Source organism: Anabaena sp. TISTR 8404 (genome assembly GCF_056847745.1).
Genome location: NZ_CP180578.1, coordinates 1,557,132 through 1,614,802, shown reverse-complemented (window position 1 = coordinate 1,614,802; position 57,671 = coordinate 1,557,132). Strand labels below are relative to the sequence as shown.

The 57,671-nt window shown below is 40.6% G+C and carries 50 protein-coding genes and 2 pseudogenes; 37 read left to right on the top strand and 15 right to left on the bottom strand.

Going from position 1 to position 57,671, the window contains the following annotated elements; all coding sequences use genetic code 11:
* Window positions 1–142 precede the first annotated feature (142 nt).
* From ade to ACMX3D_RS06915, 3 genes are all read left to right on the top strand, one after another.
* Complete coding sequence (gene ade, locus ACMX3D_RS06925) at window positions 143–1,780, top strand: adenine deaminase (protein WP_482750698.1); 1,638 nt, start codon at window positions 143–145, stop codon at window positions 1,778–1,780.
* Between the two features lie 141 nt (window positions 1,781–1,921).
* Window positions 1,922–2,668, top strand: coding sequence for a Uma2 family endonuclease (locus ACMX3D_RS06920; protein ID WP_482750697.1), 747 nt, complete (start codon window positions 1,922–1,924; stop codon window positions 2,666–2,668).
* A gap of 25 nt (window positions 2,669–2,693) precedes the next feature.
* Window positions 2,694–3,605, top strand: a complete 912-nt coding sequence (locus ACMX3D_RS06915) for an ATP adenylyltransferase family protein (RefSeq protein WP_482750696.1) — start codon at window positions 2,694–2,696, stop codon at window positions 3,603–3,605.
* A gap of 88 nt (window positions 3,606–3,693) precedes the next feature.
* Here ACMX3D_RS06915 and ACMX3D_RS06910 read toward each other — a convergent pair whose 3' ends face one another.
* On the bottom strand, window positions 3,694–4,278 hold the full coding sequence (locus tag ACMX3D_RS06910; protein WP_482750695.1) for an endonuclease dU: 585 nt from the start codon (window positions 4,276–4,278) through the stop codon (window positions 3,694–3,696).
* A gap of 179 nt (window positions 4,279–4,457) precedes the next feature.
* A complete protein-coding gene (psbA, locus tag ACMX3D_RS06905) occupies window positions 4,458–5,540 on the bottom strand; it encodes a photosystem II q(b) protein (protein WP_482749190.1) in 1,083 nt (360 codons plus the stop codon).
* Between the two features lie 220 nt (window positions 5,541–5,760).
* On the opposite strand from psbA, the gene cofG reads away from it, so the two are divergent.
* The 7 genes and pseudogenes from cofG (at window position 5,761) to gshB (ending at window position 13,103) form a co-directional block, all read left to right on the top strand.
* Window positions 5,761–6,744, top strand: coding sequence for a 7,8-didemethyl-8-hydroxy-5-deazariboflavin synthase subunit CofG (gene cofG, locus ACMX3D_RS06900; RefSeq protein WP_482750694.1), 984 nt, complete (start codon window positions 5,761–5,763; stop codon window positions 6,742–6,744).
* A 177-nt stretch (window positions 6,745–6,921) separates the two neighbouring features.
* On the top strand, window positions 6,922–8,658 hold the full coding sequence (hflX, locus tag ACMX3D_RS06895; RefSeq protein ID WP_482752291.1) for a GTPase HflX: 1,737 nt from the start codon (window positions 6,922–6,924) through the stop codon (window positions 8,656–8,658).
* Between the two features lie 315 nt (window positions 8,659–8,973).
* On the top strand, window positions 8,974–9,864 hold the full coding sequence (locus tag ACMX3D_RS06890; protein WP_482750693.1) for a 2OG-Fe(II) oxygenase: 891 nt from the start codon (window positions 8,974–8,976) through the stop codon (window positions 9,862–9,864).
* A gap of 515 nt (window positions 9,865–10,379) precedes the next feature.
* Window positions 10,380–11,129 (top strand): annotated as a pseudogene (locus ACMX3D_RS06885) (XDD4 family exosortase-dependent surface protein); the annotation flags it as partial.
* Window positions 11,130–11,435: 306 nt separating this feature from the next.
* Window positions 11,436–11,525, top strand: a pseudogene (locus ACMX3D_RS06880) (PEP-CTERM sorting domain-containing protein); the annotation flags it as partial.
* A gap of 222 nt (window positions 11,526–11,747) precedes the next feature.
* Window positions 11,748–12,020 (top strand): glutaredoxin 3, encoded by a 273-nt coding sequence (gene grxC, locus ACMX3D_RS06875; RefSeq protein ID WP_482750692.1) that lies wholly within the window; start codon window positions 11,748–11,750, stop codon window positions 12,018–12,020.
* A gap of 108 nt (window positions 12,021–12,128) precedes the next feature.
* On the top strand, window positions 12,129–13,103 hold the full coding sequence (gshB, locus tag ACMX3D_RS06870) for a glutathione synthase (RefSeq protein ID WP_482750691.1): 975 nt from the start codon (window positions 12,129–12,131) through the stop codon (window positions 13,101–13,103).
* Window positions 13,104–13,585: 482 nt separating this feature from the next.
* On the opposite strand, the gene ftsZ is transcribed toward gshB, so the two are convergent.
* Window positions 13,586–14,872 carry a cell division protein FtsZ gene (gene ftsZ, locus ACMX3D_RS06865; RefSeq protein ID WP_482750690.1) on the bottom strand — a complete coding sequence of 429 codons (1,287 nt, stop codon included), beginning with the start codon at window positions 14,870–14,872 and terminating at the stop codon, window positions 13,586–13,588.
* Window positions 14,873–15,755: 883 nt separating this feature from the next.
* Entirely contained in the window at window positions 15,756–16,601 is an 846-nt protein-coding gene (locus tag ACMX3D_RS06860; protein WP_482750689.1) for a cell division protein FtsQ/DivIB, read from the bottom strand.
* Window positions 16,602–16,714: 113 nt separating this feature from the next.
* Here ACMX3D_RS06860 and ACMX3D_RS06855 point away from each other — a divergent pair, with 113 nt between their 5' ends.
* From ACMX3D_RS06855 to ACMX3D_RS06845, 3 genes are all read left to right on the top strand, one after another.
* Window positions 16,715–16,870, top strand: a complete 156-nt coding sequence (locus ACMX3D_RS06855) for a hypothetical protein (protein ID WP_482750688.1) — start codon at window positions 16,715–16,717, stop codon at window positions 16,868–16,870.
* Between the two features lie 641 nt (window positions 16,871–17,511).
* The gene (locus ACMX3D_RS06850) at window positions 17,512–18,843 is read left to right on the top strand and encodes a P-loop NTPase fold protein (protein WP_482750687.1); all 1,332 of its coding nucleotides are present in this window, start codon (window positions 17,512–17,514) and stop codon (window positions 18,841–18,843) included.
* A gap of 116 nt (window positions 18,844–18,959) precedes the next feature.
* A complete protein-coding gene (locus ACMX3D_RS06845; protein ID WP_482750686.1) occupies window positions 18,960–23,966 on the top strand; it encodes a WD40 domain-containing protein in 5,007 nt (1,668 codons plus the stop codon).
* Between the two features lie 44 nt (window positions 23,967–24,010).
* Here the strand turns inward: ACMX3D_RS06845 and ACMX3D_RS06840 are convergent, their stop codons facing one another.
* Window positions 24,011–24,325 (bottom strand): hypothetical protein, encoded by a 315-nt coding sequence (locus ACMX3D_RS06840; protein ID WP_482750685.1) that lies wholly within the window; start codon window positions 24,323–24,325, stop codon window positions 24,011–24,013.
* A gap of 652 nt (window positions 24,326–24,977) precedes the next feature.
* Here ACMX3D_RS06840 and psbO point away from each other — a divergent pair.
* The 6 genes from psbO (at window position 24,978) to ACMX3D_RS06810 (ending at window position 32,503) form a co-directional block, all read left to right on the top strand.
* Entirely contained in the window at window positions 24,978–25,811 is an 834-nt protein-coding gene (gene psbO, locus ACMX3D_RS06835) for a photosystem II manganese-stabilizing polypeptide (RefSeq protein WP_482750684.1), read from the top strand.
* 659 nt (window positions 25,812–26,470) lie between these two features.
* The gene (locus tag ACMX3D_RS06830; RefSeq protein ID WP_482752290.1) at window positions 26,471–27,247 is read left to right on the top strand and encodes an RNA polymerase sigma factor SigF; all 777 of its coding nucleotides are present in this window, start codon (window positions 26,471–26,473) and stop codon (window positions 27,245–27,247) included.
* 163 nt (window positions 27,248–27,410) lie between these two features.
* On the top strand, window positions 27,411–28,265 hold the full coding sequence (locus ACMX3D_RS06825) for a hypothetical protein (protein WP_482750683.1): 855 nt from the start codon (window positions 27,411–27,413) through the stop codon (window positions 28,263–28,265).
* Between the two features lie 2 nt (window positions 28,266–28,267).
* Window positions 28,268–28,513: a hypothetical protein gene (locus ACMX3D_RS06820; RefSeq protein ID WP_482750682.1), complete on the top strand. Its 246-nt coding sequence runs from the start codon at window positions 28,268–28,270 to the stop codon at window positions 28,511–28,513.
* Between the two features lie 326 nt (window positions 28,514–28,839).
* On the top strand, window positions 28,840–32,250 hold the full coding sequence (locus tag ACMX3D_RS06815) for a hypothetical protein (RefSeq protein WP_482750681.1): 3,411 nt from the start codon (window positions 28,840–28,842) through the stop codon (window positions 32,248–32,250).
* A gap of 109 nt (window positions 32,251–32,359) precedes the next feature.
* Window positions 32,360–32,503, top strand: a complete 144-nt coding sequence (locus ACMX3D_RS06810; protein WP_482750680.1) for a photosystem I reaction center subunit VIII — start codon at window positions 32,360–32,362, stop codon at window positions 32,501–32,503.
* 196 nt (window positions 32,504–32,699) lie between these two features.
* Here ACMX3D_RS06810 and ACMX3D_RS06805 read toward each other — a convergent pair whose 3' ends face one another.
* The 6 genes from ACMX3D_RS06805 to ACMX3D_RS06780 all read right to left on the bottom strand — a co-directional run bounded on the left by ACMX3D_RS06805 (window position 32,700) and on the right by ACMX3D_RS06780 (window position 34,986).
* The gene (locus ACMX3D_RS06805) at window positions 32,700–32,822 is read right to left on the bottom strand and encodes a photosystem II reaction center protein J (RefSeq protein ID WP_062295774.1); all 123 of its coding nucleotides are present in this window, start codon (window positions 32,820–32,822) and stop codon (window positions 32,700–32,702) included.
* Between the two features lie 71 nt (window positions 32,823–32,893).
* Complete coding sequence (gene psbL / locus ACMX3D_RS06800) at window positions 32,894–33,013, bottom strand: photosystem II reaction center protein PsbL (RefSeq protein WP_071989460.1); 120 nt, start codon at window positions 33,011–33,013, stop codon at window positions 32,894–32,896.
* Window positions 33,014–33,022: 9 nt separating this feature from the next.
* Window positions 33,023–33,160 carry a cytochrome b559 subunit beta gene (psbF, locus tag ACMX3D_RS06795; protein WP_015139785.1) on the bottom strand — a complete coding sequence of 46 codons (138 nt, stop codon included), beginning with the start codon at window positions 33,158–33,160 and terminating at the stop codon, window positions 33,023–33,025.
* Between the two features lie 9 nt (window positions 33,161–33,169).
* Entirely contained in the window at window positions 33,170–33,418 is a 249-nt protein-coding gene (gene psbE / locus ACMX3D_RS06790) for a cytochrome b559 subunit alpha (RefSeq protein WP_193882462.1), read from the bottom strand.
* Window positions 33,419–33,538: 120 nt separating this feature from the next.
* Window positions 33,539–34,561 carry a photosynthesis system II assembly factor Ycf48 gene (locus tag ACMX3D_RS06785; RefSeq protein WP_482750679.1) on the bottom strand — a complete coding sequence of 341 codons (1,023 nt, stop codon included), beginning with the start codon at window positions 34,559–34,561 and terminating at the stop codon, window positions 33,539–33,541.
* 89 nt (window positions 34,562–34,650) lie between these two features.
* A complete protein-coding gene (locus tag ACMX3D_RS06780; protein ID WP_482750678.1) occupies window positions 34,651–34,986 on the bottom strand; it encodes a rubredoxin in 336 nt (111 codons plus the stop codon).
* Window positions 34,987–35,181: 195 nt separating this feature from the next.
* Between ACMX3D_RS06780 and ndhC the strand changes: the two genes are divergently transcribed.
* The 8 genes from ndhC (at window position 35,182) to ACMX3D_RS06740 (ending at window position 41,996) form a co-directional block, all read left to right on the top strand.
* The gene (gene ndhC / locus ACMX3D_RS06775) at window positions 35,182–35,544 is read left to right on the top strand and encodes a photosynthetic/respiratory NAD(P)H-quinone oxidoreductase subunit C (protein ID WP_062295766.1); all 363 of its coding nucleotides are present in this window, start codon (window positions 35,182–35,184) and stop codon (window positions 35,542–35,544) included.
* Window positions 35,535–36,269: an NADH dehydrogenase subunit K gene (locus ACMX3D_RS06770; RefSeq protein WP_482750677.1), complete on the top strand. Its 735-nt coding sequence runs from the start codon at window positions 35,535–35,537 to the stop codon at window positions 36,267–36,269. The genes ndhC and ACMX3D_RS06770 overlap by 10 nt, the downstream gene beginning before the upstream one ends.
* Window positions 36,262–36,789: an NAD(P)H-quinone oxidoreductase subunit J gene (locus tag ACMX3D_RS06765; RefSeq protein WP_482750676.1), complete on the top strand. Its 528-nt coding sequence runs from the start codon at window positions 36,262–36,264 to the stop codon at window positions 36,787–36,789. Before ACMX3D_RS06770 ends, ACMX3D_RS06765 begins: the two co-directional genes overlap by 8 nt.
* Before the next feature lie 235 nt (window positions 36,790–37,024).
* Window positions 37,025–38,317, top strand: a complete 1,293-nt coding sequence (locus ACMX3D_RS06760) for a P-loop NTPase fold protein (RefSeq protein ID WP_482750675.1) — start codon at window positions 37,025–37,027, stop codon at window positions 38,315–38,317.
* On the top strand, window positions 38,314–39,939 hold the full coding sequence (locus tag ACMX3D_RS06755) for a tetratricopeptide repeat protein (RefSeq protein ID WP_482750674.1): 1,626 nt from the start codon (window positions 38,314–38,316) through the stop codon (window positions 39,937–39,939). The genes ACMX3D_RS06760 and ACMX3D_RS06755 overlap by 4 nt, the downstream gene beginning before the upstream one ends.
* Before the next feature lie 356 nt (window positions 39,940–40,295).
* On the top strand, window positions 40,296–40,778 hold the full coding sequence (locus ACMX3D_RS06750) for a GNAT family N-acetyltransferase (RefSeq protein WP_482750673.1): 483 nt from the start codon (window positions 40,296–40,298) through the stop codon (window positions 40,776–40,778).
* 6 nt (window positions 40,779–40,784) lie between these two features.
* The gene (locus ACMX3D_RS06745) at window positions 40,785–41,474 is read left to right on the top strand and encodes a ComF family protein (RefSeq protein WP_482750672.1); all 690 of its coding nucleotides are present in this window, start codon (window positions 40,785–40,787) and stop codon (window positions 41,472–41,474) included.
* A gap of 66 nt (window positions 41,475–41,540) precedes the next feature.
* Window positions 41,541–41,996: a PPC domain-containing protein gene (locus ACMX3D_RS06740; protein WP_482750671.1), complete on the top strand. Its 456-nt coding sequence runs from the start codon at window positions 41,541–41,543 to the stop codon at window positions 41,994–41,996.
* A 33-nt stretch (window positions 41,997–42,029) separates the two neighbouring features.
* Here ACMX3D_RS06740 and cobS read toward each other — a convergent pair whose 3' ends face one another.
* Window positions 42,030–42,803, bottom strand: coding sequence for an adenosylcobinamide-GDP ribazoletransferase (gene cobS, locus ACMX3D_RS06735; RefSeq protein WP_482750670.1), 774 nt, complete (start codon window positions 42,801–42,803; stop codon window positions 42,030–42,032).
* Window positions 42,804–43,148: 345 nt separating this feature from the next.
* On the opposite strand from cobS, the gene ACMX3D_RS06730 reads away from it, so the two are divergent.
* The 6 genes from ACMX3D_RS06730 (at window position 43,149) to ACMX3D_RS06705 (ending at window position 50,142) form a co-directional block, all read left to right on the top strand.
* The gene (locus ACMX3D_RS06730; RefSeq protein ID WP_482750669.1) at window positions 43,149–43,601 is read left to right on the top strand and encodes a hypothetical protein; all 453 of its coding nucleotides are present in this window, start codon (window positions 43,149–43,151) and stop codon (window positions 43,599–43,601) included.
* Between the two features lie 132 nt (window positions 43,602–43,733).
* On the top strand, window positions 43,734–44,855 hold the full coding sequence (gene tgt / locus ACMX3D_RS06725) for a tRNA guanosine(34) transglycosylase Tgt (RefSeq protein ID WP_482750668.1): 1,122 nt from the start codon (window positions 43,734–43,736) through the stop codon (window positions 44,853–44,855).
* A 108-nt stretch (window positions 44,856–44,963) separates the two neighbouring features.
* The gene (locus ACMX3D_RS06720; protein ID WP_482752289.1) at window positions 44,964–45,785 is read left to right on the top strand and encodes an aminotransferase class IV; all 822 of its coding nucleotides are present in this window, start codon (window positions 44,964–44,966) and stop codon (window positions 45,783–45,785) included.
* Window positions 45,786–45,863: 78 nt separating this feature from the next.
* Window positions 45,864–47,702, top strand: a complete 1,839-nt coding sequence (ftsH3, locus tag ACMX3D_RS06715) for an ATP-dependent zinc metalloprotease FtsH3 (RefSeq protein WP_482750667.1) — start codon at window positions 45,864–45,866, stop codon at window positions 47,700–47,702.
* 180 nt (window positions 47,703–47,882) lie between these two features.
* A complete protein-coding gene (locus ACMX3D_RS06710) occupies window positions 47,883–48,920 on the top strand; it encodes a WD40 repeat domain-containing protein (protein WP_482750666.1) in 1,038 nt (345 codons plus the stop codon).
* A 232-nt stretch (window positions 48,921–49,152) separates the two neighbouring features.
* Entirely contained in the window at window positions 49,153–50,142 is a 990-nt protein-coding gene (locus ACMX3D_RS06705) for a metal ABC transporter solute-binding protein, Zn/Mn family (protein ID WP_482750665.1), read from the top strand.
* Window positions 50,143–50,234: 92 nt separating this feature from the next.
* Here ACMX3D_RS06705 and ACMX3D_RS06700 read toward each other — a convergent pair whose 3' ends face one another.
* A complete protein-coding gene (locus tag ACMX3D_RS06700; protein WP_482750664.1) occupies window positions 50,235–50,768 on the bottom strand; it encodes a GrpB family protein in 534 nt (177 codons plus the stop codon).
* Window positions 50,769–50,907: 139 nt separating this feature from the next.
* Here ACMX3D_RS06700 and ACMX3D_RS06695 point away from each other — a divergent pair, with 139 nt between their 5' ends.
* The 4 genes from ACMX3D_RS06695 (at window position 50,908) to ACMX3D_RS06680 (ending at window position 55,769) form a co-directional block, all read left to right on the top strand.
* Window positions 50,908–51,576 carry a response regulator transcription factor gene (locus tag ACMX3D_RS06695; protein WP_482750663.1) on the top strand — a complete coding sequence of 223 codons (669 nt, stop codon included), beginning with the start codon at window positions 50,908–50,910 and terminating at the stop codon, window positions 51,574–51,576.
* A gap of 315 nt (window positions 51,577–51,891) precedes the next feature.
* A complete protein-coding gene (locus tag ACMX3D_RS06690) occupies window positions 51,892–53,442 on the top strand; it encodes a sensor histidine kinase (RefSeq protein WP_482750662.1) in 1,551 nt (516 codons plus the stop codon).
* A gap of 190 nt (window positions 53,443–53,632) precedes the next feature.
* Window positions 53,633–54,094 carry a PepSY-like domain-containing protein gene (locus tag ACMX3D_RS06685; RefSeq protein ID WP_482750661.1) on the top strand — a complete coding sequence of 154 codons (462 nt, stop codon included), beginning with the start codon at window positions 53,633–53,635 and terminating at the stop codon, window positions 54,092–54,094.
* Window positions 54,095–54,194: 100 nt separating this feature from the next.
* Entirely contained in the window at window positions 54,195–55,769 is a 1,575-nt protein-coding gene (locus ACMX3D_RS06680; RefSeq protein ID WP_482750660.1) for an iron uptake porin, read from the top strand.
* On the opposite strand, the gene ACMX3D_RS06675 is transcribed toward ACMX3D_RS06680, so the two are convergent.
* Window positions 55,766–56,131, bottom strand: a complete 366-nt coding sequence (locus ACMX3D_RS06675) for a response regulator transcription factor (protein ID WP_482750659.1) — start codon at window positions 56,129–56,131, stop codon at window positions 55,766–55,768. The two genes, ACMX3D_RS06680 and ACMX3D_RS06675, sit on opposite strands and share 4 nt — an antisense overlap.
* Before the next feature lie 205 nt (window positions 56,132–56,336).
* Complete coding sequence (locus ACMX3D_RS06670; RefSeq protein WP_482750658.1) at window positions 56,337–57,509, bottom strand: glycerate kinase family protein; 1,173 nt, start codon at window positions 57,507–57,509, stop codon at window positions 56,337–56,339.
* Window positions 57,510–57,671: the final 162 nt, after the last annotated feature.

Here is a 57,671-nt window from a genome sequence, read left to right as displayed (position 1 = left end):
AACTGAGTTTATGCAAATTCAGGTGTTAAGGTCAAAAATATTAGCAGTCTTATAAAGTAATATGAAGCACAAAGCCTAAGGCAAAATTTGAACTGTAAAAATACGAAAATAATATCAGCAGCCCTAGTTATTGTGGGGGTGGATGATGAATAAATTGAGTATTTCTGGCAACATTGTAGATGTTGTTCACAAAACCATATTTCCGGGAACAATCTTGATTGAGAAGGGGCGTATTCACTCTATCCAATATCAAGATAGACAGCACTACGAACAATACATTCTCCCAGGTTTTGTTGATGCTCACGTTCATATTGAAAGCTCAATGCTTGTACCATCAGAATTTGCCCGTATCGCAACGGTACATGGTACAGTCGCCACAGTTTCAGACCCCCATGAAATAGCTAATGTCTTAGGTATTGCTGGTGTTCACTTTATGCTGGCCAATGCCGCCCAAACACCGTTTACAATTGCCTTTGGTGCGCCTGCTTGCGTTCCTGCAACTAAATTTGAAACCACAGGTGCAGCATTGACTCCTCAAGACATTCGCCAACTCTTTCAAGAAGATGGTATTTCTTACCTAAGTGAAGTGATGAATTTTCCTGGTGTTTTGGCACATGACCCAGAGGTGATGGCAAAAATTGCCATAGCTTTAGAAGAAGGACATCCAGTTGATGGACACGCACCAGGACTCTGCGGTGAAGCAGTACAGCGCTATGCAGCTGCTAAAATTTCTACTGACCACGAATGCTACACCCTAGAAGAAGCGCAAGATAAACTCGCAGCCGGAATGAAAATTTTGATTCGAGAGGGTTCAGCAGCTAAAAATTATGCAGCCCTACATACCTTGATTGATTCTTATCCTGAAAAGTGTATGTTTTGTAGTGATGACAAGCATCCTGATGATTTGGTGAATGGCCATATTAATGAACTGGTGCGGCGTTCAGTAGCCCTCGGTCATGAGGTGATGAATGTGTTGCAAATTGCCTGTGTAAATCCTGTACTGCATTACAACTTGAATGTGGGACTGCTGCAAGTAGGCGATCGCGCTGATTTAATAGTGGTAAATAATCTGCAAGAATTTCAGGTGCTTTCTACCTATTGCAATGGTGTTTTAGCTGCAAAGGAAGGAACAGCTTTACTTGCATCTGTACCAGTTACACCCATCAATAACTTTGTTGTACAACAAAAGCAAATCACAGATTTTCGCTTACTAGCACAAGGTTCTACTGTGCGAGTCATTGAAGCTTGGGATGGACAGTTAATTACAGGAGAGCAACATTTTCCAGCACATATTCATAATGGAGAAGTCACCGCTGATTTAGAGCATGACATCCTGAAAATTGCTGTTGTTAATCGTTATCAAAATGTACCACCTGCGATCGCTTTAATCAAAAATTTTGGTTTAAAACGAGGTGCGATCGCTTCTAGTGTTGCCCATGATTCCCATAATATTGTTGCAGTGGGTACAACTGACTCAGAAATCTGTGCTGCTGTCAATGCCGTAATTAAGACTCAAGGCGGTATAGCCGTAGCTGAAGCTAATACCATTCAAGTACTTCCTCTCCCAGTAGTCGGACTAATGAGTATTGCCGATGGTTATACTGTTGCTCAAAGTTACGCCGACCTTGATGCTTGGGCAAAACGTTTAGGTTCAAAGCTTTCTGCACCATTTATGACTCTTTCATTCATGGCGCTTTTAGTCATTCCTGATTTGAAACTCAGCGACCAAGGATTATTTAGCTGTAAAGATTTTCAATTTGTACCACTTTGGGTGAGCTAGTTACAGCATTTCATAATTCGTAGCAAATTGAAATTAGCAAAATTCTGTGTCCCTCTGCGCTGCAAAACTTTATAACTTTACCCAAAACTTAACTAAGTTTGATAATAAACTCAAGAGTTTCAACCTCAAGGCTGGTTCACTATGTATCAAACTGACCCACCACGTCCCCCAAAAGAATACTTACCTACAATGTATGATCTTCCCAGTGAAGATCCAGAGGAACCTGGTTTGCCAGATCAGTTTCATTTATTACAACCACGCTTATTAGACGAAACATTTCGTCCGCCAAATTACCCTAGTGACCAAGTATTTACCGCCAGTGACTTAAACCTGTATTATGATTTGCGTCATCCGTTGTGGTACAAGCGACCAGATTGGTTTGCGGTTGTGGGTGGTTCGCGGCTTTACGAACAAAGAGATTTGCGTTTAAGTTATGTGGTTTGGCAAGAGGGAGTCAACCCATTTATTGTGATTGAATTGCTGTCTCCTGGCACAGAAAAAGAAGACTTAGGTCAAACTTTAAGAGATATCGAACAACCGCCAACAAAATGGGAAGTTTATGAAAGAATTTTGCGAATTCCCTACTACGCAATTTTTGATCGCTATAAATATGAGTTAAAAATCTTTAAATTAAATGGTGGTCATTATGCTGAAGTCGCCTTAACAGAACCACGCTTTTGGATACCAGAATTAGAATTAGGTTTGGGTGTATGGCAGGGAAGCTATCAAGATGCGGAACAGCCTTGGTTACGTTGGTATGATGAAACAGGTAATTGGGTATTGACTCCCGCCGAACAAGAAAGACAACGCGCCGAACAAGAAAGACAACGAACAGAAAGATTAATTGCCCAATTGCGATCGCTTGGCGTTGAACCTGATTTAGACTGATGAATGTTAAATAATTAACTCATCAATGGCACAGGGAGAAATATTACTGAAACCTGGCACTTTATGGACAAGTGTCAAAGAACGTACTGAATATGCCTTAAAATGCGGTGCGTTACTGTCTATCCGGACAAAGTTTGAATTTGTCGAGCAAGATGGCGTTAACTTTTTAGTGCGAATTTTATCTAACCTTGTTCGCAAAGACGCAGCCAAGAAACAACAAGATAAACAAACCGCTGCTGGTAAAGATTTTAACCCTTTCCTCCCTTACGAAAAAGATTTATTCGTGGCGGATATTTCCGACACTCATGTATGTATATTGAACAAATTCAACGTTGTTGACCATCACTTACTCATCATCACCCGTGCATTTGAAGAACAAGAAAGCCTACTTACTCAAGAAGATTTTGCTGCTTTGTTAGCCTGTTTAGCTGACTTTGATGGTTTAGCTTTTTACAACAGTGGTAAAATCGCAGGCGCTAGTCAGCGACACAAGCATTTGCAAATAGTACCTTTACCACTTGTGGCTTCAGGAGCGCAGACACCTATTGAACCACTACTAGCATCAGCAGAATTGCAAGATGCTGTAGCAACTATACCGAAACTACCTTTTGTTAACGCTTTTGCAACTTTAGATCCTAATTGGGTGCAATCTCCGTTAACCTCAGCAGAAGCTATCTGGCAGGTATATCAAAATTTATTAAGTGCTGTGGGGATAGAAATAGTTAACAGTAACAGACCATCTGCTGCTTACAACTTGCTAGTAACCAAAGAGTGGATGTTAATCGTACCGCGATCGCAAGAAAAATCCCAGTCGATTTCTGTTAACTCATTAGGATTTGCTGGTGCTTTACTAGTGCGGAATGAACAAGAAATGCAACTCCTCAAAAACACAGGCCCCATGAACATCCTCAAAGAAGTTGCTGTAGACAATCAATAGTCATTTGTCATTTGTCCTTGGTCAAAAGGTAGGAGTCAGAAGGAATTTCACACTTCATACTTCATACTTTATCCTCCCCACTCCCTCATTACGCCTGTCGCCCACTCTCCCCTTTCACAACCGCAGACGCTATCAGATGCGACAAACGCAAAGCCTCTGGTACATGGCCACAGTCTGTCAGTTGCTTTAGCACTTGAGCCGTAACATCAGGTTCTGCACCACAAACTTGAAAGTAAAACGGTGGATATTCATAAACAGGGCCAGCATGACCTATAATTTTTAGCCGTTTTTCTGGATACGGCAATCTTTGCATTGCGTATATCATCGCATTCAGCTTAGGTTGTTTTCGCATCACAGCAATGCAAGGCCGTGCTAATTTTTCGGCTAACAATGGCAAATCAACTATATTGAAGCCACCCAAAGAAATTCCATCCAACAACACCACGTGCAGATGCGGTAAAAACTTGCCACCAATTAGTAATTGACACAGTTTTTCTGTCGCATCCCAACCATCAGGCTGTATCTCTCCCCAAACCATACCTTCAAAGCGAGTATCTGCACAGATAACACCTGCAACCCCCACTGGTTTATTTGCACTCCGAATAAAAGGAGCATCGTCAAAACCTACAGCTCGAATTGTGCGGTGATTTTTGAGCAGAGATTCTAGTTCCATCAATAATCTTTTATAAAGTTGAAATTCTTTGAGGTCTTCAAAAAAATGATTATAATCAACCTCTTATGAATAAAGCTTTTTAGCTAAATAATTAATAACAATGAAAAGCGCCCTCCATTGGAGGGCGCTTTTCATAACTCTTCTACTTTAAGAGACTGTGGTATTGTCGTCTCAGCAGATTAACCGTTGATAGCAGGAGCGCTGATAGCAACAGGAGCAACATCACCAGCAGCTAAGTCTAAGGGGAAGTTGTGAGCATTGCGCTCGTGCATGACTTCCATACCCAAGTTAGCGCGGTTGATGATATCAGCCCAGGTGTTGATCACGCGACCTTGAGAGTCAATCACAGATTGGTTGAAGTTGAAACCGTTGAGGTTGAACGCCATTGTGCTTACGCCCAACGCTGTGAACCAGATGCCGATTACAGGCCATGCAGCTAGGAAGAAGTGCAAGGAACGGCTGTTGTTGAAGGACGCGTATTGGAAGATTAAGCGACCGAAGTAACCGTGTGCTGCTACGATGTTGTAGGTTTCTTCTTCTTGACCGAATTTGTAACCGTAGTTTTGGGATTCGTTTTCGGTTGTTTCACGAACTAAGGAAGAAGTTACCAAGCTTCCGTGCATTGCACTGAACAAGCTACCACCGAATACACCTGCTACTCCTAACATGTGGAAGGGGTGCATCAGGATGTTGTGTTCTGCTTGGAACACGATCATGAAGTTGAATGTTCCAGAGATACCCAAGGGCATACCATCACTGAAGGAACCTTGTCCGATGGGGTAAATCAAGAATACTGCGGTTGCTGCTGCTACTGGTGCAGAGAATGCTAGGCAGATCCAAGGACGCATACCCAAGCGGTAGGATAGTTCCCACTCACGTCCTAAGTAGCAGAATACGCCAATCAGGAAGTGGAAGATTACCAACTGGTAAGGGCCGCCGTTGTACAACCATTCGTCTAAGGATGCTGCTTCCCAAATTGGGTAGAAGTGCAAACCGATAGCGTTGGAGGATGGTACTACTGCACCGGAGATGATGTTGTTTCCGTAGAGTAAGGAACCTGCAACAGGCTCACGGATACCATCGATGTCTACGGGGGGTGCTGCGATGAAGGCGATTACGAAGCAGGTGGTTGCTGCGAGCAGGGTAGGGATCATTAGTACGCCGAACCAGCCGATGTATAGGCGGTTGTTGGTGCTGGTGATCCAGTTACAGAACTGCTCCCATATGTTGGCGCTTTTGCGCTGTTCTAAGGTTGCGGTCATGTCTTTATGATTGCTTTGGTTATGTATGTTTCAGGTGTTTTCACCTGTTGTTACATATCTTAATCAAGACTGTTGCGGTTTGTAAAGTACTCTGAGAAAAAATTTTTTATCTTTTTGAGTAAAAACTCTGAAAGCAAGTTTCAGTAGTTATTACAGCGCTTATCCTTACGCTTTATTACCTTTAGAAATATTTACAATTAACTTTAAAGCATTCAGACCTATGGCAGTTGTTACTTCTCCCACCGTCACCTACAGCCCTGCTTACACAATCGTTCCCACCTACGAGTGCTTCAACCGCTGCACCTACTGCAACTTTCGCACTGACATTGGTGAAAGTCCTTGGCTAACCTTAGCCGTAGCAGAAGATATCTTTAAAAAACTCCAAAATGAGAAAGTTTGTGAAATTCTCATCCTCAGTGGTGAGGTACACCCCAATTCGCCACAGCGTCAGGCTTGGTTTCAGCGGATTTATGATTTGTGCGAATTAGCATTGGCGATGGGTTTTTTACCGCACACAAATGCGGGGCCGCTGAGTTTTACGGAAATGCAAAAGCTGAAAAATGTCAATGTATCAATGGGTTTGATGCTGGAGCAGTTAACGCCAGCATTATTAGAGACTGTACATCGCCATGCACCGAGTAAAATTCCAGAACTCAGACTGCAACAACTACAATGGGCGGGAGAATTGCAAATTCCCTTCACCACAGGTTTACTTTTAGGAATTGGCGAAACCGCAGATGATTGGTGGAAAACCTTAGAAGCCATATCTAATATTCATCAACGCCACCATCACATTCAAGAAGTAATTTTGCAACCTCACAGTCCGGGAAATCAGCAAACTTTCGACGCACCAAAATTTGACCCCCATCAGTTACCAGCAGTTATTACCAAAGCACGTCAAATTTTACCGCCAGAGATTACAATTCAAATTCCGCCAAATTTAGTTAAAGATGAGCAATGGTTACTCGCTTGTATCGAAGCAGGTGCGAGAGATTTAGGCGGGATAGGGCCAAAAGATGAAGTAAATCCCGATTATCCTCATATTCAGGAACAAGAACTGCGGAAAATTTTACAACCTGCGGGTTGGGAATTAGTGCCGCGTTTACCTGTGTATCCGCAATTTGATAGCTGGTTGTCAGAAGAATTGCAAAAAGCAGTGAATCATTGGCGAAATGCACACAGATTCAATCTCAAAGAGATGTAGGAATAACTTTGTTTGATGCGAATAACTTCAAATATATTAGACTGTATCAAAGTAATTAGTAGCGATCGCTTTCACTCAGCTACGCACCCCCCAGAGGACAGAGCTTGTAGCCTAGTAACTGTTGTAAAATAGACAATAGACGGATTCGGAGGGCCAGTTAACTGGTCATAAACGCCTATAGAGACTATCTTCGGAAATCTCCAAGGTTTAAAATCCAGCCAGCTGAAACAACTACAGCGGCTGTACCACCAGCGTATACCAGGCGATCGCATCACAACGCCTGAATTTTCTCAGCGTCTGGCAGCTATCAGCACAGAAATCAATCAACCCGTGTGTGCCTATCTCAACCGTCGCGGACAAGTGATTCGTGTTGGGGTAGGCACACCGCGTCAGACGCAAATCCCACCGCTAGAACTGCCCCGTTACGGTGCAGAACGTCTCAGCGGTATTCGCTGTATTGCCACCCATCTCAAATCAGAACCACCCAATGAGGTAGCGCTGACAGCTATGGCAATGCAACGGTTAGACGCGTTGGTGATGCTGAATATCACTGGGACAGGATTTACCCGGCGTGGTGGTGGCGCTACAGGTTATGTCAAAGAAGCTTATTTAGCTCATTTAGTATCAGATACCAAACAACTAGTAGCAGCTCAAAACTCAGCACTCGGTACTCAAAACTCGGCAATCTACTCCAGCGTTTCCCCACCTATGAGCTTGGATATGCTGGCAGAACAGGACTTCATCGATTTGGTGGAAGGACTGGAAGAAGAATTCCGCAGAGAATTCGTTGCCCAGGAAGTAGATGCTGACCACGATCGCGTGCTAATTGTGGGAGTAATGACAGATGAATTGACTCCCCAACAATTCCAAGACACCATAGCGGAATTGGGACGTTTGGTAGATACTGCTGGCGGTGATGTACTGCAAACAGTACAACAAAAGCGATCGCGCATTCATCCCCAAACAGTCATCGGTGAAGGTAAGGTGCAAGAAGTCGCCTTGACAGCCCAAACCTTAGGATGTAATCTCGTTGTCTTCGACCGTGACCTCTCACCAGCCCAAGTCCGCAACTTAGAAGCGCAAATTGGTATTCGGGTAGTTGACCGCACAGAAGTAATTTTGGATATCTTTGCCCAACGGGCCCAATCCCGCGCTGGTAAATTGCAAGTAGAACTAGCACAGCTAGAATATATGCTGCCGCGACTAACTGGTAGAGGGCAAGCAATGTCACGGTTGGGTGGTGGTATCGGTACTCGCGGCCCTGGTGAAACCAAACTAGAAACAGAACGCCGGGCTATTCAGCGGCGAATTTCCCGACTGCAACAAGAAGTCAACCAGTTGCAAGCCCATCGTTCGCGCTTACGGCAACGACGGCAACATCGGGAAGTTCCTTCAGTGGCTTTGGTTGGTTACACCAACGCTGGCAAATCCACCTTACTCAATGCCCTGACTAACGCTGAAGTCTATACTGCTGACCAGCTATTTGCCACCCTTGACCCGACCACACGTCGCTTGGTAATTCCCCATGCTGACACTAATGAACCCCAAGAAATTCTGATTACAGATACTGTAGGGTTCATTCACGAACTACCTGCATCCTTGATGGATGCCTTCCGTGCCACTTTAGAAGAAGTCACAGAAGCCGATGCTTTACTACATTTAGTAGATTTGTCTCATCCTGCTTGGTTAAGTCACATTCGCTCAGTTCGAGAAATTCTCGCAGCCATGCCCGTGACTCCTGGCCCGGCATTGGTTGCTTTTAACAAAATCGACCAAGTAGACAGCGAGATATTAGCTATAGCGCGGGAAGAATTTCCTTTAGCTGTGTTCATTTCGGCAAGTGAACGCTTAGGCTTAGAAACCTTGCGTTTGCGTCTTAGCCAGTTAATTCAATACGCTGTGGACTCTCGGTAAATACCGAAAATAAATTGTGAATATTTGATGTACAGTGCCGTGGTTAATGTAACTACGGCTTTAATTTTTCTAGATTGCCACTATATGCCAGCTTTAGTAGTTACTGTGGTATTTTCTGAATGACAGTATGATCAAAAACATGCTAGAACCAATAGCTACTGGGTATTTTTATTCTTTTACTTGATATAGGAAGTAACTCCAGAATTCACTCAGACTAATGCTGAGACTATTTGCTTTTAAGTTGTACTTGTACTAACTTTCTAGGTTAATTTTTACCAACTTTCCCTGCGATCGCCATTCTAGCCACTAAACTTTATGTCAACAAATTCCCAACAATTAGAACCTAAAAAAGTCAAAGTTCAGCTTCTTTTAGCAGGAGGACATCAGTACACAGTTTATTTGAATCCCGATGACCCTGTACTGCATAGTCTGTTAACAACTGTTGTGGCTCGTGCTTATAAACAAGAATCTGCAAGTCACTGTTTATTTCAAATTCCCATTAATGAGGGAAATTCTGCCTTATGCTTTGCTAGTGAAAATCTTGTTGGGTTAGTCACAGAACCACCTCTTTGGATACAGCAAACTGAAAATATACAACCTGTAGCCAATGATATTTTGAATTCTCATTATGTACAAATAGATAATTTTTTCTCACCCAATGAACATGAGCGACTCATCAAATATGTACTAGCAAACAAATCAAATTTTGTCTCTACTAGTACTTCTACCAATGATAAAAATTATCGTCGCTCAATGGTTCTGTACTCTTTTCCTGAGTTTGCTGAACTTATTGTGAATAAAATCCAGAATATTATGCCTGATGTCATGAGCAAATTAGGAATGACATCATTTCCCATATCTCAAATTGAAAGCCAACTGACATCTCATAATGATGGAAATTATTACAAAATTCATAACGATAATGGCAGCCCAGATACAGCTACAAGAGAACTAACATATGTTTATTACTTCAATCGAGAACCCAAGCGATTTTCAGGAGGAGAGTTATTAATATACGACAGTAAAGTTGACAATAACTTTTATGTAAAAGCAGAAACCTTTAAAACTATTGAACCGCGCAATAACAGTATTGTATTTTTCTTTAGCCGATATATGCACGAAGTTCTACCTGTACACTGTCCATCAAAAGCATTTGCAGATAGCCGCTTTACTATCAATGGTTGGGTACGTCGAGCGGTATCCTAGGGTCGTTATGCAATTCAGTTAAACTGTCTGAAAGTGAGGCGATCGCCTCACTTTTTATGTTTGTAAAGAAGAACTTAAAAATTCAATGTATTTTTACAGGAAAATACTTACCTATTTTTTAGTTACAATCACATAATATCTATATAAATAGATAAAAACTCTTATCTTAATGCTTTAGATTAAAGTTCTTATAAAAATCCAGATAAACTATAGACTACTGATAATTTTCTGTGGCAAATTATATTTATTAATCACTGAGAAGTAAAAAAAGTTTCAGAGATTCCTATCAAGTGCATCCCAGATTGAACTCCCTTGCAAGTAGAAATTGCAGTTATACAAACTAAGTGAGTTAGCAGAAGCTTAATTAATAATTTGATTTGTTAAAACAGGCTGGCTGTTAAAAGGCTATTTATAGACTCAGTTTGTAACAACTTCAAATCTTCATTTTGAAGGGAGATTTTATGCTGCAATGCGTTTTTTGATGCTTTTTACAAGCAAAAAGGAGTTTTACAGAAGTGGCTCAAATGAATTCACCAAAAATAATAGGTTATATAACCTGTGGCTTATCTTCATTAGCTGTGGTTATGGCTGGGCAAATGTCTCAGGCAAATGCAGCATCTATCAGTTTTTCAGCAACAGGAACCAACACCGCATCAGGTGGAACTACTAATGCTCTAGGAGCATCAGTCCTCTTTGATGACAGCCTAAACCCTGGGAAATTGACAATTACCCTAAAAAACACAGGGCCAGGTGCCACAGTACCTTCTGATATTTTGACGGCGGTATTCTGGGACTATGATGGGTCTCCTCTAAAAAACTTGTCGTTGGTTTCAGCTGTCGCTCCAACTGTAACTTCTAACTTTGGCGCTACAACCACAAGTAATGTTAATCTACTGAGTCTTAATGAATGGAAATTGCCAAATACTGGTAACGGGACATCAGATCTACCCGGAATCACCCAAAACTACGGTATAGGTACTGCTGGATTAGGTATTTTTCAAGGCGGTGGCGGACAGCAATTTAATTACGGCATCATTAATGGTTACGATAGTTCCAATCCAGCCGTGAAAAATGGGACTTTTGTCCAAGGCTTTGCAACTTTCGTTTTATCTGGTCTACCCGATGCTTTTGATGTAACCAAGATTGGCAACATTCGCTTCCAGTACGGGACAGCTTTAAACGAACCTAGCCTTGCTGGGACATTAGTTAGTGCGACTCCCGCGCCTGCACCAGCGCCAGCGCCTGCACCAGCGCCTGCACCAGCGCCAGCACCAGCACCAGCACCAGCACCAGCACCAGCGCCAGCACCAGCACCAGCACCAGCGCCAGCACCAGCACCAGCACCAGCACCAGCGCCAGCACCAGCACCAGCGCCAGCACCAGCACCAGCGCCAGCACCAGCACCAGCACCAGCGCCCGCACCAGCGCCAGCACCAGCACCAGCGCCAGCACCAGCACCAGCACCAGCACCAGCACCAGCACCAGCGCCAGCACCAGCGCCAGCACCAGCACCATCTCCTACAACGTACTATGAACCACCTACCTCTCAACCGCAACCTAAGAAAGTACCTGAGCCTAGCACACTCGCAGCTTTAAGCTTATTTGGTCTGAGTACTTTCAGGCTGAAGAAGAAAAACAAAGAGGACAACTTGCAAGCTTAAGCAAAACTGTTGAGTTCTCATATTAGTTAAATATGGGTTGAGAAGCGACCAAACACTTCTTGCCCAATTTTTTTTAGGGTAAGAATTGACTGATTAAATCAAAGACATTCCTAAATATCAACATTTGTATAGATTTACTTTTTGCTACAAACAAAGTTATTGCTACTAGAACAGATGACAAAGTTTTAGAATTAAGGAGTATAAAACACAATTGAGTACATTATGGCTGCGAAAGTAGAGATTTACACTTGGAGAACTTGCCCATTTTGCATCCGTGCTAAAAATTTGCTGACAAATAAGGGTGTTGACTTCATCGAATACAGCGTTGATGGTGACGAAGCCGCAAGGGATAAAATGGCTCAAAGAGCAAACGGTAGACGTTCTGTACCTCAAATTTTTATCAATGACCACCATGTTGGTGGTTGTGACGATATCCACGCCCTAGAACGTCAAGGTAAGCTGGATGAGCTATTAGCTGCTGACAGTAATGTTTAAATTGAGTAAGTATTGAAATCTACTGGCAAGGTTTGTGAGTCAGTTAAATCATCAGGAGATAATCTAAATTGAGTAACTTAGAATTTCCTGGCGATTGAGGCAAACAGCGTGAAACTGGCTTTTATTATTGATCCCATCCATCAGCTTGACCCGTGTCATGATACCAGTGTTGCTCTGATGGAAGCAGCACAAACTTTAGGTCATGAAATTTGGATAACTCAAGCAAACTGGCTGAGTGTGGTAGAAGGTAAGGCTTGGGCTATCCTGCAACAGGTGGAACTAGTACCGATACAGTTGCTGGAGGGACGTTGGGTAGCAGCGAATCCTTGGTTTAAGTTGAGCGATCGCTCATTCATGAATCTAGAAACAATGGATGCCGTATTTATGCGGACAGATCCACCAGTCAACGATTCTTACCTGTTTGCTACCTATATTCTGGATTACGTTGACCAAAATAAAACTTTAGTGATTAATGATCCTAATGGTATCAGGGGGGCAAACGAAAAAATGTATGCTCTCCAATTTAGTGAAGCAATTCCAGAAACTATTGTCAGTGCCGATAAGCAGTTTATCCGTCAATTTGTCGAAGCAAAAGGAGCAACGGTTCTCAAACCACTGGGTAATAAAGCTGGGGAAGGGATTTTATTTTTACAAGCCGGCGATCGCAACTTTAACTCTATAGTCGAACTTAGCACTCATCAAGGTCGATTACCTGTGATGGTGCAAACCTATCTACCAGAGGCGAAGGAGGGAGATAAGCGAATTATCTTACTCAATGGTGAACCGATTGGTGCTTTAAATCGTCTTTCTAGTGGAAATGATTTTCGCAACAATATGGCAGCTGGTGGTACAGTTGCTGAAACTGAGATTACTCCCAGAGAACATGAAATCTGCACGCTATTAGCTGACAAATTACGCCAAGATGGCTTAATTTTTGTGGGTATTGATGTAATTGGTGGCTATCTGACGGAAGTCAATGTCACCAGTCCTACAGGAATTAGGGAAATCGATAGACTCAATGGTACTCGTTTAGGTCATCAGGTAATTCAATGGGTGGAACAGACTCTAGAATCTAAAAAATAAAATAATTGCAATTATTTTGAGTATTTCACGGTTAGCCTTGGTGATTTACTGTTCAGTAACTCTGGAATCAAGAGCAGAATTTTAGCGATCGCACCTGTCAGGTAAGGCTTTTTGCTTTTAGGACAGGTGCTAATCATATTGAATAAGCCGTTATCCCGCTCACAATTTTCTGCCTTACTATTTTTTCTAAATACAAATTGGGACACTTGAGTCTGCTGACTTTTGCCCAAATACATTTAGTCTGTAATGGCTACAGATGGATTGCGCAAAAGTTTATACAACAACTGTTTTACAATCCAAAATCTAAAATCCAAAATGGTATGAGTAGCCTGAACGAGTTTTTTGCCAATTAGCCAAATCAAAAATGGTAACAGAATTTTTTCTTCTGTCCCTTGTGAAACTCAGGAATTAGCAAATTTTATACAGCACTCAGTCTGATCTGAAACTGCAAACTTTATCTAATATCTCAAATCCAAGATTTTTCAATTACGTGGTGGAGTACGTCGTCTTTGCAGAAAATCAGGAATATCTAAGCCTGGTTTTTCTTTTGGTTCTGTGACTGGTGTTGATGGATTAGCTGCTGGTGTTTGTGCAGCTGGTTTTTTTGGTGCGGGTGCTACGCGAGGATTACTGGCATTTTGTGGTGGTGCTGTTTGGGCTTCGCCTGTAAACCCAGTAGCAATCACGGTAATTCTGACCTCACCTTGCAGTCGGTCATCAATTACTGCTCCAAAAATAATATTGGCGTTGGGATCAACTACCTCATAAATTGTTTCTGCTGCTGCATTTACTTCATGTAGGGTGAGGTCACTACCACCAGTAATGTTAAAGACGACTCCTCTTGCTCCTTCAATAGAAGATTCTAGTAAAGGTGAAGAAATCGCTGCGATCGCAGCTTCCCTGGCGCGTGATTTTCCTGAGCTAATACCGATCCCCATCAGTGCTGATCCCGCGTCTGCCATCACGGCTCGCACATCTGCAAAGTCAACATTGACTAAACCAGGAATTGTGATGATATCGGAAATGCCTTGTACCCCTTGACGCAGCACATCATCTGCATAGCGAAAAGCTTCCTGTACAGGTGTCTGCTCCGGGATCACTTCTAATAGTTTGTTATTGGGGATAATAATTAGTGTATCTACCCGACTTTTCAGTCCTTCAATGCCTTGCTCTGCTTGGCTAGTACGGCGACGACCCTCAAACACAAATGGACGTGTTACCACACCAACTGTCAGAGCGCCCATTTCTTTTGCCACTTCTGCAACGATGGGAGCTGCACCTGTTCCAGTTCCGCCTCCCATACCAGCAGTAATAAATACTAAATCAGCACCTTCTAAGGCTGTGGCAATTTCATCTCGTGATTCTTCAGCTGCCTTTTGACCAATGGCAGGATTACCACCTGCGCCTAAACCTCTTGTTAACTTTTGTCCAATTTGCAACCGACTTGGCGCTCCTGCTAGAGTCAAAGCTTGCGCATCTGTATTAATTGACCAAAACTCCACTCCACTTACATCAGACTCGATCATACGGTTAACGGCGTTGCCACCACCACCACCAACACCAATTACTTTGATGTTGGCAACTCTACCTGGAACAATCTCGCCAATGCGACTGTTTTCTACTGAGATTTTTTTACTGTCTTGGCTTTGTGCAAAGTTCAACCCAGAATGATTAAAGGGATTATTTGAGTTTACTGCCAGTGAGAATCCTGGCTGTCCCACAGATTGGGAGTTTTTATAGGTAAGCCCTTGGTTATTATCAAGCGTCATTGGATTTGTGAAAGGTAGATAAACGACTTTTCCAGGTGTTATTCACCTCAGAATCAACTATAGTTTGACACTGCCAAAATCTATAGGTACTGCTCTTAATTGTGATTACGACTTCCAACCTTAACAAGATTGTTAGTGCGAAAGTTTACTATGAAACCAGCCGAACTCATAGCTAATTCTAGAGAAGTATACCTATATTTACCTAAAGTTGATCTGTCTAACTTCAAACAGCTATTAATAGCTTTACTACTATGTTGCCGATTTGGCACAGTATACATTTGGCATACTGAATGACCTCCCATTATTTTTGTTGATGATTTAAGTTGGTCACTAATTTTACAACTACCTGTGATGGTTTTTTGTGTGTTAACTGTTGCTTGTCTTGACTTTAATGAGTAAATTTTATGATTTCTTAATACTAAATAATACTTAAAATTAGGGTTAATTTTACTTCTATCATATGTAGTATTGTCTATTTTTACGTTATAAAATCTACCCTGAATGAGATTACAAAGCACAGTAAGCTCATATAATTGAGCAAATAGCATAACAGGTAAAGACGCGATACATCGTGTCTTGTCTGCTTTAATAATATAGTTGATAGATTTAACCATTGGCGATAATTGCAACCTGAAATCTAAAATTTATCTTCTCCTTACCAATGACTAGATTTTAGAGGGAAGGAAAAATTTGGGTTTATAGTCTCAAAGGAGACTTGATAATTAAGTCTCCTATTCTATCTAATTAAAAGTTCACGTTAATCTTTTGAGTATCTTGTAAAAAAACAGAAAATTATAAATAAACTTATATATTTATCTATTAACATCAAATTTTTTGATTTACCGAGAAAATTTTATACATATAAATTAATAGAAATCGTTGCTTAGGGAATTTGAGCGTTAGCTTTTGGGCTTTTTTGGATCATATGTACTATTGGAGAGTTAGGATTTTTGAGGTCAATATATTCTATTTGACTAGGATTAATTTTTGCAGGTAAATGTCGCATTTGCGTAAGTACCTTGATTTGTTCTGGTAATAGTGAACTGGGAGTACCAAAATGTACATTTCCAATTTCGGTTTTCAGGATTAAATTCGTTAAATCTTGAAAATCAACTTCCATGATTTTCACAGAACTTTGAGCTAGTAAGGGATAAAGCTGACTCCAATATCTTCCGTATTGTTCTGGTGTACCACTAACTTTCAGACTTGGTAATTTCAACCTAGGGTTCACTAATGTATATTTTTCCAAAGGTATCCAAACACCACTAGCATCGAGTAAACCAGTAGAGGACTGTTTATTTTTACCCGGATTATTGGCTTCTGGAAGTCTTTGAGCTATTGCCACAGGTAATCGTTCTTGGATTTCTATAATTAATCCAGGAGGAAACAGGCGACGATTAACAGTTGCTTGAGCAATTGTCGGTTGTTTTTTCAACGAGTCAGCGATCGCTCCAGGTTCAATTTTCCATAAAGATTGCGGATAAGATAGCTTCAGCATGGACTTAATTGCTGTCTCTGGGAGAACTTGATTACCTGATTTGATTACAATTTGTTTGGGATCATTGAGTACCCATACAGGTTGTAGCGCTACCCAAAGCGAACCACCAGCCAAACCACTAATGGCAATGGTTCGCCAAATAGCTTGAATAATTTTCATTTGCCGCTGCCGACGTAATTTTCTGCGGCGCTGGGCTAAATCTGTCTGAGAAACTGATACGATACCTGCCATTCACACCTCTTGTTAGTTGCCATCTATATTTTTGACTCGGCTTACAAAGTTAGTTAAGAAAATCAACCCCTTGATTATTAGGACTGTACAAGTCGCTTTGTGTTGAACTCTCTTTGAATTTTAGTACCACCTTACAGCAACAACAGCAAAACTTAGGTATGAGAAATTTTGCCTGTGATATTTTGCAGTTTCGAGTTGCCCTCAAGTATAGTCTGGTGAATTTAAGTCAAAGCGATCGCCTACCAACTAGGCAAGAGAATAAATATTGACAAAAATATCACAACGTGTATACGTAATGTATAACTACTGTAAAGAAGTTATACGATGCAGATCGCATTAATTGTCAAAAAATCTAGCTAATTTTTAGCAATACAGATGTTTTGCAGCAAAAGCAATCTTAATTATCCACAAATAACTTAAATGACAAAACACAATCTTGAGTCCGACATTATAGCAATCTTATTTAATTTGTAAACATCGCAGAGGTAAGAAACATTTTTCAAAGAAGGCAACAATTTGAATAGCCGTTGGATTTGAAACCAACTCTAACTTAAGTTAAGTGAAACTGCTTAAAAAACTTTGTTAAATAAATACAAATACTGTTTCTAATTATTAGTAATTTTTTTGACTATAGCCACAACTGCATATAAGGTGATTTTCAGTCAAGTAGAAGCTTAAAGATTGTCAAAAGCTAATAACATCCGGCAAAAAGGCAGATATACTGAAAGTATCAGGGACAATAGTATCTCTAGTATTGTTTTATAGTTACTGGTAGCAAAAATCTACCAAATCCTGCTTACCACCAATTCCAAACGTAAGGTAAGTAACAAAATAGCTATATAACTTTCTAAAGATACTTGGTGTACAAATAGACAAACAACACAGTATCTACAACTGCATCTACATCTAAATGATCAATACAGAGTATTTGTCACGCTTTTATAAAGCATGTAACCCTAGTTATGCGCTCAACATGAGCGATCGGCTTGATCAGCAGTACTATATAGATTTCGCTAATGTACGTGGCTGCAAAATTGTGGAAGAATTGCAACGTACAATCAGCCGTATTTCTCCGGATGAACCTACCTGCCAGTTATTTACAGGTCATATTGGTTGTGGAAAGTCTACGGAATTACAACGCCTCAAAGCAGAACTAGAAGCCGTAGGATTTCATGTGGTTTACTTTGAGTCTAGTCAAGACTTGGACATGGCCGATATAGATGTCAGTGATATTTTGCTGAGTGTAGCTCGTCAAGTCAGCGTTAGTTTAGAAGCAATTAATATCAAAATTAAACCCCATTACTTTATCAATCTCTTCAAAGAAATTGGTGATTTTTTGCAAAGCCCCATAGAACTTTCTGGACAAGCAGAATTGTCTTTAGGTATTGCTAAAATTACAGCTAAAACCAAAGATAGCGCCCAAATACGAAATCAACTCAGACAATATTTAGAACCACGTACTAATAGTATTTTGCAAGCAATTAACGAAGAGGTTTTAGAAAAAGCTGTAGAACAACTTAAACTCAGAGGTCAAAAAGGTCTAGTTGTCATTGTTGACAATTTAGATCGAGTCGATATGCGTCCCTTGGCATCTGGGCGGACACAACCAGAATATTTATTCATAGACCGAGGCGAACAATTACGCCGACTCAAATGTCATGTAGTTTACACTATCCCCCTAGCGTTAATTTTTTCTAATGAGTATGAAACGCTCAAAAACCGTTTAGGTGGAGGTATTGCACCTAAAGTATTACCGATGGTACGAGTCAAGCAAAGAGATGGCAGTGACTACGAACCAGGTATGTTACTACTGCGCCAGTTAGTCTTAGCCAGAGCATTTCCAGAAGTTTCTTATAACGAAAGACTGTCATTAATCACAGAATTATTTGAGCAACCTGAAACCCTCGACCGTCTATGTCGTGTTAGCGGCGGCCACATCCGTAACTTATTAGGTTTGCTTTATAGCTGTCTGCAACGGCAAGACCCTCCTTTTTCTGGGGAATGTTTAGAAGCAGTAATTAAAGACTATCGAGATGACTTGCTATTAGCTATTGATGAATATCAGTGGGAATTATTATTTGAGGTAGTGCAACAGCAGAGCGTGAAAGGTGAGTCTGAGTATCAAAGCTTGCTACGAAGTATGTATCTGTTTGAATACCGCGATCCTTTGGGTCGTTGGTTTGGTATTAGTCCGGCATTAGCAGAGACAGAAAAAGTACTTGCTTGGCAGCAAAAAAGGTAATAGCTCTGAGCGAGTCAATAACTATTAGCATCAGTCATTAGTCCATCTTCACTTGACTAATGACTTATTTATCATGAGCAATTTCTTGTATTTAGTTTAGATCCTGATTTTTAAATATGACACAATGTCAACTTACACCAGAAAGCATTAATAATAATCAGCACTCTCTGCAAAGATTAGTTCGCTCAATTAAACTCTCCAAAGGTCAATTTGCTCTGATTCTCGTGCGATGTAACTACAGTCAATTGCGAGAGCAAATGCTAGAAAATATCCGCTCTGTTACCAAAGATATAAACCTACAAGAAATTTACCTTCAGCCATCAACTAAAGCGTTACACACAACAATTATTACAAAACTATCTTTAGACCATCCTGGTGTAGTTACAGATTCTTTGCTATCAGCAGTGATGGTCTTTGGGATAGAGTCAGTTCTTGCTCTTGAAGACTTATTAACTAGTATTAATCAGGCCAGAGATATTTACAAAGCAACTTTTCCTTTTCCGGTGGTTTTGTGGCTACAAGATGAAGTAGCAACAATGCTTACTAAATTAGCACCTGATTTTAAAAGTTGGGCTGCTACCACCATTAAGTTTGAAATGGCAAAAGAAGATTTAATTGCTTTGATACGTCAAGAGACAGAATCACTATTTGCCAAATTTTTAGAAGCAGGTGCAGAAAAATTTTTATCGAATGCTGCTCTTAGTTTAGCTCCTAAATCACAACATCGTCATGAAATTGAGTCTGCCCGTAATGATTTATTCCGTTTGTATAGTGTTCAACTAGAACCAGGATTAGAAGCTAGTTTAGAATTTGTGTTAGGTCGTGATAAATATGCTAATGATCAAATTAATAGTGCATTAGCTCACTATCAAAGAAGCTTAAGTTTATGGCAGAGAGATGCCAAAAGAGAAAATGAAGCAATTCAAAAAATAGAAATTTCCGAAGAAAAAATAGAACACAATTATGCTTATCGTATTAGGCAGGCAATAGTATTATTTCATGTGGGTCTATGTTATCGCCGTATGGCAGAATTACATCAAATTACTAATAGTAACTATTGTCAACATGCGCTTGCTTGGTTTCAGAAATGTTTAAACCTCTTAGAACAATTGCAAAGGCAAGATTTAGTTGCCAAATTTATTTTGCCTGCTTGTGAAATGCTGCAACGCTTAAATTATTGGGAAGAGTTAGCAGTATTAGCTCAAAAGTCTTTGCAGCTACATGAAACTTATGGGAACCCTGCCAAAGTTGCACAAGATTACGGTTTTCTGGCGTATGTAGCAGCGTCACAAAATAACTGGTTGCAGGCTCATGAATTAGCAAATATAGCACTTTCCATTGCAGAATTAGCAACAGAGGTTTCTCGGCAACAAGAAAGTTGGTATCTTTTATTGCTGGCTCGAACTCAGAGACACTTAGGTAATTGGGAAGAAGCAATTAGTAATTTAGAATGGGCAAGAGTAGTTTGTGAGCTACAGTATGAACCATCTTTATATTTAGAAATTTTAGAAGAATTGCGATCGCTCTACTTTTTTGAGCGCCATGATTATGCAGAAGCCTTCAGTCTTAAGCAAGAAAAAGTTCAAATAGAACATCAATATGGCTTTCGTGTTTTTATTGGAGCGAGTCAATTACAGCCAAAACGTTACAGAATTAACCCTGTTTTAGAAACCGAAAAAATTCCCTTTATTCCTGAAGATATCGCTCAAGAAATTGCTGCTTCTGGGCGGCTACATGATGTCAATCGTTTAATCGAAAGAATTACCCGCGCAGATCACAAATTAACTGTCATACATGGACAGTCAGGAGTTGGTAAAAGTTCAACTATTAAAGCGGGTTTAGTACCTGCTTTAAAGGGAAGAGTTATTGGTGAACGAATTCCTTTACCTATTGTTATATCTGGCTACACAGATTGGATAACAGCTTTAGGACGCAGTATCAACCAAGCATTAGCACAGTCAGAATTGCCAATTGCTGTAGAATTTACACCTAATATACTGCTAGAAAAGCTACGTTTAACAACTGAATGTAATTATATAATAGTTATTATTTTTGACCAGTTTGAAGAATTTTTCTTTACTAGCAACTCTAGTCAAAGATTAGAGTTTTACAAATTTTTTAGTGTCTGTCTTAATATTCCCTATGTAAAAATAATTATTTCTTTAAGAGAAGATTATTTACATTATTTATTGGAGTTTGAACGTTTAAGCAAGGACAACAATGATGATTTGTATGATTTAGGTGTAATTAATAAAAATATTCTTGATAAGAATATTCGTTACTTTTTAGGAAAATTTTCGATAGAAGATACTAAAGGAATTATTGATAGCTTTACAAAACGCTCTCACTATGAGATGAGTGAGGAATTAATTCATCAGCTAGTACAAGATTTAGCTGGAGAATCGGGAGAAGTAAATCCGATAGAATTACAAATAGTTGGAGTTCAGGTTCAAGCTGAAAATATCACTACACTAGAACAATACAAAATTTGTGGTTATTCAGCAAAATTAGTCGAACGCTGGCTAGAGGAAGTTATCAAAGATTGTGGAGCAGAAAATGAAGATTTAAGCTGGAAATTATTATTTGAACTAACTGATGAGAAAGGATTTCGTCCTCTGAAGACGAAATCTGATTTAGCCATTGCTTTAGAAAAAAACATCTATACAAACTCTGACTCAGAATCAGATTGGGAATTAATATTAGAGATTTTAGTAGGCTCAGGTTTGATATTGCGTTTGCGGGAAGAGTTAGGCGATCGCTATCAATTAGTTCATGATTATTTAGTAGAACCAATTCGGCAAAGAAATAACTATGGCATAGTCGCTGAACTCGAAAAAGTCAAGTCTGAAAAAAAACGCGCAGAAGTTGCACAAAAGCTTTCTCAAGAACATCTCAATTTAATTTTGCAACGGCGGTTGCGAGAAGCACGCATAGCAGGTGTAGTCTTGGCACTTATGGGTGGAACCATAGCAGCCTTATGGTGGCAAGCCGATTTACAAAAAAGAGCCGCAATTCGTCAAACAATTCGGGCAGAACGGAGTGAAACTAATTTAAAAATTAGTGCGATCGCGGCAACTAGTGAAGCTTTATTTGCTTCCAACAAAGAATTTGATGCCCTTTTAGAAGGTTTACGGGCATGGAGAAAACTGAAACAGGCAGACGAAGTATTACCAGAAACTCGAATGCGTGTAGTGACTGCCTTACAACAGGTAGTTTATGGGGTAGCTGAGTTAAATCGTTTAGAAGGACACACTGATATTGTTTGGGGTGTCGCTTTTAGTCCTGATGGTAAATTACTGGCATCAGGCAGTCGGGATCAAACTGTGAAGCTTTGGCGACCTGACGGAACTTTGCTACAAACCCTGAAAGGTCATACTGAGTCAGTCACTAGTCTGAGTTTTAGTCCGGATGGGCAAAGTCTCGCATCTTCCAGTCTCGACAAAACTGTGCAAATTTGGTCTAAAAACCCAACTACTGGTGAATTTAATTCACAGCCATCCAAAACTCTCATAAACCAAGACTGGGTTTATTGCGTGAGTTACAGTCCCGATGGCGAGTTACTGGCTACAGGCAATAAAGATGCCACCATCAAGCTCTGGCGTAAGGATGGTACTTTATTCAAAGTCCTCAGAGGTCATCAAAGGTGGGTGAATTGGGTAAGCTTCAGCCCAGATGGACAATTAATTGCTTCCGCTAGTGATGATCGCACAGTCAAAATTTGGCGGCGAGATGGCAGTTTAGTCAAAACACTTTATGGACACCAGCAAGGTGTAACTGTGGTTAGTTTTAGTCCTGATGGTCAAATGATAGCGTCCGCAGGTAGAGATAAAATTGTCAAATTGTGGCAGCGATCGCAAAGTAGTGAAAATAACTTTGACTTTCAAGTTTATAAAAATTTAGAGCAGCATAGCAGTACAATTTGGAGCCTCAGTTTTAGCGGTGATGGGCAAAAGTTAGCGTCAGGAAGCGATGATAATACTGTTAACCTCTGGAGTAGTAATGGCACATTACTCAAAACCTTTAGAGGCCACAGTGATGCTGTTGCTAGTGTTGCTTTTAGTCCAGATAACAAAATCTTGGCATCAGGCAGTTATGACAAAAGCGTCAAACTCTGGAGTTTAGATGCGCCAACATTACCAATTCTGCGGGGACATCAGGATAGAGTTTTGAGTGTGGCTTGGAGTCCTGATGGGCAGATGTTGGCTTCTGGTAGCCGCGATCGCACCGTGAAACTCTGGCAAAGAGAAAATATTAATGGCGAAGTCACAACCCGACTTTACAAAACTTTATTAGGGCATACAGATAAAGTTCCTAGTGTTAGTTTTGACCCCTCCGGTGAACTGCTGGCATCAGGAAGCTATGACAAAACGGTAAAACTTTGGCGGCGTGATGGTACTTTACTCAAAACTTTACAAGGACATACTGATAGTGTTATGAGTGTCAGTTTTAGTCCTGATGGCCAGATATTAGCATCAGCCAGTAAAGATAAAACAGTTAAACTTTGGAGCCGTAATGGTACTTTACTCAAAACTTTGGTAGGCCATCAAGGTTGGGTGAATAGCGTTAATTTTAGTCCTGATAGTCAGTTTCTCGCCTCTGCTAGTGATGATCAAACAGTCAAACTGTGGCGGCGGGATGGTACCCTGTTTAAAACTTTTTCACCCCATGACAGTTGGGTATTGGGTGTCAGTTTCAGTCCTACTGACCAATTAATCGCTTCTGCTAGTTGGGATAACACTGTAAGATTATGGCGGCGCGATGGTACTTTGTTAAAAACCTTGTTAAAGGGATACAGCGATAGTGTCAATTCTGTAACTTTCAGCCCCAATGGTGAACTACTAGCTGCTGCGAGTTGGGATAGCACAGTCAAACTTTGGAGTCGTGACGGCAAGTTAATTAAAACCCTCAATGGACATCGCGCTCCAGTCTTAAGCGTTAGTTTTAGTCCTGATGGTCATACATTAGCATCGGCAAGCGATGATAATACAATCATTTTGTGGAATTTGCATTTGGAAGACCTACTGCTGCGTGGTTGTAACTGGGCAGACAATTACCTCAACCACAACCACAACGTTGAAGAACGCGATCGCTTTTTGTGTGATGGCATTAGTCACAACCAGTAAAAATTTCAGTTGAGCAAACCAAGAGCGATCGCTCCTCAAATTTTTTAATCGCTGTTTTCTTCGCTCACCTCTTGTAGCAAATTTGCTAGAAAAGCCTGGAGCCTCATCCGCTCAATGTAAGGCCAGCCACCTTCAGACTCAATATCTTTCAGCAGGGAGTAAAGTTGCTGGCGATTATCGGGCAGACTTTCCTGGAAAGCACCATCCCGAATTGCTCGATGTAAATATTCCAACTGCCGCAGCAAGTTCAACAGAGCGAGTGGATCTCCTTGGCAGTCCCTCGCTACATCATTTACTGCTGTGGCAATCTTTTCCAGTTGCTCTGCAAAATCTAGTGATTTCAAACTTTTGTTGCTCATGCAACGCTCTCTGTCCAAAATAGGTCTACTCAAATTTACCGAAGATTGTCAGCTTTCAGGCGCGATCGCCTATTGCTAATACATAATCCTTACAGTCAGAAAGATAAGGCTTCTGAAAGCTTCTAGGAGCGGCTGATGGTTTATTTTTAAGCTTTTGTACTACTAGTAGGGTTACGAATTTGAGATGAACTTAGTCACTCTTGTTCAAAGTCTTCGTTTTTCCCGATTAGCCTCACAAATAATTTTGGTAACTCAGCACAAATCAAAGGCAATAGCAATATCTTGCAAAATAGAGTGGTGGCTTTGATTACAGCCTCTCAGGAAGCTAGATAGGATCAAAGACTTTCTAGTTTAAACTAGAGTGCTTTGATTTTGAGTTAAAAAAAATCGTATGATCTGGCTGATTTCCCTATAAAGCAATAGGCTGTATGTAGTGGCAATACATACATAATACAGAACGACTTCAGAAACACTGCAAATGCCTATGGTCGTTGCAGGGTGCGAAGCCGTACCAACGTTAAAAGCGTTAGCCATTCGGCAAAGCCTGACCCTTGGGAAAAGCTTGCTGTAGGTTATGACAGCTTTTCGTCAGAAAGCAAAACTTTGCGCAGTTTTACAACTTAGATATTAATTTTTGACATTGAGGTTGACCATGAGGTATCGCGCTTTAATTGTTGCATTCTTGGCTTTATGCCTGGGGCTATTAACTGCTTGTAGTGATGCTCCAGAGGCTAGTGGTAGAGATGTACTCACTTACGAACAAATTCGTGGGACTGGCTTGGCTAACAAATGCCCTCAATTGGCAGAAACTAGCCGAGGCTCTATTCCCATTGATAGTAGCCAGTCCTATGCCATCAAAGAACTGTGCTTGGAACCAACTAACTTCTTTGTCAAGGAAGAACCCGCTAATAAACGCCAAACAGCAGAATTTGTACCTGGTAAATTATTAACCAGATACACTTCCACCATTGACCAAGTGCAAGGGCCTCTGAAGTTCAACTCAGATGGTAGCTTGACTTTTGTTGAAGAAGATGGTTTGGATTTCCAAGCTATTACTGTGCAACTTCCTGGTGGTGAGCGAGTACCTTTCCTCTTCACCATTAAAAACTTGGTTGCTCAAACACAACCTGGCTTGACCAGCATCAATACTTCCACAGACTTTGAAGGCGAATTTAAAGTGCCTTCCTATCGTGGTGCTGCCTTCCTAGACCCCAAAGGTCGCGGTATCGTGAGTGGTTACGATAATGCCGTAGCTCTTCCTGCTCAAGCAGATGACGAAGAACTCACCCGTGCTAACGTCAAACGTGCCGATATTCTCAAAGGCAAAATTTCTCTGCAAGTAGCCAAAATAGATAGCACTAGCGGTGAAATTGCTGGCACTTTTGAGAGTGAACAGCCTTCTGATACTGACTTAGGTGCTGGTGAACCCAAGGAAGTGAAGATTCGTGGTTTATTCTACGCCAGAGTTGAACCTACTCGTTCTTAAACTCAGCAAATTGCTGGCATTTAAGATCATAAGTTTTTAGCCATTAGGCTTGATAACAAAATCTCATATCAGTCTTTAGGGAATAGACAGGTGAATTTTGAACTAAATTGACCTAAATGGCAACATATTTCACTATGAAAGGGCGAAAAGCCCTTTTTTTATTACTTTATGAAAGTAAGCTTTTCGACAGTCTCACTAAACACTATAAAATCTCAAAACTCTCCAGAGACTTCTTTAAAGATGTGTGTTTACGCTTAGTTACTGAGAAATTTTAAAAATTATATTAATTATTGGGTATTAATCCAGTAGCTTTACTGATAAAAAAACTTTTGGTCATGCAGCAAAATCATAACAGACAAACCTTATGATGGATGAAATAAATTAAGTACAATCTCGGTTTGAAATTAAGTAAATTATTTTATATTTTGTCTCTATGTAGTTTTTAATCAGCTACAGATAATACCAAATCACCATAACTAAAAAACAATTTTGCTTATTTAAATATTGCTCGATTGTTAAAGATTTCATAGTAATAGCAATGTTATATTACCAAGAATTTTCCTGGTTAGTATAGCAGGCTGTCTGCTGCGAAATATTTCAATCGTGGCTTATTTAAAAGCACGTACTTAACTGTTTATTTGCTAAATAAACGCGGTGCTATGCCTACCACAGCCACCAATGAACTGAAGCATGAAATTTGGCAATTGTTGCGAGAATATCAGCAATCCCGCTCGGAAAATGTTCGCAATCAATTAGTAAAACTCAATTTTGGATTGGTAAGAAAAGAAGCTCACTACTGGATTAACCAATGTCGTGAAAGCTATGATGACTTGCTCCAGGTGGGTTGTTTAGGTTTAATTCGAGCTATTGAAAGATTTGAAATTTCCAAAGGACACGCCTTCAGTTCCTTTGCTATTCCCTATATTCGTGGTGAAATTCAACACTACCTGCGGGATAAAGGGGTGACAGTGCGAATTCCCAGGCGATATTTGGCACTACAACAGCAAGCGATTGGAGTTTCTCGTTCTTTGCGGGAAAAATATAACCGCCAACCCACTGACTCTGAATTAGCAGCGGCATTAGAAATTACTCTCAGTGAGTGGCAAGAAATCAAATTAGCATGGATTAATCGCGCTCCTCTCAGCTTAGATGTGCCAGTTCAAGATGCAGAAGAAGGAGCTACCAGCCTAGGAGAATTAGTTCCTGATCCTCACTACCGTAGCTTTCAACTAGCACAAGAAGACCAACTACGTCTTCAACAAGCATTATTTCAGCTAGAAAAGTGTACTCGTGAAGTTTTGGAATGTGTATTTTTACAGGATTTAACACAAAAACAAGTAGCAGAACACTTGGGTATTAGTGTAGTTACGGTTTCTCGCAGAGTTAAAAAAGGGTTGGATTTATTGAAACATCTGATGTGTACAACAGACGATTGACTTTAAGTAAAATAAAACCGTATTTTTACTGGTTTGATTATGCTTAAAACAACCCTTAAAATTTAATAATTTAGGTTATAAAAGGAAAATACTTTGCCTGAAATAAAAACAGGCTGTGTAGATTTCTACAAGCAAATTTTCCTATAGCTTTTGAGAACAGCTAATGGGCAGAAATTCAAAAATTGCAATTGCAACTATTCTAACTTTGGCGATCGCTGGATGTGCCTCGGAAGACACACCACAAGCCAGTACTCCTGCGCCGACTCCGACTCCTGTGGTTCCAGCAGCAGCACCAACTGCCAAATCGCCACCAGTGACGCAGGCTCAATCTTTTAATAACCCTGTGGTGTCTACGAAAAAGGCAACTAACGTTGCTTTTATATCTCCTACCTTAATTCAGCCCACTGATGGCAAAACCCGGATAGATTTAGTCTCTAAAGGACGGCCTGATCCATTCGCACAAATTATCGGCTCGACAGGTTCTGAAATTCCCACAAACCCCAACGCCAAGCAAATTCCTAAATTACCTCCCTTACCTATTGCCAAAGGGGGCAAAGTACCAATCAGTAGTGCTGCTGTGATGGTGAAAAAACCTACAATTAAAGTGGCACAGATTCCAAAATCTATTTTGCCCAAGGTTTTGCCGCAAGTTGTTCCTAGTAATCCTTTTGGAGCGCTTTTACCACCTGCTCCTCAACCTGATATAGCCAAAGCAGTTGTGGTGACTGGTGTAGTTTTGATTGGTAGGGAACCCCAAGCTATTATTCAAATCCCTGGTGAGCCTTCAAGTCGCTATGTACAAGCGGGACAGCGATTAGCCAACGGTCTTTTGATTAAACGTATTGAAATGAATGAGGGTTCAAATCCGATCGTGATTCTGGAACAATACGGTATTGAAGTTGCCAGAATGGTAGGTGAAGCTCCTGCTAACTCAACGCCATCAGCTACATCTGCTGCTGGTAACTCCATTTCATCGACCACACCAACCCAAAATCTTATTGCTGTCGGAGCGTCTTAAGGATGGATACTCAGGAAAAGTTTGAATTTGCTGGTTTACCTCTAGCTGTCTATCGAGAGATAGCAGCTCATTTACGTCAGGTTGAAGGAGTAGAAGCGGGTTTAATTCCCCAGTCATCCCAACAATTTGATTACAATCAAAGCCAAATTAATGGTTTGTGGATATCTTGGTCACCTAACTCTCGTCCCGCAAGCCGACAACGTGTGCAGCAAATATTGGCTTACTACCATAGCCTTTATGGTGTCTGATGATTGAAATTTAAATAAGTAGCTAAAATGACACCAATACTTTTTAGTTAGCTAGGGTTAAGTCAATCTATCCAATCGGGGAACTGTTGATTGGGTAATGTTTGCCTTGACCCTATTTAATTATGAAAATACCCGTTTTCTGGCTTCCAATCTGTGTTGTATCCATTTTGGTGTCTGCCGCTGTTAATGTATATTGATAAAAAAATGTCAGTGTTTGAATCAAAACATGATAATAAGTGATGCAATTATAAATTGCTGAGGTAAACTTGCAAGCAAAGTAATGCAAAATATTACTCAGCTGCTCTTCGGTCTGGGCATCACTCAAAATGGAACACTGGCAATTTCTCATCCAGAAACAGGGCGATCGCTCTTGGCACACCTTGGAATCGCCAAATATACAAATTTTAGAAGGTCGGTACAGAGTTTTAGCTCGTTCTAACCTTCCCAATACGGATGTGGAAGTGCGGGTAACTCACTCTTCAACTCAAGAAGTTCCCCCCAAACGGCGAATTCAAAAGCAATCGCGGCGCACTAACTCGGAAGGTTTAATGGCGGTAATTCCCTTTACGCTCCTCAAGCCGGGAATGTGGGAGTTACGCTGCTCTGGCGATTTGATGTCAGATATTTTTGGTAAATCTTGGCAACATAGCGTTTATCTGCAAGTCGTGTCTCAATTTGCTGATGGCGCAGTAGAGAAATTAATAGACGGCGGCAATGTAGAGTCAAATTCTCTTGACTTTTTTATGATCCCGTTGCCCTCTTCACAGAATTTTTATGAGCATAACAGTAGTGTTGGTAACAACCTGATTTCCACAGGATTAGAATCTAGTACACATAGCAATTTAGTTACTAGCGAACTGTCTGCGGAAATAGCGTCAATAGCAAGTGATGACACTAATGTCACAACAGCAGAAGAAATTACTGATAGCAACTCGGTTGTTAATGAACTACCAGTTGAAGAAACTGTGGTAATAAGCGATCGCACTTTGTCAGTTCCCACAGAGGAAATTACGGAAACTGAGTCGGGTGTTAATGAACAACCAGTTGAAGAAACTGTAGTAACGAGCGATCGCACTTTGTCCGATACCACAGAGGAAATCACGGAAACTGAATCGCTTGTTAATGAACAACCAGTTGAAGAAACTTTAGTAACAAGCGATCGCACTCAATCAATTCCCACAGAGGAAATCACGGAAACTGAGTCGGTTGTTAATGAATTACCAGTTGAAGAAACTGTGCTAACGAGTGATCGCACTCAATCAGTCCCCACAGAGGAAATCACGGAAACTGAATCGCTTGTTAATGAACAACCAGTTGAAGAAACTTTAGTAACAAGCGATCGCACTTTGTCCGATACCACAGAGGAAATCACGGAGACTGAGTCGGTGGTTAGTGAACAACCAGTTGAAGAAACTGTGGTAACGAGCGATCGCACTTTGTCCGATACCACAGAGGAAATTACGGAAACTGACTTGGTTATTTCTCAACTGTCTTTTGAAAAAGAAGAAGATGCCATTATCAATCAGCCTGTTAGCCCGGTATGGCTGAAAGGTGAAACGGCAGAACAAATATTACAAAATTTAATAGACCAAGCTTTGCCTATCTCATTATTAGAGGATGAAGAGCTTGAAGAAACTCCAACCATACAACCTGCGCCGCCGCTACAGCTGACTTTAGAGCAAGAAAACTATATTGCTCGTTGGGGACAAGGACTCAGCATTAATGCCAATGTGGAGCTAGAAGAAAAGCTGCATGATGAAGATGAGCCACAGTACTCAACTACTTTCCATGCACTGGAGGTAAAAATTGAGTTACACTCACCATTGAGTTCGGAAGTTTTGGCTCAGGTACGGCAACCTTTAGCAGATAATTCATTGCCTTTTACGATTAATTCTGCCATTAATATTCCTGTTGACTGTGAATCTAAGCTGCTTTTGGGGGAACTTAGTTTATATGGTGCAATCAGTGATTTTGGCGAAATAATACTTCTAGCTAGTCGCTCTTTTACAGTGACTGCGGACGTAACAGAATTACTGGCGATGACAGATGTTGTTAAATATAATCAGTCAAACCTTTTAGAAAACTCTAACTCTTTAGGGCTTTCTCTCCCTAATCAAGAGCCAGAAGCATCCGTAAGTTTGGGTCTAGAACTGTTTAACCCAGTCAAAACTCCTTTAACACAACCTCAAACTATCCTTCCATCGCCAAACCAGCCTTTACCGCCGCAAATTAATCTGTTATCTCTGAAGAAATCAGGAGATTGGCGATCGCCGCAACTACCAAAATTACCAGAAAATCAAATTAGTGCGATCGCTAACAATGATGCGGTGGTAGAAGTTCCTCCTGAAGGTAAGGAAGAAATTGAACAGCAAGATAATGCTTCACCAGCCCCAACTACCATTCCCTTAGCTCCCATCAACTTAGAACAGTTAGCAATTAAACATCGTCCAGGGTGGATGCTGGGTAATAAACTTCCCTATCTCAAACGCCTCAAAAATTTGCCTGCTGATCAAACAGAGGTGACAACTAATGTACCAGAACTGGCGGAAGTTTCTGATACCGTCATAGTTGAAGACTCTGTACAAGTTGAGCCACCTATTGCAGCTTATGAGAACCCGGATGCAGAAAATTCTGTAGTAGAAACATTAGCCTCTCCAAATAACCCAGATGCAGAAGATTCCGTGATAGAAACTTTAGTTTCACCAAATTCTGAGTTATTAGCTGAGCCTATGCCAGAAATGGCTGTTACACCAAGTTTGGAATTTAGTGATGACTCAATTTTAGAACCAGCCACTCCCTTAAGTTCCGAGTTAATAGCCGAGGTTAATCCTTACTCATCTCCCTTGATTAGAAAATGGATGCAGAGCCAAGGATATGTTGTGCCGGAACTTCCTCCTGTGGCAAAACAACGTCGCGAAACTGAGGTTTTAGAGCCTGTTCCTGTTGATGAGGAACTAATAGAGCCTAATTTACCAATACCAAGTGTTGATGTAGATTTGTCATCAAATCTGTATGCGGAGTTAGAAAATCTAGATAGTGAATCAGAGGTAAATATTGCAGTACAGAGCAGCTTGAGCGTCTCTGAAATTCCAGAAGACACAGAGATAAGTATAATTGCTGAGGAATCTCAAGAGTTAAATATCTCGACAGAACCTGAAACAGAAGACATTCCTCAAGAATTATCAACGTATTCATTACCATTAACACAGCTACCCCTGACTCAAAAGATTAAAATACCAAGAGTTTGGTTAGCACAAGAGATTGTTGTTGATGATACCTATAGCGAACAGGAAGAGGATGTTTCTCTAGAGCAAAAACAGCAATCAATCTCGGCTGTGTCAAATTCATTACCTTTGGATGGGGAAATGCTTGAGCCTTTACCTATTCCTCAACTACATATCCCAGAAGGCGAACTGATCGCTGGCCAGTCTGTACGAGTGCGTGTGGAACTACCACAAGTTCCTTCGCAAGTTGTGGTGAAACTATGGATTGAGGATTGCCAAACTCGTGGGTTGTTAGATGGCCCTCATTTGTTAAAGGATTTGCTACCTAAAGCCTCTGGTGGAGTGGAGGTGATGACTCAAATCAATGTTCCCTTCGGCTGTGTGGAAATTCGCTTAGAGGCGATCGCCTTTAACATATCTACCCAACAAGAAAGCCACAAAGCTACGGCAGTAAGAACTGTAATTCCACCAGATTTACCAAATTATCAGTTAGATGAATTGCTTGGTTTATAAACCCTTGCTTCACATAACTGTGTTAAAAATCTTTAGAATTTAAAAAATTTGGCTGAATTTGCAGTAAGCTCATCTTGAATTGTAGTGTGATTTAACAGGAAACTTTACCATGTCTACTGAACTTTTGTCTTACATTTTGACCTATCCTGCATCGTACTTATCTGCTATCTTTGTGCCTATTATTGGTTGGGTTGTTCCAATCGTAACATTCGCGTTTTTATTGGTATACATTGAACGCGAAGATATTGCTTAATTAGTTAATTAGTAATAAATGATTGGCTGTTTTCATTTTTACCAATTATCTATTACTAACTTCTAATTCAGCAGATTGGGAAATCAATTCATGATTAAATTACCGCCTGTCTCTGGGAGCCAGGCGGTTTTCTTGTACTGTTTTCTAAACAAGCGCTAGAAAATTCAGTCTATATATTATTAGATTCAAATCGCTGTTATAGCGAAGAACCGATTCCAGCGTAGGCTCCGTAGAAGAAGATACCTACAACAGTAATGACACCTAAACCTGCGATTGTCGCTACAACCCACAGGGGAATTCTTCCAGTTCCAGCAGACACAGATTTTCCTCCTCCCTTAACAACAAATCAACACAGATTAGATAAACAAGGTTTCCCAAAAACAGTTCCAGTTAGTTAAAGAAGTAACTGGAAAATAGAATACCTAGAACAAAAATCAGTAACAATCCCAGGTATAAAGAAGTACGGTTAAGTTCAACCGGTTGATTATTGGGATTGGGCGTTCTTTCCATGATTTGCTCCTAGCGTTGAATAAATTGCATTGCGGCGATCGCGCCCAAGAAAAACACGGTAGGTACAGCTAGAGTATGGACTGCAAGCCATCTCACCGTAAAAATTGGATAGGTAACTGGTTGATTTATGTTATTACCGCTAGTCATGACTTCAAACTACTTTCCAATAAATTGTTCAACTTGTTGTTTAGCTTCGTAACGGTTCTTCACAATTGGCAATTCCTGCCGTGTTTGTGTGTAATATTCGTTAGGGCGGGGTGTGCCAAATACATCATAAGCCAGCCCAGTGCTAACAAATAGCCAGCCTGCAATAAATAATGCTGGAATGGTGATGCTGTGAATTACCCAGTAACGAATGCTGGTAATAATGTCCGAAAACGGACGTTCTCCAGTGGTACCTGACATTTAGATCCCTACCTTCACAAAGACTATTATTGAGTTTATTATCCTACAAAGTTTAGAAAGAGTAACAAGTTGCAAAGTTCTTCTCAGAAATCAGAGTGAACACCTAAACTTTGGCTAAGTCTAAGCTGCTTTTTGTTGAGTAGCTTTCTCAGCTTCGGAGTTATATTTCAGCAATACACCGCGATCGCCAATAATAAATCCTTGATCGGGCTTGAGAAAGACTATTTTATAAAGATTAGCTGCTACTTCTTCGACATCTCGGTCTTTTTCCCAAGTTTTGCCACCGTCAGTACTCCGTAGCAAATTACCGCTACCACCGCCTATCCAAAGTTCTTCGGGTGTGCGATATGCCAAATCCAGTAAACCCCAACTGGTAGATAACTCTGGAAATAAAGCTTCTTGCCATTCTTCGGCGTTATTTGGTTCACTAAATTGAACTTGGCCACCTCGTGCTAATAACCACAGTTGGCCATTATCAGCGAAACCCATATTTTCGACGCGCCGAGAACTATTACGGTTATGAGGAACCCAAGCATTTTGCCCTGGTTCCCAAGTGGAGTAAAAGCTACCCTTAGCGGAAACAGCTACATATTTGCCATCAGCAGAACGTTCCATGTTGCGAACCACACCGACTGCTGCTTCTACTTGAGCTTTCCAATTTTTACCGCCATCTGTGGTTTTGTAAATTGCACCCACATCAGTAGCCATTTCAGCTGAGTTTGCTCCCAGCGCATGAACGGAAATGGGATTACCTGGTAACTTTTCGCTCAAAGGAATCCGTGACCAAGAACGACCTTCATCGGTGGTATGCAGCAGCAGCGAAGGTTCGCCGACAATCCAGCCTTCTTGACCAGAAAAACTTACTGAGTCAAAACGATACCGAGAATCATCCAGGGATAGATTTAAAGGTTGCCAAGTTTCACCACCATCTTTAGTTTCCAAAAGTGTGGCGTTGCTACCTACTAAAAAGCCATGCTGAGAATCTTGAGTAAAAGCAATATCTAGCAACTTCTCATTGGTTGGCAAAGTAATAATTTCCCAAGGATTGAAGCTAGTGGAAGGCACTTTGCTACAACCTATACACAAAACAACTACTATCAAAAAGGCAATTACGCGCTGCCAACTTCTCACAATGGGATGCATCAGTATTTCTTAGTGTTTTCTAAATTCGTTTAGGTTTTACCCCAGAGATGCGATCGCTCTCTAGAATAGGTAAAAAAAGATAGCGGGTCTTATTGTAAGCCGTAAAGACTGATAAAAAACAAGAAAGCCAGAGCCAGCGCCCCAAAAATTAAGATATTCTTTTGGCCTGGAGTCAGCTTGTTGACACCCAAACCAAAACCGAGATTTTCTTTAAAACCGGATGCTGTACCAGCCGGGCCAATGTTGGTAAAAGCAGTTTTCTTGGCACTACAAACTGGACACTTCCAATTTATAGGCAGTTCTGTAAACAGTGTCCCTGAAGGGATATCATGCTTATCATCTCCCTTCTCAGGTTCATAAACATAACCGCAGGCGCGACACTCATAGCGGTCTAACGCTGGAGTCTCAACAGCTTGTTCGCTCATGGCTAAGGTCTCCCAGAGGGGAATTATTAAATATACGTTAAAAATTATGACATAACTGTTAGACTTTTCTATCAGTTCTAGAAACTAATCAAATACCTGAAATCCGTTTGTTTCCCAGATTTCAGAAAACTCGAAAAGATATAATGTAAAAGAAAGTAACAGCCTTATTTACACCATAAGCGGTAGAAATTCATTGTGTTTGTCCTCAGCGGTTACGAGTACTTTCTAGGCTTCTTAATTATTTGTAGCCTAGTACCAGCCCTAGCGCTTTCTGCTTCCAAGCTTCTTAGACCCAGTGGTAACAGCCTGGAACGCCGCACCACCTATGAATCTGGGATGGAACCTATTGGAGGAGCCTGGATTCAGTTCAACATCCGCTACTACATGTTTGCGCTGGTCTTCGTTGTCTTTGACGTAGAAACTGTGTTTTTGTATCCTTGGGCGGTGGCTTTCCATCGTTTGGGATTATTAGCATTCATTGAAGCGCTAATTTTTATTGCAATTCTTGTAGTTGCCTTAGTTTACGCATGGCGTAAAGGAGCTTTGGAATGGTCTTGAATTCTGATTTAAGCACCCAAGACAAAGAGCGAATCATCAACCCCATTGAGCGTCCGACAGTCACTCAAGACCTTTCAGAAAATATTATTTTGACAACGGTTGATGACCTCTACAACTGGGCAAGGCTTTCTAGTCTGTGGCCTTTGTTGTTTGGTACAGCTTGCTGCTTTATTGAATTTGCAGCGTTAATTGGTTCTCGGTTTGACTTTGACCGCTTTGGGCTAATTCCCCGTTCTAGTCCCCGTCAAGCTGATTTGATTATTACAGCCGGGACAATCACCATGAAGATGGCTCCCCAGTTGGTGCGTCTTTATGAGCAAATGCCTGAGCCGAAGTATGTTATCGCGATGGGAGCTTGTACAATTACTGGCGGGATGTTCAGCGTTGACTCTCCCACTGCTGTACGCGGAGTTGATAAATTAATTCCGGTGGATGTGTACTTGCCTGGTTGTCCTCCCCGTCCAGAAGCGATTATTGATGCAATCATTAAGCTGCGGAAGAAAATCGCTAATGATTCCATGCAAGAACGCGGTCAAATCAAGCAAACCCACCGCTTCTACAGTACAACTCATAACTTGAAGCCAGTAGAAGAAATCTTAACTGGTAAGTATATGCAGTCAGAAACTCGCTTCACTCCCCCTAAAGAATTGACAGAAGCAATTGGTTTACCAGTACCACCTGCGCTGCTAACTTCCAAAACCAAGGAGGAATTGAACCGTGGCTGATGAAGAAACTAAACCAGTACCAGCAGCGGAAGATGCCATAGTTCAAGCTGGGCCTATTTCTCAGTGGTTGGCAGAAAATGGCTTTGATCATGAAGCTTTAGCACCTGACAAGAATGGGGTAGAGATAATTAAAGTCGGGCCAGAATTTTTGCTGCCTATGGCTACAGCTTTGTATGCTTATGGGTTTAATTATCTTCAGTTTCAAGGTGGTATCGACCTTGGCCCAGGACAGGAATTGGTTAGCGTATATCACTTAATTAAAGTTGGTGATAATGTTGACAAGCCTGAAGAAGTACGAGTTAAGGTATTCTTGCCACGAGAGAATCCCAGAGTGCCTTCGGTGTACTGGATTTGGAAAACCGCAGACTGGCAAGAACGTGAAAGCTACGATATGTTCGGCATTATCTACGAAGGACACCCAAATCTGAAGCGGATTTTGATGCCGGAAGATTGGGTGGGTTGGCCTTTGCGGAAGGATTACGTCTCGCCTGATTTTTACGAGTTGCAAGACGCTTATTAAAAAGTGCTGAGTGCTAAGTGCTGAGTGCTGAGTGTCAGCTAGTGAGAATTTTAATGTCTCATCTTTAACCCCTCTCCGGCGGCGGAGGGGGGTAATGTTTTTTGGGGTTAGGATGGAAGGAGATGATATTTTCTTTTCAAACAGAGATACGGAAAAATAAAGGAAAGATTTTCGAGTTGGGACGAGGTAGGCATTAATATAAATAGGCGGTAAAAATATTATTTTGTCAAAGCCGATGTCTAACGAATTACAAGAATCTTTTAAACAAGCGTATGCCAACCTCGAATTATTTCCACTTCTAGAAAAGAAGGAAACGGAGAATTTTAGAGTCAATTATGGTGATAATTTTATAGAAAATTTAATTCAATACATTGAATACAGTCCTAATGGTGATGCGAAGATTATATTTACTGGACATACAGGATGTGGTAAATCGTCTTTATTAGCTGAGTTAAGTAGACAAATTGAAGATAATTATTTTGTAGTGTTATTTTCTATTGCTGACAGTATTGAAAGATCGGCTGTTGATCATATTAATATTTTGTTTGCGATCGCTCTTAATTTAATGTCTGAAGCTGAAGCCCGCAAAGTGGAAATCCCTAAATCTACTAAAGAGCAAATCTATGGGTGGTTTGCGACTCGCACTCGAACTACAGAGACAGAGTTAGGAGGTGTGCTTGAATTGGGTTTGGATTTACTCAAATTTATTAAAACACAATTAAAAGCTGATGCCAAAGTTAGAGAACAAATTACACAGGAGTTTGAGTGCAAAATCTCTGATTTAGTTGCTCGAATTAATGAAATTGCAGCCTTAATTCAAGTTGTTACTAAAAAAGAAACTATAGTCATTATTGATGACCTAGATAAACTGGATTTGGTAAGAGTCAATGAAATTTATGGAAACAATATTAAATCCCTCTTTCAACCTAATATTAGGATTATTTACACTGTCCCCATTGCGGTAATGTGCAATACTTTTCTCTGGAATATTATTAAAGCAGAAAGCAACTACCGAATTGTGGTGATGCCTGTTATCAAAATTTTTAGTAAGGGTAACAATCGATTGCCTGATGCCAAGCCTCGGAATGAAGCAACAAATATTTTATGTGAAATTTTACAAAAACGAATTTCTAGTGAATTAATAGACAAATCAGCAGCAGAGAAGATTGTTGTTTACAGTGGCGGAGTGCTGCGGGAGTTGATTCGTATAGCTAATGTATGTTGTCTGATTTGTTTACGGCTTATCAGGCGGAATCCAGAAGCAAGAATCGTAATTGATACCCAAGTTATAGAACAAGCAATCAAAGAAATTCGTAATGAACTTTCTCTGCGTTTAGGAAAAGAAGATTTTAAAATTTTGCAAACTATTTATGATGATTTTGAGCCTGACGATGTAAAGCAGACCGAGTTTTTAGAATTACTGCATGGGTTATTTATCCTGGAATATCGTAATGATGAAACTTGGTATGATGTTCACCCCATTCTTGTAGAAACTTTGAAACGCAGGGGGTTGATTAATCAATCATGAATGAAGACTTGCTAAAAGATGATGAAAATAGAGATGCGTATGATTACTTGACGGTTTCCATTGAAGCTAAAGCAAATCGGTTAAATTTGCTAATTGCCGTTTGTGATGATGCTAGTTTTCGGGATGAAATTATTGCTCAGTATGAAGCTGAATTAGAGCCACAAATCCGTTGCTATCGGGTGACATTGGCAAGGGGTGAACCGAGTTTGAGGGCTGCTGTTGCTCAACTAGTAGAATCTGAAGAATATTTGCAGCAGCATAACCCAGCAGTAATTAGTGTAACTGGTGCAGAACAGCTTCATTTTTTAAAACTGGGACAGGAACGTTCAGAACAAGAGATTTTTTTCGGTTATTTGCAGTGGACTAGGGAAGGGCTTAGGGAATTTCCTTTTGCAATTGTCTTGTGGGTGACTAATCAAATATTAGTTGAGTTAATTAAAAAAGCACCTGACTTTTGGAGTTGGCGCAATGGTGTTTTTCGGTTTGCATCTAGAAGGAAAAACACTGTTTCTGCTAGAGAATTAGAGCCGATTCGGTTTGCTTTTACAGGTAATGAATTATCTGGCTATGACGATGACAATGATTATTTATTGCCCATAGAAGATTTGCAAGGATTTATTCAAGATTTAGAACAGCGAGGTGTAAAAGATTCGGCTTTAGCAACTTTATACTTTAGCTTAGGAGATATTTATAGGAACAGACTCAATCGGGGTGAGTCTCAAGATTACAAAAAAGAGCAAGAATTAGGCATTGAGTATTTAAGCAAAGCTGTGGAATTACAACAACAGTTAGGTTTAGAGAAAGACTTAGCTCTTAGCCTCAACAATTTAGCATTACTCTACCAATTGCAAGGCAGATACAGCGAAGCTGAACCCTTGTATATTCAAGGCTTGAGACTGTGGCGCAAACTGTTGGGGGAAGAACATCCCGATATTGCCACCAGTCTTAACAACCTAGCATTACTCTACGAGTTGCAAGGTAGATACAGTGAAGCTGAACCTTTGTACATCGAAGCTTTGGCAATGTCGCGTAAACTGCTGGGGGAAGACAGCCCTGATGTCGCCTCTAGCCTCAATAACCTAGCATTACTCTACTATTACCAAGACAGATACAGCGACGCTGAAGCCTTGTATATCCAAGCTTTAGCGCTCAGGCGCAAACTGTTGGGGGAAGAACATCCTCATGTTGCTGCAAGCCTCAACAACCTTGCAGCACTGTATGAATCCCAAAGTAGATACAGTGAAGCTGAACCCTTGTACATCGAAGCTTTAGCACTATATCGCAAATTTCTAGGAGAAAAACATCCTGATGTTGCTACAATCCTCAACAACCTAGCACATCTATACAAATCTCAAGGTAGATATAAGGAAGCCGAACCCTTGTATATACAAGCTTTGGCACTGACACGCAAATTTCTAGGAGAAGAACATCCCGACGTTGCTACAAGCCTAAACAACCTAGCAGCACTATATCACTCTCAAGGTATAAACAGCAAAAGCGAACCTTTGTATATCCAAGCTTTAAATATTTTAGAGAGACAGTTAGGGGTCGATCACCCAAATACTATAGCTTGTCGTAAAAATTTAGCAGATTTACATGATCGCCTATCCTCAGAATCATAACAGCGATCTCCTAAATATGAAATTTCGTGTTCTGAGGTGGAATGATGGAGTTGTGAAGGCGATCGCTTGACCTTTTTACTCGGACTTTTGTGTTCTGAGGTGGAATGATGGAGTTGTGAAGGCGATCGCTTGACCTTTGAACTTGGAGTTTTGTGTTCAAAGGTGGAATGATGGAGTTCTGAAGGCGATCGCTGATTCTCAATTCTTTTTTAATGAAAACGAGTTGCCCAAGCAAGGGCAGAATACATACATTAAGAGTACCCCTGGATATTGTTTCTGCAAGAATAGCTATCTAGTAGGTAAATTGAGATATATATCCAGAAAATTTTTCCATCCAACCTAACCCATACATCGGAATGAGAGAACATTATCGAGATTTCTTAATTCGTAGCTGGGAGAAGGGCGATCGCACCAGAGCGGCCGCAGTTATCAGTTATGTATTATCAGAGTACGGGTTGGGTTGGGAACCCAACGGTGCTGACCGAGATGTGTTGCAAGTAGAGGAATGTTACTTAGCAACAGGCGGTGAGTTTTGGGTAATTGAACACCAAAGTCAGATAGTCGGTACGGGGGCATATTACCCGATAAGTCGCGGGGAAAAAGCTGTCGAAATCCGCAAAATGTACCTTTTACCAAGTGTCAGAGGTATAGGACTGGGGAAATATTTGTTACAACAGCTAGAAGCAGCGATCGCTAAGCGTGGTTTTCAGCAAATTTGGATTGAAACTGCCAGCATTTTAGTAGAAGCAGTCAAGTTATACGAAAGTAATGGCTATCTACCAGAAACGGGTGTGGAAACTGCACGTTGCGATCGCGTGTATGTTAAGTATCTAAAATAATTCTCAATGCCCAGTTGGACGAATAATTTTAAAGGTTTTCTTAACCTGTTTTTACAGTCTCATTGCCCATTGTGTCAGCGAAGTACATCTGATACTTTATGTGAATACTGTGCTAGGCAATTAAAAAACTGTGGTCAAAAAAATCCCTGTGTATCTTGGCAAGGCACAATCCCGATATTTGGTTGGGGTGTGTATGGTGGTAGTCTAAAACGAGCGATCGCTGTGATGAAATATGAAAACCAACCAGATATCGCTCGGATGTTGGGTACATGGTTAGGCGAAGCATGGTTATTAAACTCGCCGCAGCGTCATACTCAACTTTTAGTTGTACCTATACCTATGCACCTTCAAAAGCAAAAGCAACGTGGCTACAATCAAGCTGCATTAATCGCCGAAAGCTTCTGCCAGACAACTAAGTTAAAATTAAAACTAAATGGTTTAGAAAGGGTGCGGGAAACTCAAGCGCAGTTTGGTTTGTCGGTGTCTGAGCGAGAAAAAAACTTAGCTGAAGCTTTTGCAGTTGGGAAGGATTTTCGCGATCGCTGCCCAGGTACTTCAGTATTGTTAGTAGATGATATCTACACTACTGGTGCTACCACCAAATCTGCTGTACAAAAACTTCGCCAGTCTGGAATTACAGTTTTGGGGTTAGCAGCAGTTGCTATTGCCATTAAAGACCAACATACTAATTCTTAGGCGAGTCATCTTTGACAAATCTATAATTAAGCCAATACCTTGTGTGTGGCAACACTGCCGGAGATTATGAGTAAAGCTTTTGCAGCAAGTTTCAGAAGATTAATTATTGTTCCTACTACTTTTCTGGCAATTGGTATGAGTACAACAGCAGCATTAGCTCAAAATAAGTTGTACAGTCCAATTCCGTTAACTAATCTGACTGAACTGTCAGATACACTATCAGAAAAAGATATACCCACAGGGCAAGGTGGATTTGCCCGTGACTACACAGTTAAGTTAAGTAAAGGTGATAATCTAGCAGTTGATTTATCGTCCGACAACTTTGACAGCATCATCACGCTGTTAGCACCAGATGGCTCAACAGTGGCAGAAAATGATGATGGCCCTGATGGTACTAGCAACTCTCTGCTATTTACCCGGATTAACGAAACAGGAATGTATGTGATTCGTGTTCGGTCTTTTGGGGAAACTGGAGTCGGAAATTTTAAACTTAAGGTAACAAAGCTGCAACCTATTAAGTAAAGTGCTGAGTGCTGAGTTGAAAGTGCTGAGTGATTACAAGCCAGTTAACACACAGAGAAATAAGGCTTCTGTCCACTCAACGACTGCGCCGTAGGTATCACCTGTGTGTCCCCCTAGTTTGTGATTAAACCATGCACCTGTGAGAAAAGCGATCGCACTTCCTGCAAGTATCATTGCTAGTGCGAAAAATAGCTTTTGGCTGTTTAGTAGCCACAATAAACCACTCACACTCAACAGCAACAGCAGGCTGGGAATTACATCTTTGTAAGAACTAATAGCTTCTTTGTGAAATGCACCTTTGCCAGTGGGTTTGAGATAAGGGTATCGCAATATTGCTAGTTGTTGTCCCCAACGTCCCCAACCGCAAGCCGCCATCAACACTATCCAACGGTTAGCTTCAATTTCTGTTAAGGCTACTGTTTTTAACAATACTATAGCGATCGCTGTCATTGCCCCAAACGCACCTGTGGCACTATCTGCCATTACTTCTAGTCGTCTTTCTGGATTACCCACAGCTAAACCATCAGCTGTATCCATTGCACCATCTATGTGCAGTCCTCCAGTCAATGCAATCCAAGCACACACGACTAAGGCAGTGCGGGTTAATACTGGTACACCCAGAGCATTCATCCCAGTGTCAGATAGCCCTAAAATTCCCCCAATTATTAATCCTACAAGTGGAGCAAGGTGTGCTACTTTCCGAAAATCTAAACCATTGACATAAGGCAGAGGAATAATACTGTAGAAAATTATACTAGAGGCAAAATTGTACAGAGGTATTTTCCACCACTGAGAAGAATTTATCATCTTGGTTAAATTATTTAATAAAGCTGAACACTCCGGCACAAGCGCCAGTGGGTTAGTTTAAAGCTTTGGATAAGATAGGTATGAGTTTACAGATTCTTCTAAAAAATTTTGCTATGCTGGTTTCGGTAAGTTAATTTTTTAGCTTGCTATCTTAACATAAAAGCAGTAATTTTACAAGGTAAAATTAAAAGTAAATCCTTTGTATTTATTAGCTAGTAAATTAAATCCAGAGTATTGAAGCGATCGCACCATAAAATTGATATTTTTTAAATGTAGGGAACTAATTAAGCTATTCATCTAAATTTTTAGCTGTGTTCTCACCTTTTCTCACTCTTGAAACTTCCTATGAGTCATCATCTACCCGACACCAGGATACCAGCTCCGTGCATTGTTGACACGGGCGTGATTGTGAATAAGCTCGACATGCGGCGATTACTTTCTGATTTAGGTCGAGTTCACTACATGTACACCCACGGAGACAAGGTAGTGAGCGAGGGTGAAGGAGATGTGATAGAAGTATTCGCTAATCCGCAACGTTCTACCTTAGTGGCTAACAGTGCGCTTTATTTAAACGTTTATAGTTTTGATTACATAGAGTTGAAACAGTCGCCACAACAAGAAACCTGTTTCGATTTGATGCAAGAAGGAATGTGTTTACGGCTGATTCCACTTACGACACCCCTACAAGAGCGCCGGGAGAAAACTTTCAACGCCAGTGCAATTGAAGCCATGATGGAACAAGTTCTCTCTGCTAAATGGGATGCAGAAATGGATGATGACTGCTCTGATTCGTTTTAAATAGAATAGTCAATGGTCAATAGTCAATAGTCAATGGTTATGGGACGCAACCATTGACTATCGCCCTAACGACTAAGGACAAGTGACTCATGACCCTTGATAATCATTTAGTGTAATAGCCTGATTTTTACCTTGACCAAGAATTTTTCTTTTCAATCCTTGGCTCGCTGTAGCCAAACAAAAGCTAGAGCCGGAATATTTTTCACGCCTCACGGTGCTGTGGAAACCCCAAGATTTATGCCTGTGGGGACGCTGGCTAATGTCAAAACAGTCACCCCTGCCCAGTTAAAAGACACTGGCGCACAGATGGTATTATCTAATACTTATCACCTCCACTTGCAACCAGGAGAAGCAATTGTCGCTGGTGGTGGTGGGTTGCATAAGTTTATGGGCTGGGATGGGCCGATGCTCACTGATTCTGGTGGGTTTCAAGTGTTCAGCTTGAGTGAGATGCGGAAAATTACTGAAGAAGGCGTAACCTTCCGCTCACCTCATGATGGGCAGATTATTAATTTGACACCAGAGCGTTCCATAGAGATTCAGAATACTTTAGGGGCGGATGTGATCATGGCATTTGATGAATGTCCGCCTTACCCCGCGACTCGCCAAGAAGTAGAAACAGCCACTCAAAGGACTTACCGTTGGCTAGAACGTTGTATGGCAGCACATCAACGCCAAGATCAGGCATTATTTGGGATTGTGCAAGGCGGTGTGTATTTAGATTTGCGTTCCCAAGCGGCTGTGACCTTGGCTAAGTTAGATTTACCTGGATATGCTATTGGCGGTGTGAGTGTGGGAGAACCCGCAGAATTGATGGCACAGATTGTGCAAGCCACAGCACCACTGCTACCACCGGATAAACCTCGTTATTTGATGGGTGTGGGTACTTACCGAGAAATGGCGATCGCGATCGCTTCTGGTGTAGATTTATTTGATTGTGTCATTCCGACTCGTTGGGCGAGACATGGTACGGCAATGGTGCAAGGCGAACGCTGGAATTTAAAAAATGCTAAATTCCGTGAAGATTTCGCACCAATGGATGAAACTTGCCCTTGTTATGCATGTCAAAATTTCAGTCGGGCGTATATTTCCCATTTAGTGCGATCACAAGAAATTTTAGCTTACACCTTATTAAGCATTCACAACATCACTGAACTGATTCGGTTTACTCAAAAGATTCGCCAAGCAATATTAAACGATTCCTTTCTCGAAGAATTTGGTCATTGGCTCAACTCGCCGGAAACGGGAGAATAGCTGAGTATGGTATTTAATTCGTAATGCTTTTAAACGCAGAGTAGCGCTGAGGTAAACGCAAAGGTACGCAGAATCTTTGTTCGACTGCAAGAAAAGGTAGGTAAGCCTATTTATTGGTACAACGGCAAATTAATTGAATCGCAAACCCTGGAATTGGATATTAATGATCCGGGGTTGCTTTATGGTGCGACGGTGTTTACTACACTGCGGGTTTATGAAAATTCCCTGGATAGTAGTTTAACTAACTGGCAGGCACATTGCGATCGCCTCAAATTCAGCTTACAAGTTTTTGCTTGGCAACAACCAGATTGGAACTCTGTACATCAAGGCGCACAATTGCTGCTGCAACATTTCCCTGTTCTCAGAATTACCTTGTTTCCTGATGGTAGAGAGTGGATAATTGGCAGAAACTTACCAGAAGATTTATTAGAAAAACAACAACATGGGGTGAAATGCGCCATTGCACACCATGAATTTTCGCGCAACTTGCCTTCTCATAAAACAGGTAATTATTTAGGTGCTTGGTTAGCGAAAAATAGTGTGCAAACTTTAGCCGCCCAAGAAGCGATTTTAGTTGATGCCGCAGGTAATTGGCTGGAAACCACAACTGGTAATCTTTGGGGATGGCGGGATAGTTTGTGGTGGACACCGCCCTTAGATGTAGGGATTTTACCCGGAATTATGCGATCGCAAATTATCCAATGGCTGCAAAATCAACAGCAGCAGGTGCGAGAGGAACCTTGGACACCCCAGTTAGTCACCCAATTTGAAGCGATCGCCTACACTAATAGTGTGATGGAAATTATCCCCGTTCATACCGTTGAGCAAGCTTCAGGGTCGCTACAATATAATCCCTACCATGAGAAATTTCAGCAAATTAGGAGGCTTTTTAGCATGACAACCGTACCATTTTGGTATACCTTAAAATAAGTTAACATAATTCTTAATAATGCCCTCTCATACAGAGACGCTCCGCGAAAGCACAGAACATACAGGAGATAGACTTTAGTGAATAAAAGATGGAGAAATGCGGGGCTGTACGCGCTACTGTTTATTGTGGTCATTGCGCTGGGAACAGCATTCTTTGACAAACAACCACAAAACACACAAACATGGCGCTACAGTCAATTTATTCAAGAAGTTGAAAAAGGTAGAGTTACACAAGTTAGGTTGAGCGCAGACCGTTCTACAGCGATTGTTAAGTCTCAGGACGGAACTAATATTAAGGTTACATTAGTCAACGACCCCGACCTGATCAACACTCTTACCTCTAAAGGCGTTGATATTTCTGTATTGCCTCAAACCGACGAAGGCTTTTGGTTTAAAGCACTGAGCAGCTTATTTTTCCCTGTACTGCTTTTGGTTGGCTTATTCTTCTTGCTCCGCCGCGCCCAAAGTGGCCCTGGTAGCCAAGCAATGAACTTTGGTAAATCGAAAGCCAGAGTGCAAATGGAACCCCAAACCCAGGTAACATTTGGTGATGTCGCTGGTATTGACCAAGCCAAGTTGGAATTAAACGAAGTTGTAGACTTTCTGAAAAACGCCGATCGCTTTACCGCAGTCGGTGCCAAAATTCCTAAAGGAGTATTATTAGTCGGGCCTCCAGGTACAGGTAAAACCTTACTCGCTCGTGCTGTGGCTGGGGAAGCGGGTGTACCTTTCTTCTCTATCTCTGGTTCAGAATTTGTGGAAATGTTCGTGGGTGTAGGTGCTTCCCGCGTCCGCGATTTATTTGAACAAGCTAAATCTAACGCTCCCTGTATCGTCTTCATCGATGAAATTGACGCAGTTGGTCGTCAACGGGGTGCAGGTTTAGGCGGTGGTAACGATGAACGGGAACAAACCCTCAACCAGTTACTCACCGAAATGGATGGTTTTGAAGGTAACACTGGTATCATCATTATTGCTGCTACCAACCGTCCCGATGTATTAGACGCAGCGCTGTTACGTCCTGGTCGCTTCGACCGTCAAGTTGTTGTTGACCGTCCCGACTACTCTGGACGCAGCGAAATTTTGAAAGTTCATGCGCGTGGCAAAACCTTAGCCAAAGATGTGGACTTGGATAAAATCGCTCGTCGTACCCCTGGTTTCACTGGTGCAGATTTATCCAACTTGTTGAATGAAGCTGCAATTCTGGCTGCACGCCGCAACTTAACCGAAATTTCGATGGATGAAATTAATGATGCCATCGATCGCGTGTTAGCTGGCCCAGAAAAGAAAGACCGGGTAATGAGCGAAAAACGCAAAACCTTGGTAGCTTATCACGAAGCTGGACACGCTTTAGTTGGTGCATTGATGCCCGACTATGATCCAGTGCAGAAGATTAGTATTATTCCTCGCGGTCGTGCAGGTGGTTTAACTTGGTTCACCCCCAGCGAAGACCGGATGGACACAGGTTTATACAGTCGCTCCTATCTGGAAAATCAGATGGCTGTGGCATTAGGTGGTCGTCTTGCTGAAGAAATCATCTTTGGTGAAGAAGAAGTAACCACAGGTGCTTCTAACGACCTACAGCAAGTAGCAAGAGTAGCCCGTCAAATGATCACCCGTTTTGGGATGAGCGACAGACTAGGCCCAGTTGCCCTCGGTCGTCAGCAAGGCAATATGTTCCTCGGACGCGATATCATGTCAGAGCGCGACTTCTCTGAAGAAACCGCTGCTGCCATTGATGAAGAAGTGCGGAAACTCGTAGATACAGCCTACAACCGCGCCAAAGAAGTATTAGTCAACAATCGCCACATTCTTGATCAGTTAGCACAAATGCTGGTTGATAAAGAGACAGTAGATGCCGAAGAATTGCAAGAAATCTTGGCAAATAATGATGTGAAAACTGCCGCCTTTGCTTAAACGATCGCGGTAACAATCTAAAACTTGAAATTGGGATAGTTCTTTGACTAGAATTATCCCAATTTTTTTGCTTTGCTTTTACTGACAGTAAGTTAGGATAAATCTGGTAATTCCACTTAACCTTATTTTTGCTAAGTCCTCAATAAAAATATATTTAACTTTCAGTTTCTGCACTTAGATATGAACTTTACAACTAACAAATCCCAAGAATTTGCTATATATGATTCCGGAATCCTTTCAGATTACGTAACTGCATTAGCTTGGTCGCCCCAAGGCGAAATTCTCGCTGCTACTTCTGCCGTTGGAGAGGTGGTGCTATGGAATGATGGCAATGTATTAGAGTTACAAAATGCCAGCGGTAAATCAGTAGACTGTGTGGCTTTTTCGGCTGATGGCAAATTTTTAGCCGTTGGTGGACAGGATGGACAAGTCAAAATTTGGCAAGAAAATGAACTCATCGCCACCTTAGAAAATGCACCAGCCTGGGTGGATAAGCTGGCTTGGAATCATACTAGTAACTTACTAGCTTTTAGTTTGGGACGTTATGTCCAAGTATGGGATGCAGATCAGCGTGAGATAGTCGTCACATTGAATTTTGATAACTCCTCAGTTTTAGGTATAGATTGGCGTAGCGACGGCCAGTATTTAGCAATTAGCGGCTATCAAGGAGTCAAGATTTGGCATAGTCAAAACTGGGATGAGGAACCATACTTTCTTAGTATGCCGACTGTGAGTGTGGCTATGGGATGGTCACCTGATAGCAAATATTTGGCTTCGGGTAATATGGATCGCAGCGTTACAGTATTAGACTGGAGCAACCCTGACCCTTGGATTATGCGTGGCTTTCCTGGTAAGATTCGGCAGTTGGCATGGTCGGAAGCTACTACCCAACTAGGTGCGCCCATACTTGCTTCTTCTAGTGTTGAAGGTATTGTTGTTTGGGAAAAGTTAGAAGATGAATCCTTGGGTTGGGAAGCGCGAGTTTTAACTAATCATGTGGATGTGATCAATGCGATCGCATTTGCACCCCAAAGTTTTCTGTTAGCTTCTGCCGGCGCTGATGGTTTCTTGTGTTTATGGCAAGAAGCAGCGCAAGTATCTCAAATTCTCACAGGTGCTATCGCCGGGTTCTCCACCTTAGCTTGGCATCCTCAAGGCAAGTTTATCGCCGCAGGTGGTGAACAAGGTGAGTTAATTATTTGGTCAAAGGACGTATAAAGTCTGAAGTGTGTAGACGCGCAGCGGCTTGCCGCAGGCTAGTATGAAGTCTGAAATGCTCTCAGACTTTTTTCTGACATTTTATTGTTTTTTAAACACCAAGGTAGACATACTGTTTATTCGTAACGGCTTACGTAGTTTATAGCTTAGTCCTGAATCTCTAACATTTCACTGTTATTAAATAACAATGATTATCTTTAGATTAATTCAGTAAAGCTAGTAGAACTTGATTATGCTAAAAAAATTACTATTTCATAATCACTTACGCGTTGCTTTTATTATTTTGTTGTTGGGATTGTTTGGTTGTGCCAGACAAGCTACGAATACTTCATTTACTCAAGCTACAACAGTTGATGAGAATCTTCCTAATGTTGTCGCTACAACTAGCGTATTGTGTGACTTAATTAAACAAGTTGCTGAAAATACAGTGAACCTAACCTGTTTAATTCCTCCAGGTACAGACCCCCATAGCTATCAACCAAAATCGAGCGATCGCCAAATCATTGACCAAGCTAATCTGATTTTCTACAATGGCTACAATTTTGAACCAAGTTTGATTAGAACTATTAAATCAACTAGCAATACAGCACCTAAAATCGCTGTAAATCAATTAGCAGTTCCTAAACCGCAAAGATTTATTGAAAATGGACAAAGAGTTATAGATCCGCATGTTTGGCACAATGCTAAAAATGGCATAAAAATGGTAGAGGTAATTAGCAATAACCTCAAAAAATTAGAGCCGAATAATGCGGAAATTTATAATAGTAATACTAAACAAATTAAAAATGAACTAACTCAGTTAGATAGTTGGATAAAAACCAGAATAGCCAGCATTCCTCGTGAGAAACGCGAATTAGTGACAACCCACAATACACTGGCTTATTATGCCAAAGCTTATGGTATTCCATTGGTAGGGGTTTTGGCTGGTATTAACCCGGCAAACAAACCAACAGATGCTCAGATAAATAATTTAATTAAAAATATTCAGCAGGCTAAAGTACCAACTATTTTTGCTGAGTCGAAGATTAATCCTAAGTTAATTCAATCTGTAGCCCAAGCAGCAGAAGTGAGAGTGTCCGAAAGAAGGCTATACACTGATGGACTTGGGGAACCGAATAGTGATGGCGATAGTTATCAAAAAATGATGGTGGCTAACACACGCACTATTGTAGAAGGTTTAGGAGGAACTTATTTAATATTTCAACCAAAAGCTAGTAAGTAATTTAGCAGAAAAAAGTATTGATAGGAAAATAGCGATCGCACGCACTTTTTGGAAAATTAAAACAACAAGAGACTTGAAACAGCAAACTAATATCATGCTTGTATTTGATTGGTTTGCAATTCTCGCCATACTAAAGCTTTCTTTTCCATCTCCTTGATAAAGCTATCTTTGCCATCCATGTATCCGTTGATATCGTTTGGATACTGCTGGGCTAACTGACGCTTCAATTCACTGTATTTTTGTGCCGCTTCGGGATGGGCAATCATATAATCTCGGAAGGTCAAATGTCTGATGATTTCTGGTGAATTCACCTCGAAGGTATGAACGTTATGTGTTCTGATATCTTCATTCTGTTTACGGAAGTAACGGCGACCGGGGATACCAAACTCACCCATAACTTCATAGCCTAATCCTGCCATCGCCGAACTTTGCTCATCTACTTTAGCGATGTCTTTGACTTCCACCAAAAAATCAATGACGGGTTTGGCATAAATGTTGGGAATTGATGTACTACCAATGTGATGAATAGTAACCAAATTCTCGCCAAGGGCCAGGGCAATCTGCTTTGATTCATCTTCAAATTTACTACGCCAGCTAGGATTGTGGGGTACAACTTCTACTTTCATAGCTGTTGGAAATACGAAGGACACAGAGTATTTTCTGAGAGAATGGCGATTTAAGCAATGTTGCAGAAAAAGCACATTGGGAACAGGTGGTACATTTACGATTGTCTTACCTTTAGAACCCAGAAAATAGGTGCATCGGATGAATCGAATTCTCATTGCAGAGGATGAACCTCGAATAGCAGCTTTTATTGAGAAAGGATTGCGTTCTCACGGTTTTACAACGTCTGTAGCTGTTGATGCACACTCCGCTACGGTAATGGCTCTAGGTAGTAATTTTGACTTGATGATTTTGGATTTAGGACTTCCAGGTAAAGATGGCTTAGATGTTTTGGAAGAATTACGCGGGCAAGGCGAGAAATTTCCCGTAATTATTTTAACGGCGCGTGATGACATTCAAGATAAAGTTGCTGGTTTTGAAGCGGGTGCAGATGACTACATCACTAAGCCTTTTCGATTTGAGGAATTGCTAGTGCGGATAAAGGCGAGATTACGTAACAGTGTTAGCAACCATACTACAGATGAGATGGTACTGAAAGTTGGGAATGTCGTTTTGGATTTGCGATCGCGTAAAGTAAAAGTTGATAACAAAACACTAGAACTACCTGCACGGGAATTTACACTCGCAGAAACTTTCTTTCGCCATCCTGGACAAGTTTTGAGCCGTGAGCAATTGTTAGACCGAGTCTGGGGTTACGATTATGACCCAGGGTCTAATATTGTTGATGTTTATGTTGGCTACTTGCGTAAAAAACTAGGCAATCATCTCATTGAAACTGTCCGAGGTATGGGTTATCGTCTGCGAACATAAGAAATTTCTCATCAAACTTTCATCTTCTTCTTATCTTAGATAAATAACGTAATCAAGAGGTAGCTGATAAACTTGCAAGTTTCATCTTTATAGTAATCAATCAATTATAGTCAAGATGCGACAGGCAGCCTTTCCATGAAGAGTTAATCTGTCGCATGTTTTTTATATTTTTTAAATTCAAATAACTATTGATCCTGATTTAATTTATCAACATAGACATTCTAAATGAAGTGTAAAAAAATCTAATCAATACTCCATATTATCTATTTATAAGACTAGTTGATAAATTAAATAGGATTGTTATTTTTTAGCAAAATGTGGAGCGAGCAAAGTCACCAACAAAACACATCAAGAACCTGCTTCAAGTATATTAAAAGTCTATTTTGGGCTACCCGCACTCAGATTCTTTTTTGGTATTTTTTAATTTTGTGCTTTATTTTTATCTGTTTTGTGCCAGTATTTCGTTATTTTTTATATGCACAAGTTGATAAACGTGTCCATAAAGAAATTAACGAAAAAATGGGAATTTTTTTGGAATTACTTAATGGTAAACCCCAATTAATTGATTATCTTGAAGAAGGCGAAAAAGAAGAGACGATTAATTTAATTAGAGAGGCTGATAATCGGTTACTGAAACCTCCAAAATCCTTAGAAGAGTTAAAAGATTTTTTTGATGCTTTTTTAGTAAATCAAATTCCTGAAGATGACACTTTTTTAATTGCTTTAACAGAAGGAAGATTTTATAAATCTAGCCCCAGAGGTAGACCAAAGGAACTTAGTAGAGACTCAAAGTTAATTCGATATTGGGCAAAGTTAACGCAACCAGAGGAAGGAGAAAAGATTATTCCTGGTAGCAGTGTTGAAAGTATTATTTATCTTGCTCAACCTGTCAAAATTAACGGCGAAGTTATGGGAGTATTTATAATTGCTCACACTACATCTGGGGAAAAAGGAGAGGTAGTGGAAGCTATCAGAATTATTATCCCTGTGAGTCTAGGAATTTTGCTTTTAGCTTTAGTGTTAGCGTGGTTTGCTTCGGGAAGAATTCTTGCACCTTTACGTTTGTTAACCCAGACTGCACGTAATATTAGTGAGTCAGATTTAAATCAGCGTCTTTCTGTTCCTGGAGAGGGAGAACTTGCGGAACTAGCAGCTACCTTTAATGAAATGATGGATAGGTTGCAAGCTGCTTTTATCAGTCAGCGCGATTTTATTAACGACGCTGGCCACGAATTACGAACGCCCATTACTATTATTCGTGGTCATCTAGAGTTGATGGGTGATGACCCGCAAGAAGTACAAGAAACTCTAGCATTAGTAATGGATGAATTAGAACGGATGAACCGATTTGTTAATGATTTAAGTTTACTAACAAAGGCGGAGCGTCCTGATTTTTTGTATTTAGAAACAGTTGACGTTCGAGCTTTTACAGAAGAATTGTTTGCCAAAGTTCAAGCTTTAGGCGATCGCAACTGGCAACTTCAGGCCATTGCTAAAGGTAGAATTGTTGCAGATCGCCAGCGTCTGACACAAGCTGTAATGAATTTAGTCCAAAACGCTACACAGCATACAAAAACTACAGATACAATTACCGTTGGTTCAGCAATTCATCGAGGTAAATTTAGCTTTTGGGTACGTGACACTGGCGAAGGTATTGCAGAAGCTGATCAAAAAAGAATTTTCCAACGTTTTGCTCGTGCTGCTAATAGTCGCCGTCGTTCCGAAGGAGCCGGGTTAGGATTATCCATCGTCCAAGCCATTGTAGAAGCTCACGGTGGACAAGTTACTCTCAAAAGTCAATTAGGAGCAGGAGCTATATTCACAATTACATTACCCCTAGAACCACCTCAAGAGAAAAATGACTAAGCAGCCATGAATAATTATTTGTAATTAGTAAATAAATCAAATCAATTTTAATCAGTATTTAAAGATGTTGCTTTCTCATTTCGGTATATTCAGCAAGCAAACGAAAGTTTGTTGTGCTATTGTCAGTAGATTTTGAAATCATAAAAGGGTATATAAATTAATAGATTAAAGATTGATTTTTTTTATAAAAATGCTACAAATAATCAAAATTATATTTAGCGGTTTTAGTGCGGTAATGATTTTATTGCTAATTGCTTGTAATAGTTCTCAAAACCAATCTAAATCTATAGTAGTTCCTGAGATAGTAAACGCGGCATTTAAAGAAAAATATTCTGATATTCCTCGCATTTGGCAACAAAATTACTACGGCTATGAAGCAACTTATATTCATAATAATATCAAATACGAAGCTGAATTTTTTGACACAGGTGAATGGTTAGAAACTGAATACTATGTAACCGAAAAAGAATTTCCTGAGATTGTATTAAAACGCATTCGCCAAGAATATCCTAAATTTAAAATTACAAAATACGAAATTGAAATTACACCTCAAGGAAATTTCTATGAAGTAGATATTACTGATGGTGAAATTGAATATGAATTATATTTTGATGTGAATGGAAATACTGCATTAGATTTATATGAAGATTAATCTTAAAACATGAGAATTTTCTCATGTTTACAAATATATTTTGATGCTAATTTATTATGTATATAACACTACAAAAAGATAGTTTATCATTGCATTCACAATGCCTAATTTGTGTAGATATTTCATCTTTGCATCGAACTTTATATTCGCTACATTACCAATTGTTCAACCAACATTTGCCTTAGAAAATCATCCAAAAACTCACCAATCAGAAATAGCACAATTAACATCAGTTTCCCAACTTTCTGATATTCAACCTACCGATTGGGCATTTCAGGCTTTGCAATCATTGATAGAAAGATATGGTTGTGTTGCAGGTTATCCTAACGGAACATATCGAGGCAATATCTCCATGTCACGTTATGAGTTTGCAGCAAGTTTAAACACTTGTTTAACAAAACTGCAAGAGCTAATTATAACTGCAAAAGATAGCTTGATAAAGAAAGAAGATTTAGACGTAATTCAAAAATTGCAAGCAGAATTTTCTTCAGAATTAGGAACAATCCGCAATCGGGTGGATGTTTTAGAAAATAAAACTGCTGAGTTAGCAGCAAATCAATTTTCTCCTACCACAAAACTAGAAGCTGAAGTAATCATAGGTGCGGCTAGTGTTTTTGGAGATAAATCTGCCGATAGTGATAATAATCCGAACAATAATCTCGACTTAGATACAAATTCTACATTTGCCCAACGCGTGCGGTTAAATTTTCTCACTAGCTTTACCGGAAAAGATGAATTCAACATCCGTTTAGAATCAGGTAACATACCTGAAGTTGATGAAAACATTACCGGAACAGCAATGACTCGTTTAGGTTTTGATGAAGATACTGATAACAATGTCGGGCTAGATGAAGTATATTATGCTTTTCCTATTGGAGACAGAATCAAAACCACACTTGCTTTCACAGAAATGGAATTAAATGATATTGCTAAACCGATAAATCCCTTAGCAAGTAGTGATAGTGGTGCAGTTTCGCGGTTTGGTAGATATAACCCTATTGTACGCAGTATGGATGGCACAGGGTTAGGGCTAAACTATCAACTCAATCAAAGTACTAATCTTGGCTTTGCTTACTTCACTAATGATGCCGCATTAGCAAGAGAAAAAAATGGTTTATTTAATGGAAATTTTGCAGCACTAGGAAATTTAACTTATCAACCAAATCAAAATTTAGGCATTGCTTTTACTTACATTCATGCTTACTACGCAGGCGGTGGAGAAAGTGGCGTAAATTTAACAGGTAGTACAGGTAGTTTAACAGCACGTAGTCCTTTTGGTAATGTTTCAACTACAGCAAATTCCTTTGGTTTAGAAACTAGCTGGCGAATTAATCCCAAATTTATTATTTCTGGTTGGGTGGGTTATACAAAAGCAGAATCACTCGTGACTAACGATGATGCTGACATTTTAAATTACGCTGTTAGTTTAGCGTTTCCTGATTTAGGTAGTGAGGGTAATTTAGCCGGGTTAGTTATAGGAATGCCACCAAAAGTTATAAGCAGTAGTTTAGTTGCTGATCAAGATACTTCCTTACATATAGAAGGTTTTTATCGGTTCCAAGTAACAGAGAATATTTCAATTACTCCCGGAGTATTTTTGATTACGAATCCTGAACATAATGAAAATAACGATAGCCTATTTGTAGGAACTATTCGTACAAGTTTTGAATTTTAGTTAGTTTTAGACAGATGAGTGCGGATGCTGTTCAATAAATCAGTAAATTTAAATGGTTTGCTGATGTAAGGAACAGCTTTATTCTCTGATTGAGAGATTTGTGTCAGAATATCATGATTGGCACTCACTAAGATGGTAGGAATTAGCATGTTATGATTACGAAGTTCAGTTAATACCTTTAAACCATCCTTAACAGGTAAGGTAATATCTAGTAACAACAAGTCAAAATTGGCTGATGATAACATTTGTAAAGCTTGTTCACCATTGTTAGCGATCGCAGTATTAAAACCATTCTTTCGCAACCCCTTTTCAATAAAAGCCGCAATCCGGTTTTCATCCTCAACAATCAAAATTTTCTGCATAATTACTCCTGATACACATTCAAAAATCCCCAAAATAACTTGTAAAACAGTAAATTTTGGGGAAATATTTCAATAGACTTCTTGCAGAAGTCGGGAACAGGGAATAGACCTAAGTTCTTCCTGTTAAGCGTTGCCTATTACCTGTTACCTACCTCTTGCAAAAGTTGCTTTTGCAAGAGGTCTAATTCACACTAGCCATAAATTACTAACTTGTAGTTTTATAGCGTCTTATTTGCCCACCTACCAACAACAACCTTGCTACTTGTTCAGAGGCATTAGTTAACAAAGTTGCCGTTTGAGAAATAGCCTCATGCAATTGGCAAGGATGAGTCAAAATACTATTGAAATAATCAATCCCTTGCTGGAAATTAATTTCCGCACCCTCGCCAATCGTGCCAACTAATGCAATCACAGGTAACTGATAACGCTTGGCACGCTTGGCAACTTCTACCGGAATTTTACCCCGTGGCGTTTGAAAATCAATGCAACCTTCCGCAGTAATCACCAAATCAGCTTGAGGAATCAAGTTATCTAATTCCAAATACTGCATAACAATATCGTAGCGCGGGTGTAATTTAGCTCCAATGAGCGCGTGTAAACCAGTACCCAAACCACCAGAAGCACCACTACCCGGCATTTCTCGCACATCAATACCTAAATCTGCTTTAATAACAGCAGCATAATGTTCGAGTGCCAAAGCCATTTTTTCTACTGTTTCTGGAGACGCGCCTTTCTGGGGGCCAAAAACTCTCGCAACACCCTTCTCACCACACAAAAGATTATGCCAATTGCAAGCAACATCAATCTGAACTTGATTTAAACGAGAGTCTTTTTTAGACAAATCAATGTGTTCCAGTTTCATTAATTCACTGCAACCAAAACCTAACTCATTGCCATTCTCATCTAACAACTTCACACCCAAAGCTTGCGCCATTCCAGCGCCACCATCGTTTGTGCCAGAATCACCGCAACCAACTAAAATGCGTTCAGCACCAGCATCTAAGGCAGCTTTAATTAACTCACCCACCCCATAAGTTGTTGTCATCATAGGATTTCGCATATCGGTAGGTACAAGCCGCAACCCAGCAGCCGCCGCCATTTCCAACACCGCTGTTTTTTTAGTCGTTCCACCCAAAAAGCCAAAGTGAGATTGTACCTTTTGTCCCACAGGGCCAGTTACTTCCAAGTAATGCAAAGTTCCGTTTGTAGCTGCTACTAAAGTTTTCGTAAAGCCTTCGCCACCATCAACTAAAGGTGCTTTGCAAATATTTACATCGGGTAAAACCCTGGAAATACCTGTAGCAATACAATCAGCTACTTGTTCCGCGTCAAGACTTTCTTTAAATCCAGAAGGAGCGATTAAAATGTTGAGTGTCATATTTAATATCCTGCGGCAACCCAGCCGCTTTTTTTGTCGTTAAATAGGGAAGTACATCTGACTAAAACAGGGTGTAGGGTGTGGGGGGAATGAGAAAGCTATATTTTTTGTACACCCTGTCCGAAATCAATAAGATTTCAAGCCCCCAATGATTTCCCCCAC

Bases quoted from the DNA above. Each gene is read 5' to 3' on its own strand.
- psbL (WP_071989460.1), bottom strand. From the start codon at position 33,013: ATGGAAAGAACGCCCAATCCCAATAATCAACCGGTTGAACTTAACCGT.
- ACMX3D_RS06815 (WP_482750681.1), top strand. From the start codon at position 28,840: ATGGAACACTGGCAATTTCTCATCCAGAAACAGGGCGATCGCTCTTGG.
- ACMX3D_RS06785 (WP_482750679.1), bottom strand. From the start codon at position 34,561: ATGCATCCCATTGTGAGAAGTTGGCAGCGCGTAATTGCCTTTTTGATA.
- ACMX3D_RS06740 (WP_482750671.1), top strand. From the start codon at position 41,541: ATGAGTAAAGCTTTTGCAGCAAGTTTCAGAAGATTAATTATTGTTCCT.
- ACMX3D_RS06705 (WP_482750665.1), top strand. From the start codon at position 49,153: ATGCTAAAAAAATTACTATTTCATAATCACTTACGCGTTGCTTTTATT.
- ACMX3D_RS06830 (WP_482752290.1), top strand. From the start codon at position 26,471: ATGCCTACCACAGCCACCAATGAACTGAAGCATGAAATTTGGCAATTG.
- ACMX3D_RS06915 (WP_482750696.1), top strand. From the start codon at position 2,694: ATGGCACAGGGAGAAATATTACTGAAACCTGGCACTTTATGGACAAGT.
- ACMX3D_RS06745 (WP_482750672.1), top strand. From the start codon at position 40,785: ATGCCCAGTTGGACGAATAATTTTAAAGGTTTTCTTAACCTGTTTTTA.
- ACMX3D_RS06850 (WP_482750687.1), top strand. From the start codon at position 17,512: ATGATCAATACAGAGTATTTGTCACGCTTTTATAAAGCATGTAACCCT.
- psbO (WP_482750684.1), top strand. From the start codon at position 24,978: ATGAGGTATCGCGCTTTAATTGTTGCATTCTTGGCTTTATGCCTGGGG.
- ACMX3D_RS06920 (WP_482750697.1), top strand. From the start codon at position 1,922: ATGTATCAAACTGACCCACCACGTCCCCCAAAAGAATACTTACCTACA.
- psbF (WP_015139785.1), bottom strand. From the start codon at position 33,160: ATGACTAGCGGTAATAACATAAATCAACCAGTTACCTATCCAATTTTT.
- psbE (WP_193882462.1), bottom strand. From the start codon at position 33,418: ATGTCAGGTACCACTGGAGAACGTCCGTTTTCGGACATTATTACCAGC.
- ACMX3D_RS06890 (WP_482750693.1), top strand. From the start codon at position 8,974: ATGTCAACAAATTCCCAACAATTAGAACCTAAAAAAGTCAAAGTTCAG.
- ACMX3D_RS06820 (WP_482750682.1), top strand. From the start codon at position 28,268: ATGGATACTCAGGAAAAGTTTGAATTTGCTGGTTTACCTCTAGCTGTC.
- ACMX3D_RS06810 (WP_482750680.1), top strand. From the start codon at position 32,360: ATGTCTACTGAACTTTTGTCTTACATTTTGACCTATCCTGCATCGTAC.
- cofG (WP_482750694.1), top strand. From the start codon at position 5,761: ATGGCAGTTGTTACTTCTCCCACCGTCACCTACAGCCCTGCTTACACA.
- ACMX3D_RS06840 (WP_482750685.1), bottom strand. From the start codon at position 24,325: ATGAGCAACAAAAGTTTGAAATCACTAGATTTTGCAGAGCAACTGGAA.
- psbA (WP_482749190.1), bottom strand. From the start codon at position 5,540: ATGACCGCAACCTTAGAACAGCGCAAAAGCGCCAACATATGGGAGCAG.
- ACMX3D_RS06700 (WP_482750664.1), bottom strand. From the start codon at position 50,768: ATGAAAGTAGAAGTTGTACCCCACAATCCTAGCTGGCGTAGTAAATTT.
- ACMX3D_RS06825 (WP_482750683.1), top strand. From the start codon at position 27,411: ATGGGCAGAAATTCAAAAATTGCAATTGCAACTATTCTAACTTTGGCG.
- ACMX3D_RS06730 (WP_482750669.1), top strand. From the start codon at position 43,149: ATGAGTCATCATCTACCCGACACCAGGATACCAGCTCCGTGCATTGTT.
- grxC (WP_482750692.1), top strand. From the start codon at position 11,748: ATGGCTGCGAAAGTAGAGATTTACACTTGGAGAACTTGCCCATTTTGC.
- ACMX3D_RS06755 (WP_482750674.1), top strand. From the start codon at position 38,314: ATGAATGAAGACTTGCTAAAAGATGATGAAAATAGAGATGCGTATGAT.
- ACMX3D_RS06770 (WP_482750677.1), top strand. From the start codon at position 35,535: ATGGTCTTGAATTCTGATTTAAGCACCCAAGACAAAGAGCGAATCATC.
- ACMX3D_RS06750 (WP_482750673.1), top strand. From the start codon at position 40,296: ATGAGAGAACATTATCGAGATTTCTTAATTCGTAGCTGGGAGAAGGGC.
- ACMX3D_RS06685 (WP_482750661.1), top strand. From the start codon at position 53,633: ATGCTACAAATAATCAAAATTATATTTAGCGGTTTTAGTGCGGTAATG.
- ACMX3D_RS06680 (WP_482750660.1), top strand. From the start codon at position 54,195: ATGCCTAATTTGTGTAGATATTTCATCTTTGCATCGAACTTTATATTC.
- ACMX3D_RS06675 (WP_482750659.1), bottom strand. From the start codon at position 56,131: ATGCAGAAAATTTTGATTGTTGAGGATGAAAACCGGATTGCGGCTTTT.
- ACMX3D_RS06860 (WP_482750689.1), bottom strand. From the start codon at position 16,601: ATGGCAGGTATCGTATCAGTTTCTCAGACAGATTTAGCCCAGCGCCGC.
- ACMX3D_RS06710 (WP_482750666.1), top strand. From the start codon at position 47,883: ATGAACTTTACAACTAACAAATCCCAAGAATTTGCTATATATGATTCC.
- ACMX3D_RS06670 (WP_482750658.1), bottom strand. From the start codon at position 57,509: ATGACACTCAACATTTTAATCGCTCCTTCTGGATTTAAAGAAAGTCTT.
- ftsZ (WP_482750690.1), bottom strand. From the start codon at position 14,872: ATGACGCTTGATAATAACCAAGGGCTTACCTATAAAAACTCCCAATCT.
- ACMX3D_RS06690 (WP_482750662.1), top strand. From the start codon at position 51,892: ATGTGGAGCGAGCAAAGTCACCAACAAAACACATCAAGAACCTGCTTC.
- ACMX3D_RS06845 (WP_482750686.1), top strand. From the start codon at position 18,960: ATGACACAATGTCAACTTACACCAGAAAGCATTAATAATAATCAGCAC.
- ACMX3D_RS06695 (WP_482750663.1), top strand. From the start codon at position 50,908: ATGAATCGAATTCTCATTGCAGAGGATGAACCTCGAATAGCAGCTTTT.
- cobS (WP_482750670.1), bottom strand. From the start codon at position 42,803: ATGATAAATTCTTCTCAGTGGTGGAAAATACCTCTGTACAATTTTGCC.
- ACMX3D_RS06760 (WP_482750675.1), top strand. From the start codon at position 37,025: ATGTCTAACGAATTACAAGAATCTTTTAAACAAGCGTATGCCAACCTC.
- ACMX3D_RS06910 (WP_482750695.1), bottom strand. From the start codon at position 4,278: ATGGAACTAGAATCTCTGCTCAAAAATCACCGCACAATTCGAGCTGTA.
- ACMX3D_RS06780 (WP_482750678.1), bottom strand. From the start codon at position 34,986: ATGAGCGAACAAGCTGTTGAGACTCCAGCGTTAGACCGCTATGAGTGT.
- ade (WP_482750698.1), top strand. From the start codon at position 143: ATGATGAATAAATTGAGTATTTCTGGCAACATTGTAGATGTTGTTCAC.